This window comes from Xanthobacter nonsaccharivorans, assembly GCF_043194755.2.
GTDB classification, from domain to species: Bacteria; Pseudomonadota; Alphaproteobacteria; order Rhizobiales; family Xanthobacteraceae; genus Xanthobacter; species Xanthobacter autotrophicus_G.
Map to the genome: position 1 here is coordinate 2,506,258 of NZ_CM195526.1, position 57,157 is coordinate 2,563,414.

The following is a 57,157-nucleotide window of genomic DNA, read 5'->3' on the forward strand; positions in this document are numbered from 1 at the left end:
TGCGGTCGTCGTTGGTGAGGGCGATCATGGTGTCCGCCTCGCTCACCCCCGCCTCGTCGAGGATGGCCCGCTCCAGCGCGTCGCCGCTCAGCACCACGGTGCGGGAGAGCACCTCGGCGATGGCCTGCGCCCGGTCGCGGTTGGCTTCGATGAGCTTCACGCGGGCGGCCGCGTTGCGCTTCTCCAGCTCGCTCGCGACGTAGTAGCCGATGTTGCCGCCGCCAGCGATGACGATCCGCTGGCCCGGCACCTCGTCATGCCCCAGCAGCGAAAGGCCGCGCCGCACCTGGTCCGCCCGGGCGACGAAGTAGACGATATCGCCCACCTGGAGCTGCTCGGTGGAGCGGGGCACCAGCGTGCGGCCGCCCCGGCTCACCGCCACGATGGTGGCCGGCATGTCCGGGAAAAGCTGGGTGAGCTGGCTCAGGGGCGTGTTCACCACCGGGCAGTCCTCGCCGCACAGCGCGCCCACCACCACCACCGCGCCGTCGGCGAAGGTCACCGTGTCGGTGGCGCCGGGCAGGGAGAGGCGGCGCAGCACCATCTCGCCCACCTCGATCTCCGGGGAGATGACGACGTCGATGGGCAACTGGTCGCGCGAGAAGAGATCCCGCCATTCGGGCGCGAGATAGGTCTGGGCGCGGATGCGGGCGACCTTGGTGGGCACGTTGAACAAGGCATGGCCCACCTGGCAGGCCACCATGTTCACCTCGTCGTGCAGGGTCACGGCGATGAGCATGTCGGCGGCCTCGATGCCCGCCTTGGCGAGCACGTCGGGATGCGAGCCCTGGCCCACCACGCCGCGCACGTCCAGTTGCTCGGTCACCACCTGGATACGGCGGGCGCTCGTGTCGATGATCGACACGTCGTTCTGCTCACCGGCGAGGCGCTCGGCAATGCCGAACCCCACCTGGCCCGCCCCGCAGATGACGACCTTCATGACCCCTCCCCCGGACGCCCCGACCCGACCCTCGGCCGGCGGCCAGCCCCACACCCCCGATGCAGCCCTTTTTCAGGGGGCCACGTCAACACGTCAGTCTTGCTTCCATCCCGCCGGAACGTCCGAGCCATGACGGAAGATAGTGATACAGCCTACCCTACCCCGAGAGCCTTTAGCTTTCGATGAAGGGCGGAGCGCTCCATGCCGACGAACTCCGCCGTGCGCGAGATATTACCGCCGAAGCGATTGATCTGCGCCGCGAGATACTCGCGCTCGAACACCTCTCGCGCCTCGCGCAGGGGCAGGCCCATCAAATGCTCGCCGCCGTTGCCGTTGGGCAGCGTCGGCACCAGAGCGCCCACGTCCGGCGGCAGCATGGCGGCGGTGATGGTCGCCTCCGGATCGCCGCCGGCGAGGATCAGCAGGCGCTCCACATTGTTGCGCAGCTGACGCACGTTGCCCGGCCAGTCGTGGGACTGGAGCACCGCCATGGCATCCTCGCCGATGGGACGCCGCGGCAGGCCGGTGCTCTGGGAGATGGTGTCGATGAAGAAGTCCACCAGGTCCGGAATGTCGTCGCGGCGCTCGGCCAGCGGCGGCACGCGGATCGGCACCACCGAGAGGCGGTGGTAGAGGTCCTCGCGGAAGCGGCCCTTGGCGATCTCCTCCTCCAGGTTGCGCCCGGTGGAGGAGATGATGCGCACGTCCACGCTGACCTTGTCGTTGGAGCCGACCCGGTTGAAGGTCTGCTCCACCAGCACGCGCAGCACGCGGTTCTGCGTCTCCCGCGGCATGTCGGCGATCTCGTCGAGGAAGAGCGTGCCGCCGTGGGCCTCGTCGAGGGCGCCGCGCTTGGTCTCCCTGCCCTCCCCCTCGGCGACGCCGAACAGCTCGTAGTCGAGGCGCTCCGGCGTCATGGCCGCCGAGTTCAGCACCACGAACGGCCCCTGGGCCCGCCCCGACGTCGCATGGACGAGGCGCGCGGTGAGCTCCTTGCCGGAGCCGGACGGCCCGACGATGAGGATGCGGCTGTTGGTGGGCCCCACCCGGTCGATGGTGGCCTTGAGCTGCTGGATGGCGCTGGAGCGGCCCACCAGCACCCGGCCGTGGGGGGCGAGCTGTTTCAGTTCCTTCAGCTCGCGCTTGAGGCGCAGCGTCTCCAGTGCCCGCTCGGCCACCATCACCAGGCGGTCGGCGTTGAACGGCTTCTCGATGAAGTCGTAGGCGCCGCGCTTGATGGCGGCCACCGCCGTTTCGATGTTGCCGTGGCCGGAGATCATCACCACCGGCACGTCGGGGTGCTGGGCCTTGATCTCGTTGAGCAGTTCGAGGCCGTCGAGGCGCGAGCCCTGCAGCCAGATGTCGAGGAACACCAGGTTCGGCCGCCGCGTGGCGAGCGCCGCAAGCGCTGAATCCGCATCCCGCGCCGTGCGGGCCGAATAGCCCTCGTCCTCCAGGATACCGGCGACCAGCTCGCCGATGTCGGCCTCGTCGTCGACGATGAGGATGTCCATGGCCATGTGTCAGGCCCTCCCTGTCTCAGGGACCGGTTGCGCCCCGCCCGCGCCGGCCGGTGGTAGTCCGTCCGCCCGCATGCGCAGCCTGACCCAGGCGCCGCGCCCCTCGGGCGAATCGTTCAGTTCGATGGAGCCGCCGTGCTCCTCCATGATCTTGCCCACGATGGCGAGGCCGAGGCCCGTGCCCTTCTCGCGGGTGGTCACATAGGGTTCGAGCAGCCGGCTGCGCTTTTCCTTGGGCAGGCCGGCGCCGTTGTCGATCACGTCGATCACGAGATCCTCGCCTTCCGCCTTGACGCCCACGTGGATGCGGCCCTTGCCGCGGTCTTCCTCCGGCACGCCCTCGATGGCCTCCGCCGCATTTTTCAGGATGTTGGTGAGCGCCTGCGAGATCAGCCGCCGGTCGAAGCGGGCCGGGAGCGAGGCGGGCAGCTCCGCCTCGAACGTCACGTCGGGATGGCCGACGCGCATGAGGAAGACCGCCTGCCGCACGGTTTCCGCAAGGTCCTGCGCATCCACGACAGGCTTGGGCATGCGGGCGAAGGAGGAGAATTCATCCACCATCCGGCCGATGTCGCCCACCTGGCGGATGATGGTGTCGGTGCACTGGTCGAACACGTCGCGATCCTGCGTGATATGCCGCCCATACTTGCGCTTCAGCCGCTCCGCGGAGAGCTGGATGGGTGTAAGCGGGTTCTTGATCTCATGGGCGATGCGCCGCGCCACGTCCGCCCAGGCGGAGGTGCGCTGGGCGGTGATGAGGGCGGTGATGTCGTCGAGGGTCACGACCCAGCCGTGATCGTCCGCCGCCGACTGCTCGGTGGTGAAGCGCACGGCGAAGGTGCGCTCGCGCCCGTCGCGCTGCACGGTGACGTTGCCCTGCACGATGCGCTGCTGGCCGGCGCCCCTCGCCTCCTCGATGAGGCCGGCGGTCTCGGGCACCACCTCGGCGAGCGGGCGACCGAGCGCCTCCGCCTCGGTGAGGCCGAGCAGCTTTTCGGCCGAGCGGTTGAGGATGGTGACGCAGGCCGCCGCATCGAGGCCGATCACCCCCGCGCCGACGCCGGAGAGCACGGCCTCGGTGAAGCGGCGGCGGCTGTCCATCTGGTCGCGGGCGGTGACCAGGGCGTTGCGCTGGGTCTTCAATTCGCTGGTCATGTTGTTGAAGGTGGCGCCGAGGGTGGCGAGGTCGCCCTCCGCGCCGTTGACCGGCACCTGCACGTCCAGATTGCCGGCCGCCACCCGGTCCGCCGCCCACATGAGACGGCGGATGGGCGCCACCAGCCATTTGGAGAAGTTGATGGCCATCCACACCGCCGAGAGCAGGACGATGAGGGTGATGAAGGAATACATGAGCGCGAAGGCGATCTGCACGATGAAGCGTCGCTCCTCCAGCGCGCGGTAGTCGGAGAGCGTCTGGCGCGTGACATTCAGATAGCCGATCACCCGCGGGTCGATGGGGCGGGCGACATAAAGATACATGCCGTCGAAGCCGGTGAGCGGCACCACCGCGCCCACGAAGTCGGCATCGGACGGCAGATAGATGATGGGCTGCTCCACCGTGGCGTCGCCGATGGCGATGTCCGGCGGCACGATGTACTCGCGATCGGTGCGCAGGTTCACCCGCTCGACGACCGACAGGTCGCGGCGAATCAGCTGCGCCCCCGGCAGGTTGCGCAGCGCCGCCTGTGCCGTGAGGATCTGGCGGAATTTCTCCATGTCCGTGTCATAGAGGTTCTTCATCCGCGAGATGTCGTTGCCCATGGCAAGCACGTCGCCGCGGATGGAGAGGGCATGCTCGCGCACATAGGTCTGCGCCACGGACGAAGCGGCGCCGACGATCTCCTGGGTGCGGGTGGAGAAATAGCGGTCGAGGCTGCGGTCGAGGGTGAGGCTCGCCACCACCGCCACCACGATGGCCGGCACCACCGCCACCCCGGCGAACAGCCCGACGATGCGCACGTGGAGCCGCGAGGCGGCCCGGCCTCGGGCCCGTGCCTTCAGGATGAGCCACACCTCCCGGGCGATGACCGCAACGAGGATGAGCACCGCCACGCCGGCGGCCGTGAGCACGCCCGTCACCACATGGGGGGTAGGAACGATGGAGGTGAGGCCCATGAGAATGAGGAAGGTGGCCACCGCCATGGCCAGCGACAGCACCACCACCACGGGCGCGAACAGGCGGGCGGCCACCAGCCTGCGCCTCGGCTTCGCGCCCTGCGCGGCCTGCTGAACCGGCTCGTCCATCATCTGCCCGAGGGTCCCCCCAATTCATCCCGGCCGCGAGTCACGGCTCCCATGATGCACTGGAACGACACTGGTGCAAAAATGTGACAGACGCATCCCCCTTCGCCTTATTGTCACCAGTGGGCACAGAAAGTCGGTAGCGGGGTGAATGAACTGGCGGTTTTTGCCGCAGCCGCCCTCCCCCGCCCTGTGACCGAAGGAGAAGGACGGAGGGCCGCGCCGTCCGAATCAGCGGGCGGCGGGCAGCGTCACGGGGATGAAGCCGAACTCGGCCAGCGTCTTCTGTCCGGCGGGGGAGAGGATGTACATGGCGAAGTCCGCCGCCGGCAGTCCGGCCGCATTGGAGAGGGTGAGGCCATATTCCGGGCCCACCGCCAGCTCCTTCGGTAGGGGCAGCACCAGGAAGCGGCCGGGCTCCGCCTTGCTGATCTCCTGCGTGCCCGAGCAGTAATAGATGGCCATGTCCGCGGTGCCTTCCCCGAGAGCGATGGCGAGCCGGTGCCGGCCCCCCACCGGCGTGGTGGTGGCGGCCCCGCCGAACACCTGCTGCGCCTTGCCCGAAAGCGCGGCGAAGGCGCCGGGGCGCTGCTTGTCGATTAGCTCGAACAGCTGCCAGGTGTAGTCGCCGCCGGGATCCGCCTTGGGCGTCGAGGTGGCCAGCCGCGTCTCCGGCTTGAGCAGCACGTCCACGAGGGTCTCCTGCGTCAGTGCCGCACCGGCCGGGGCGATGACGCACAATGCGTTGCGGGCGAACAGCACGCTGTCGCTGGCGAGGCCCTTCTCGGTGAGCGCCTGGGCGTGGGGCAGAGCGGCGGAGGCGAAGATGTCGAAGGCGCCGCCATTCTCCAATTCGTTCCGCAGCACGCCGGACGGCCCCCATTTGGTGGCCACATGGTCCTTGGGGTGGGTGCGGCCGTAATCCGCGATCATGGCGTTGAACGCGCCGGTGAGGCTGCCGGCGGCGACGAGGCGGATCTCCTCCGCGGTGGCGGAGGTCGTGGGCAAGGCAAGAAGCAGGAGGGCGCAAAGACGGGCACGAATGGCCACGCGGCAGGCGGCGCTTGAGATGCGCATGGGAAAAGGCTCCGGAGCTATAAACACGCTATATTCATGTGAATATATCTTGCGCGTCAACGCGACCATGGCCTCAAGGGCTTTCCTCCGCGACGCCGGCGAGCCGGAGCGGGGCTAAAACACAGATGGCCGGCTCAAGGCCGGCCATCCGGAGCAACAAGAGGGAACGCGGCTCAGACCTCGAAGGAGCCGCCGCTCTGCGGCACCACCACCTTCACCGGGTGGTCCTTCAGGGCCGCCACGAAGGGGGCGGCGTCCTGCACCAGGATCGGGAAGGTGGCGTAGTGGCAGGGCACCACCACCTCGACCCCCGGCAGGAAGCGCTTGACGGCGAGGGCCGCCACTTCCGGGCCCATGGTGAAGCGGTCGCCGATGGGCATGAACACCACCTTCGGCTGGTGGATCTCGCACAGCAGCGCCATGTCGGAGAAGATGTCGGTGTCGCCCATGTGCCAGACGGTGGGCTGGCCCGGCGCCTTCACGATGAGGCCAGTGGGGTTGCCGAGATATTCGGACGGCTTGCTGTCGCCGCCCGAGGAGTGATCCGCCCGCACCATGGTGACGGTGAAGCCGCCGCAGTCCAGCGTGCCGCCGGTGTTCATCATCTGCCCCACGTTGCCGGCACCGCGGGCGGCGAGGAAGGAGCAGAGCTCGGGGTTGGCCACCACCGGCAGGGTCTGGCTCGCGTCCGCCGCGTCCTCCACGAGGGAGATGGTGTCGCCCACATGATCGCCGTGGCCGTGGGTCAGCAGGATGTGCGTGACCCCGCGGGAGGCCTCCTCCACGGTGGAGCGGAAGCTCGGGTTGCCCGTGAAGAACGGGTCGATGAGCACCACCTTGTCCGCGAAATCGAGCCGGAACGCGGCGTGGCCATACCAGGTGATCTTCATGAAACGGCGCCTCGGACTTTGGTGCGCTCGCGCGCGGGACGGGATCGGGCGCGGAGTATCCCGGAAGGGCCCTGACGGCGCAACGGCGGACGCGGGCCATGCGCGCAGAGGCCTCAGCCGCAACAGGTCCCGCAAAAGCAAGCGGCCCCTCCCCCGATGCCGGGAGAGGGGCCGCGAGCAGCCTTGAGCGCGCGTCAGATCAGGCGAGGGCCTTCAGCGCGGCCTTGCCGGCATAGCGGGCGGAGGCGCCCAGCTCCTGCTCGATGCGCAGCAGCTGGTTGTACTTGGCGGTGCGGTCCGAGCGGGCCAGCGAGCCGGTCTTGATCTGCCCGCAGTTGGTGGCCACCGCGAGGTCGGCGATGGTGGCGTCCTCGGTCTCGCCCGAGCGGTGGGACATGACGGCGCGATAGCCGGCCTTGTGGGCCATCTCCACCGCGTCCAGCGTCTCGGTCAGGGAGCCGATCTGGTTCACCTTCACCAGGATGGCGTTGCCGACGCCGTCCTTGATGCCGCGGGACAGGCGCTCGACATTGGTGACGAACAGGTCGTCGCCCACCAGCTGGCACTTGGTGCCGATGGTGTCGGTGAGCAGCTTCCAGCCGGCCCAGTCGTCCTCGGCCATGCCGTCCTCGATGGTGACGATGGGATAGCGGGCCACGAGGTCGGCCAGGTACTTCACCTGGGCCTCGATGTCGCGCACCTTGCCCTCGCCCTCATAGTGGTAGGCGCCGTCCTTGAAGAACTCGGTGGAGGCGCAGTCGAGGCCGATATAGATGTCCTCGCCCGGCTTGAAGCCAGCCTTCTCGATGGCGCCCATCACGAAGTCCAGGGCCGCCTCGGCGGAGGCGAGGTTGGGAGCGAAGCCGCCCTCGTCGCCCACGTTGGTGTTGTGGCCGGCGCTCTTCAGGCCGCTCTTCAGCGTATGGAACACCTCGGCGCCCCAGCGCAGGCCTTCCGCGAAGGAGGAGGCGCCGGCGGGCAGGATCATGAATTCCTGGAAGTCGATGGGGTTATCCGCATGGGCCCCGCCGTTGACGATGTTCATCATCGGCACGGGCAGCACGCGGGCGTTCACGCCGCCCACATAGCGGTAGAGCGGCAGGCCCTTGGAGATGGCCGCGGCCTTGGCCACCGCCAGCGACACGCCGAGGATGGCGTTGGCGCCGATGCGGGCCTTGTTCGCGGTGCCGTCGAGCGCGAGCAGGGTGGCGTCCACATGCGCCTGATCCTCGGCCTCGAAGCCGCCGATGGCGTCGAAGATCTCGCCGTTCACGGCCTCCACGGCCTTGGTCACGCCCTTGCCGAGATAGCGGCCCTTGTCGCCGTCGCGCAGCTCCACCGCCTCGTGGGCGCCGGTGGACGCGCCCGACGGCACGGCGGCGCGGCCCAGCGCACCGTCTTCGAGCACCACGTCCACCTCGACGGTGGGGTTGCCGCGGCTGTCCAGGATCTCGCGTCCGATGATATCGACGATGGCGGTCATGAAAATTCCTTCCCGAACGTCATCCGGCGCGGCATGCCACGGGGAAGGACTTACGATCGCCCCCCTGCCCCGGCCGCAACCGGGCGCCGGAAGGCCCCTGCCCCCCAGGCGCGGTGCTTCTAGCGCGATCCTTCCGGTGGCGAAAGCCGCTTTGCCGCAAAACACCTTGGCGGCTGTTGAACAATGTCCGCCGCAGGATTAGAGCGGGCGGGAATGACGCGCGCCACGGTGCGCGCTGCGCGCCGTGGCCCAGGCCGGCGCCGCTCCAAGGATCCGATACATGACCGACCGTCCCCTCCAGCTCGGCGCCCAGACGGCGCTTCCCGCCTCACCCGAGGAAGCGGTGCTCGATCGCGTGCCCAACCCGCATCCCGATGCCGACTACGTGGCGCGCTTCACCTGTCCGGAGTTCACATCCCTGTGCCCCGTGACCGGCCAGCCGGACTTCGCCCACCTCGTCATCGACTATGTGCCAGACCAGCATCTGGTGGAGTCGAAGTCGCTGAAGCTGTATCTCGCCTCGTTCCGCAACCATGGCGCGTTCCACGAGGATTGCACGATCGCGGTGGGCAAGAAGCTGGTGGACCTGCTGAAGCCGCGCTTCCTGCGCATCGCCGGCTACTGGTATCCGCGCGGCGGCATTCCCATCGACGTATTCTGGCAGACGGGTAAGCTGCCGGAAGGCACCTGGCTGCCCGACACGGGGGTTGCGCCGTATCGCGGTCGCGGGTGAAGCTGTCCGTGCCGGGAACGTCCCCTGGGGAGAGGGCCGGCCCGGCACGAGGAAACGAAGCGAGCTCCAAGGAGCAAGCCCATGGCCAAGCTCATCGTGACGAATGGCGATTCCGCCGTGGACCGGCTGCGGGCCGCGGGCATCGCCGGCCATCTTCTTCCCTGGCAAGACATGCTGCACGACGGCCCCGTTCCGGCCGGCCCCGTGCTCGAGGAAGTCTCGGACGTGCGCGCCGATTTCCTCTCCGAGGCGCTGGGCCTGCCGTTCGACGAGGTGCGGGCGGACTTCGCCCATCGCGACGCGCAGATCGAGGTGCACAGCGCCTACCGCGAGGTGGAGCTGTGGTTCGAGCACGACCTCTACGACCAGCTCCAGCTGATCCAGCTGCTGGACTTCTTCGCCCATGAGGAGGAGCGCATGGGCCTCTTCCTGGTGCAGGCCTCCCATTATCTGGGCGTGATGGAGGCCAACGACATGCGCGCCCTCGAAGAGCGGCGCCAGCCCGTCACCCATCTCCAGCTGGAGACCGCCCACGAGGCCTGGGAGGCCTTCACCGCGCCCACCCCCCGGCCGCTGGCGGCCTTCCTCGCGAAGGCCCATGACGCCCTGCCCCACCTCGCCCCGGCGCTGGAGCGGCTGATCGCCGAGCTGCCCGCGCCCAGGACCGGCCTGTCCCTCACCGAGGAGCGCATCCTGCGCAAGCTGAAGGACGGCCCCATGAAGGTGGCCCACCTGTATGCGGCCGTGCATTCCATGGACGAAGCGCAGTTCCTGGCGGACCTGCCGTTCTTCCTGCGGCTCGACGGGCTCGCCTTCGCCCATGTGCCGCTGATCACCGGCCTGCCCTTCCGCTCCAGCGAGGCGCCGGGCCTGCACTTCACCTCCGGCGACGACAGCGCGGCCGCGCGCACCTACCGCGCCTATGCGGCGGCCGAGATCAGCCTCACCCCGGCCGGCGCCGCGGCGCTCAAGGGCGACTTCGACCATGCCTGCGAGAATGCGGTGGAGCGCAGCGTCGGCGGCACCCATGTGTGCCCCGGCGCCATGTGGCGCTACGATCGCACCCGCAAGACCCTCGTCGCACCGAACTGAGGCCCGCGCCCCGCCTGCGACGGGGCGCGCGCTGGTTGACACCCGCCCGGCCGCCGCGAAAGATCGGCGCCCGTTACCTTCAGCGATGCCTTGGAGCGGGCCCTGGTCCCGCGCCTGCGGAGACCTCCGTGACCTTTGCCCCTGCCCTTCGCCTCTACGAGCTCGCCGCCGCCGATCCCGCCCTGCGCTTCAGCCCCCATTGCTGGAAGATCCGCATGGCGCTTGCTCACAAGGGGCTTCGGGCCGAGGGCATTCCGTGGCGCTTCACCGACAAGGAGGCCATCGCTGCCACCGGCCAGGGCCTGGTGCCGGTGCTGGAGGATGACGGGCAGGTGATCCATGAATCCTGGGCCATCGCCGTCCATCTGGAGGCGCGCCATCCGGACCACCCCTCCCTGTTCGGCGGGCCGGCGGGAGAGGCGCTGACCCGCTTCGTCAACAGCTGGGCGGATGCGGCGCTGGTCGGGCCGATCGCGCGGGTGATCGCCCTCGACATCCATGCCCGCGTTCACGACCGGGACAAGGCCTATTTCCGTCAGACGCGGGAAAAGCGCTTCGGCATGACCCTCGAAGAGGTGGTGGCCGAGCCGGAGCAGAAGCTCGCCGCCTTGCGCGCCGCCCTCCTGCCCCTGCGACTGATGCTGAAGGCGCAGCCCTTCATCGCCGGCGACGCTCCAGCCTATGCGGATTACTGCGTGTTCGGCATGTTCATGTGGGCGCGCTGCATCAGCCCCATCGAACTGCTGGAACCGGACGACGCGGTGCACGCCTGGCGCGAGCGCCTGCTGGACGCCTTCGGCGGCCTCGCCCGCGCCGCCCCCTGTGTCGCGCCCTGAGCCTCGGCCCTGGGCCGGGGCGGACGCAGAAACTGTTTCCATCCGGGCGGTGAGCGCTCTAAAGCGTTTGGGGCGCAACGGATAAGAAACGGGAGCGGAGCGAGGGGTGAAGGCATCCAAGACGCCTGCGGCAAGGGCTGCCCCGAAGCCTCCCGCCAAGAGGGCGGGCGGAACGAGGATCGGCGCGAAGAAGAGCGCCGTGGCGAAGCGGCCGGCGCCGCGCACGCGCCTCGATCCCGCCGTGCGCGAAAAGATGATCCTCGACGCGGCGGTGGAGTTCTTCGCCGAGCACGGCTTCGCCGGCCAGACCAAGGAGCTTGCCGCCCGCATCGGCGTCTCGCAGGGGCTCATCTTCCGCTATTTCGACACCAAGCAGACCCTCGTGGAACGCGTCTACGAGAGGGTGTTCCTGGAGCGCTGGTCGCCGTTGTGGGAGCGGGAGCTGAAGGACCGCGCCGTGGCCTTCCCGGCACGGATGGAGCGCTTCTACCGCGCCTATCTCGATGCGGTGGACGCGGAGCAGTGGATGCGCGTCGCCATGTTCGCGAGCCTTGCCGGCCACGACATCACCAACCGCTACATCCAGACCCACATCGAGCCGGTGCTGGAGATCATCCTCAAGGAGGCCAACGCGTATTGCGGCCGCCCGGACGACGGCCCCGTCGGCCCGCTCGACCGCGAGCACGCCTGGCACCTGCATTCGGCCTTCATCTATTATCTGGTGCGCAAGCACATCCACCGCCTGCCGGTGCTGGAGGACAAGGCGGCCCTGGTGACACGGCTGGTGACCGCCTTCATCGCCGGCTATGCCGCCTTGCCCGCCACCTCGCCGGCCGCGGAGGCACCCGGACGCGAGCCGGCTCCGCAAAAATCCCGGCCGCGCAGGCCGGTGTCCCGGAAAGCGACCGCGCGGAAGGCCTCCACCGGCGGCTGAGCGCCGGCGTCAGCTCTCCACCCTGGCCTGCCCGCGCGCCTTCAAGGCGGCGAAGGTGAGCACGGTGAGGGGAGTGGCGAGCACCACGCCCATCACGCCGAACACATTGCCGAAGGCCACCACCGCGAACAGCGTCACCGCCGGCGGCAGCGACACCATGCGCTGCTGGAGCAGGGGGGTGATGATGTTGCTCTCCGTCTGCTGGACGATGACGAAGACGAGCAGCGTCCACAGGCCGGTATCGACGCCCAGGGTCAAGGCGATCAGCACCGCCGGGGCGGCGGAGACCACCGGGCCCACCATGGGCACGAATTCGGCGAGGCCCGCGAACAGGGCGAGGGCCAGCGCCGAGGGCACGCCGACGATGCTGAGGCCGACGAAGGTGAGGATGCCCACCACCACCATGGCGATGAGCTGGGCCTTGAGGAAATGCCGCAGGTCCTCGGAGATGGCGAGGATCCGCCTCTCCACCGCGTCCCGGTCGGGCTCGGGCCACATGGACAGGAACAGGCGGCGGTAGAGATCCGGCGAGGCGGCGAAATAGATGCCGCCCACCACCACCAGGAAGCTGCCCAGCAGCACCTGGAACACGTTGGTGGTCAGCCCCTGCACCGCCGAGAGCACCGTTTCGCCGGAGGGGGCGGCCGCCTCGGCCCGGCGCAGCAGGTCGTCGCTCATGCCTTCCAGATGGAAGCGCTGCTCGAAGGCCTTCCACGCGTCTGGCAGCTCCTTCACGAGCTCGCTCACCTGCTCCTGGATGGTGGCGCCGAACAGGTAGAGCGCGAGCCCGATGCCGCCGAAGACCAAGAAGGCCACCGGAAACACCGCATAGCGCTCCGGAAACCGGGTGAGCCTCGCGAACGGCTCGGCCAGCGCATGCAGCGCCAGCGACAGCAGGATGGCCGCGAACACCTGCAGGATGACGTCCACGATCCGGAAGGAGAAATAGGCCAGGGCCAGAACAATGCAGGCGATGGCGACGCGCCGTGCCACGACCCAGTCGGAAGCCATGCTCGTCCTCGCTCCCCTGCCCTCGCCCGGCCGCAGTATACCGGCCGGGCCGCCCGCCGCCACGCCCCAAGGCGCTCCGTCCACCGCCGGTGAAGCCCTCAGAACGGGCGGAACACGGCGGAGACGAGATCCAGCGTGCGGCAGGCCGCCCTGTCGTCCGGGTCGGCGATGAGCCGCTTCATGGCGTCATAGGTGCGCGCCGCGAGGAAGCCGCGCCACGAGCCGTTGCCGGGCGGCGGCAAGGCGTGATGCTTCAGGTCCGGCTTCAGCGCGCCGTCGATCTCAGCGATGCTCTCCGGCGGGAGGGCGGGCCAGGGCTCGCCCAGCTGGCGGGCGGCGCGGTCCATGGTGCCGCGCCAGTCCGCCATCAGGTCGTCGAAGGCGACCACGGTGCGCGGCTGGCCACGGGTGGCCCGCTCGGCGTCCAGGGTGTAGCGCAGCCAGATGCCGAGCCCCTTGCCCATGGTGTACTGGTCGCGCTTGGCGACGGAGGCCGCCACCTCGCTCGGGTTGCGCAGGGCGAGCATGGGCGAGATGCGATAGCCCGCCTCGGCCAGCGCCGGGCCATAGATGGCCATGAGGCGCGAGATGCGCGGGTCCTTCAGCACGATGGCGGGGGCGTCGCCATATTCGTCGGCGAGGGCGCGGCGCACCTCGTTCAGCAGGCCGCTGGCGCGGGCCACGGCCATGGGGTCCGCCACCATGCGCTTGCGGGACGACCATTTGTGGCCGCAGGCTTTCAGGATGCGCTCGTCGAGGTCCATGAAGACCTCGCTCTCCCAGAAGCCCGCCTCGTTGGCCGAGGTGGCGGCCATCAGCGTGCGTGGCGCGGAGAAGCCCATGAGGTTGATGATGCGGGTGAGGGCGGAGGTGCCGCTGCGGTGCATGCCGAGCACCAGAACGGCGCGCTTGTCTGAGGTCACGCGCTTATCCCTGAAATGTCCGGCTGGCCGGGTCCGCCCGCACCCCATCCTGCCGCTTCGGAAGATTCCGAGGGCGACGTTGCGTCGCCCTCAATTCCCCTGATCCCATAAACGGGCTGTCACGCCGCTTCAACCGCAACCACACCGGGGATGGCCTTGATGGCCCCGGCGATCTGCGGCGAGACCGGGTACTTGCCCGGCAGGCTGACCTCCACCTCGGCCTTCGCATCCTCCATCAGGAGGATCAGGCTGATCTTCCCGCCCCCCGCATCGGCCGCCTTGCTGTCGGAGAGGCGGCGGGCGATGCCCTCGATGGGCTCGCCGGAGCGCAGGAAGATGCGCAGCCCCTTCTGGTGGCTTGCCGTCACCGCATCGAGCTTCTCGCAGTTCTGGATGCGCACGCGCACATCCTCGCCCTGGAGCTCGGCTGCGACCGTGAGCAGCAGGGGCGTCCCGGGCTCGAGCAGGTCGCGCAGCTGGGCGAGGCCTTCGGAAAAGATCACCGCCTCGTAATGACCGGAGGGATCGGAAAGGCCGACGATGCCCATGCGCGTGCCGGATTTGGTGCGCCGCTCCTGCTTCGACACCACGGTGGCGGCGAGGCGGCCGAATGTGTCGCCCGCCCGCACCCCGCGCGCGAAATCCTGATAGGGCCGAACCCGCATCTTCTTCAGCGCGTCGGCATAATCGTCCAGCGGGTGGCCGGTGAGGAAGAAGCCGATGGCGTCATATTCCCGCTGCAGCCGCTCGGACGGCATCCACGGCGCGGCATCGGGAATGGGCAGGGCGGCGGCCACCGGGCCGGAGCCGAACATGTCGTTCTGGCCGGACTGGGCGTCCGCCTCCACCCTCTGCGCCTCGGCGGCGATGGAATCGATGGCGGCGAAGGCGCGCGCGCGGTTCTTCTCCAGCACGTCGAAGCAGCCGGCCGCGGCGAGGCTTTCCAGCGTGCGCTTGTTGACCAGCTTCACCGGCAGGCGGGAGGCGAAGTCGGCAAGGCTCTTGAACGGACGGTCGCCGCGCGCCTTCTCCAGCGCCTCCACCGCCGCTTCGCCCACGCCCTTGATGGCGGCCATGGCGTAGATGATCTTGCCGTCCTTCACGCCGAATTCGCGCGCGGACAGGTTGATGTTGGGCGGCACCACCTCGATGCCGAGCCGCTGCGCCTCCTGACGGAATTCCGCGAGCTTGTCTGTATTGCCCTTGTCCAGCGTCATGGAGGCGGCGAGGAACTCGTTGGGATAGTTCGCCTTCAGCCATGCGGTCTGGTAGGCAACGAGGGCATAGGCCGCCGCGTGGGACTTGTTGAAGCCGTAGTCGGCGAACTTGGCGAGCAGGTCAAAGATGGTGTCGGCCTGCGCCTTCTCGATGCCGCGCTCGCTGGAGCCGGAAACGAAGCGCTCGCGCTGCTTCTCCATCTCGGCGCGGATCTTCTTGCCCATGGCGCGGCGCAGCAGGTCGGCCTCGCCCAGCGAGTAGCCGGCCATGGCCTGGGCGATCTGCATCACCTGTTCCTGGTAGATGATGACGCCGAACGTCTCCTTCAGGTACGGCTCCAGCATGGGGTGGAGATAGTCCGGCTGGGCGCGGCCGTGCTTGCAGTCGCAATAGACCGGGATGTTGGCCATGGGGCCCGGCCGGTAGAGCGCCACGAGGGCCACGATGTCCTCGATGCGGTCGGCCTTCATGTCCACCAGCGCCCGGCGCATGCCCGCGCTTTCCACCTGGAACACGCCCACCGTCTCGCCCTTGCCGAGCATGGCGTAGGTCTTTTCGTCATCCAGGGGGATCTTCGAGATGTCGAGCTCGATGCCCCGCTGGTGGATGAGCTTCACCGCCTTGTCGATGGTGGTCAGCGTCTTGAGGCCGAGGAAGTCGAACTTCACCAGGCCGGCCTGCTCCACCCACTTCATGTTGTACTGGGTGACCGGCATGTCGGACTTGGGATCGCGGTAGAGCGGCACCAGCTCGTGGAGCTTGCGGTCGCCGATCACGATGCCCGCCGCGTGGGTGGAGGCGTGGCGGTTGAGCCCCTCCAGCTTCACGGCGATGTCGAAGGCGCGCTTGACCACCTCCTCCTGGTCGCGGGCCGCCTGGAGGCGCGGCTCGTCCTCGATCGCCTGCTTCAGGGTGACCGGATTGGCCGGGTTCTGCGGCACCAGCTTGCAGAGCTTGTCCACCTGCCCGTAGGGCATCTCCAGCACGCGGCCCACGTCGCGCAGCACGCCGCGCGCCTGGAGGGTACCGAAGGTGATGATCTGCGCCACCTGCGCGCGGCCATAGCGCTCCTGCACGTAGCTGATCACCTCGTCGCGGCGCTCCTGGCAGAAGTCCACGTCGAAGTCGGGCATGGACACGCGGTCCGGGTTGAGGAAGCGCTCGAACAGCAGATGGAAGCGCAGCGGGTCGAGGTCGGTGATCTGGAGCGAATAGGCCACCAGCGAGCCGGCGCCCGAGCCGCGCCCCGGCCCCACAGGAATGCCGTGGGCCTTGGCCCACTTGATGAAGTCCGACACGATCAGGAAGTAGCCGGGGAACTTCATGCGGGTGATGATGGAGAGCTCGTAGGCGAGCCGCTCCTCATAGGCCTTCTCGTCGAGCCCCGGCGCCGGGCCATGCTTGGCGAGGCGCTGGACGAGGCCTTCCTTCGCCTGCCGCTCCAGCTCGGCGGCCTCGGCCTCCAGCGGGTCCCTGCCCTCTTCCTTCTCGTCGGCGGTGGTGAAGCGCGGCAGGATCGGCTTCACCGTGCGCACGCGATAGGCGCAGCGGCGGGCGATCTCCACCGTGTTCGCGGTGGCCTCGGGCAGGTCCGCGAACAGCTCCAGCATCTCCTTTCGGGTCTTGAAGCGGTGCTCCGGCGTCAGCCGCCGGCGGTCGCCCTCGGCGAGCAGGCGCCCCTCGGCGATGGCCAGCAGGCCGTCATGGGCCGCATAGTCCGACTGGTCGGCGAAGAAGGGCTCGTTGGCCGCCACCAGCGGGATGCCCTTGGCATAGGCGAGCTCAAGCAGCGCCGGCTCGGCCAAGCGCTCGACGTCCGTGTCGTGGCGCTGGACCTCCACGTAGAGGCGCTCGCCGAAGATGGCGGCGAGCAGGTCCAGCCGCTCCGCCGCCAGCTCGGGATGGCCGGCCGCCAGCGCCTTGTCGAGGGGACCGGCGGGGCCGCCGGTGAGGGCGATGAGCCCTTCGTGCGCCTCCCTCAGCCACTCGGGCAGGATGCGCGGCTCGTCCTCGCTCGCGGTCTCGAGGAAGGAGCGCGAGACCAGCTTCATCAGGTTGCGCCATCCGGCCTCGGCCTGGGCGAGCAGCACGATGCGCGGCTTCTTCGGCCGGAGCGCCCCGCGCGGGCCGGGCGGATCGGCCATCTCCAGCGCCAGGGAGACCCCGGCGATGGGCTGGATGCCCGCGCCCGCCATCTTCTCCGAGAATTCCAGCGCGCCGAACAGGTTGCCGGTGTCGGTCAAGGCGATGGCCGGCTGATAGTCCGCCTTCACCAGATCCGCCAGCTTGCCGATGGACAGCGCCCCCTCCAGCAGCGAGTAGGAGGAATGAACGTGCAGATGGATGAAGCCGGGATCGGACATGGCGGTCAGGCAGGGTCTCTGGAGCACGTTGGGGGGAACGGCGGGCGGAGAGCACAGGACTCCCTCAGGTCGTCCGCCGACAGGGTAGCGCATCTGCGCCCGTCCGCACCTCCGGAACGGGCGCGGATGCGCGCCTCCCCGCTATACCCAGCCCGCTGCGGCATCAGGGCTTGGGGAAAGCGAGGGCCGGCGCGTCCTGGTCCCGCAGGAGGGGCGCGGTGACGACCTTGGGCGCGTTGAGGTCGAAGCTCATGAGATCGATGCCGCGCAGCACCGGGTCGTCATAGGTCTTCACGTAGTAGCGCTTGTTGGCAAGGTCGGCGACGGCGGTCCACTGGGTGTATTCCAGCGCGGCGGTGCTCTTGCCGTCGCGGATCCAGCCCACGGGAATGTCGAAATTGTTGGCGATGTGCTCGGCGAGGCGCACGCTCTGGATGCCCGAGGGCTTGCGCTCCACCGAGGCCACGTAGCCCAGCGCCCGCACGAAGCGCGAGGGCGGGGTCGGATCCCCCGGAATGCCCAGCAGCCCCGAGCCCTGCCCGAAGGAGGCGATGGTCTGCCCGTCGAGCTTGAGGGGCTCGGCGTTGAAGGGGGAGATCTTCACATAGTTGCGCAGGTTGGTGAGGTGCCAGTCGAAGCCCGGCGCGTTGGTCATCACCCCATAGGGGTTGTCATAGACCTTCAGCGTGCCGCCCACCGGCTCGATCACCAGCGAGGCGCCGGATGCGTCGTGGAGCGTGTAGTGGAACGGGGGCGTGATCCCCATGGTGGGCTCCTTCAGGTCCACCACGGAAATCCCGGAGAGCGCCGCCTTCACCTCCGCCACGGTGGCGAAATTGGTGAGCGCCCAGGTGAGCACGTCCCATGGCGCCAGGGCAGTCTTCGGATCGACCTTGGCCGGGTCGGCATAGCCCGCATAGTCCGGGAAATAGAGGATGCCGCCGGCGAGCCCCTTCTCGTTCATCCCGTCGGTGAGCACCGGGATGCCGAAGGCGTTGAGGCCGGTGGCGGCATACTTGGTCTTCCACGTCATGGCGCCCGGCTTGCCGTCGGGGCCGGTGGCGGTCATGGCGAGGTTGCGCGGGATGACGATGGCCTCGGACTTGAGCCGGAAGCCGAACTCCATGGTGCGGCCATAGACGATGCCGCCCTCGGTCGTATGGATGATGAAGCTGGTGCAGGCCTGCGCGGCCGGCGCCACCGCCAGCGCGCCGGCCAGCGCCACCGAGAGCCCGCGGAAGAAGCGACCGACGCGGAGCGTGGAACCCAAGGACATGACATTTCCCCTGTTGCGGGCCTCGCCCTGCGGCGCGGCCCGGCGGGACTGTGGCGAGGGATCACGGCTGCAAGACGGCCACGCTTAACGGACGGCCGCGTGCAACAGAACCGATATCGCCCTCTAACGTATCGAGGAGAGACGAATTCACTGCCTCTGCCCCCATGGAATCGCCGCCGCCGATTCCATGGCGGCGCATCCGGTTCTAGGATGAATCCCGCTCCGGAGTGGAATCGAAAGGCGGGCGTCATGTTCAGGTCGCTGATGGGCAGCTGGCAGATGTGGGCGCTGGGCTCGGCGGCCTTCGCGGCGCTCACCGCCGTCTTCGCCAAGGTGGGCGTCGCCGGAATCCATTCCGACATGGCGACGCTGGTGCGCACCGTGGTGATTCTCGCCCTCGTCGCCGCCATCGCCGGATTCGGCGGAGCGTGGCAGCCGCCGGGGGAGATCGCCCGGAAGACCTGGGTGTTCCTCGTGCTCTCGGGCCTCGCCACCGGGGCCTCGTGGCTCTGCTACTTCCGGGCGCTGAAGGCGGGGGATGCCGCCCGCGTCGCGCCGGTGGACAAGCTCTCCGTGGTGCTGGTGGCGGTGTTCGGCGTGATCTTCCTGGGCGAGAAGCTGTCGCTGACGGCCGGCCTCGGCGTCGCCCTGATCGCCGCCGGCGCGGTGCTGGTGGCCATGGGGTGAAAAGGGCGGAGAGGGGCGGCGGGCGGTTCGCCGCTCAGCCGCCCAGCTTCTCGTAGAGTTCCGCATAGACCGCCCGCAGCGCCTCCGGCAGGTCGTCTGCGACGAGGCCGGGTCCCGCGCTGCAGGCAGCCGCGCCGTGCAGCCACACGGCGGCGCAGGCGGCCTCGAAGACGGGCATGCCCTGGGCCAGGAGCCCGGTGGCGATGCCGGCCAGCACGTCCCCTGCCCCGGCGGTGGCGAGGAAGGCCGGCGCATTCTCGGCGATGGCGGCGCGCCCGTCCGGCGCCGCCACCACCGTGTCCGGTCCTTTCAGCACCACCACGGCGCCCAGCCGCCGGGCCGCCGCGCGGGTGCGGGCGAGCTTGGAGGGCGCCTCCAGCACCTCCCGATCGCCGCGGAACAGGCGGGCGAACTCCCCTTCATGGGGCGTGACGATGAGGCCGGCGCTGCGCCCCGCCACGGCGGCGACGGCCCAGGGCGCGCCCTCATAGCTGGTGAGGGCGTCGGCATCGAGCACCAGCCGCCGGCCCGGCGCCGCCGCGTCGATCAGCGCCCGCGTCGCCGCGCCCGCGCCGAGGCCCGGCCCCAGCACCACGGTGCCGAGCCGCCGGTCGGCGAGCAGAAGCGCCAGGTCCGCCGCATCCGCCACCGGGCGCGGCATCAGCGCGGCATAGGATGCGGCGTGCAGCGGCAGCGCCGCCGGCGGGCAGGCCACCGTGACGAGCCCCGCCCCCGCCCTGAGCGCCCCCTTGGCTGCAAGGTGGGCGGCACCTGAGGTCCAGGGGCCGCCGCTCACCACCACGGCGTGGCCGCGGTCGTATTTGTGGCCCATGGCGGCAGGCAGCGGAAAGGCGTCCTGCCACAGGTCCGGCATGTTCACGAAGGCCTGCGGGCGGATGACGGCCAGCGCCGCTTCGGGAATGCCGATGTCGGCGACGCGCACGCGCCCGCACAGGCGGCGCCCCGGCTCCAGCAGGTGGCCCGGCTTGCGGCGGAAGAACGTGACCGTCTCCTTCGCCTGCGCGGCCGCGCCGCGCACCTTGCCGGTGGCGCCATCCAGACCGGAGGGAAGGTCGACGGCGATGATGGGGCGCCCCGAGGCCGCCATGCGCTGGACCAGCGCCTTCGCCGCACCGTCGAGGTCGCGCGCAAGGCCCGCGCCGAACAGGGCGTCGACGATCACCCCCGCCTCCGTGAGGTCGAGCACCGCTGGCTCTTCCACCGGGCCGCGCCATTTCGCCGCCGCCTTCGCCGCATCTCCGGTGAGGCGCGCCGCCTCCCCCAGCAGGGCCACGCGCACCCGGAACCCCCGCTGGGCCAGCACCCGGGCGGCCACGAAGCCGTCGCCGCCGTTGTTGCCCGGCCCGCACAGCACCACCACGCGGGTGGGCAGGGGAAAGCGCGCCACCGCATCCGCCACCGCGGTGCCCGCGCGCTCCATGAGCGTGAAGGAGGCGACGCCGGTCTCGACGGCGTATCGATCCGCCCTCGCCATTTCCTGGGGATCGAGAAGTGCGTGCACGGAAGCCCCTTTTTGCTCTGGAGGGCACGTTGCGCGGCCCGCGCCGTGCGCTGACCCCGGACTGTGCGCCCACGCGTTTGGTCCGGCGATGGATTCGCCGACAGGATGGAACCGATCTGACCGATCCGGGCACCCGATGCTCAGATCATGCTCAGCCGCGCGCATGATGCGATCAGCGTGAGCCTATTTTTTCAACACAACGCACATGTATTGTGCAGCTTCATCCTGGCCTCCGGCCGTCTTTTCGGCTTGGGTGCTGAGGGTGAGGCATGGCACATATCCTGCTTAAAAGGTGCCGGCTTGACCAAGCGGCGGCGGCGGCCGGGCCACGGGAGACGGAGCGGATGAAGAAGATTGAGGCAATCATCAAGCCCTTCAAGCTCGATGAAGTGAAGGAAGCCCTCCAGGATGTCGGCCTGCAGGGCATCACCGTGACCGAGGCCAAGGGCTTCGGCCGGCAGAAGGGCCATACCGAGCTCTACCGCGGGGCCGAATATGTGGTGGACTTCCTGCCCAAGGTGAAAATTGAGGTTGTCCTGGCCGACGATATGGTAGACCGGGCCGTCGAAGCCATTCGCCGCGCAGCGCAGACCGGTCGCATCGGAGACGGCAAGATCTTCGTGTCCTCCATCGAGGAAGCGATCCGCATCCGCACCGGCGAGTCGGGCCTCGACGCGATCTGACGCGTCAAATAAGAACCTGCGGGCCAGCAGAAAGGTAGAAACCCCCATGACGACCAAGACGGCCAAGGACGTCCTCGACCTCATCAAGAGCGAGGACGTGAAATATGTCGACCTGCGCTTCACCGATCCGCGCGGCAAGTGGCAGCATGTCACGTTCGACATCAGCATGGTCGACGAGGAATTCCTGACCGAAGGCACCGCCTTCGACGGTTCGTCCATCGCCGGCTGGAAGGCCATCAACGAGTCCGACATGCTGCTCATGCCGGATCCGACGACGACCTGCATCGATCCCTTCTTCTCGGAGACCACGCTCTCCATCGTCTGCGACGTGCTGGAGCCGACCACCGGCCAGCCCTACGGCCGCGACCCGCGCTCCATCGCCAGGAAGGCCGAGGCCTACGCCAAGTCCACCGGCATCGGCGACAGCGTGTTCTTCGGCCCCGAGGCCGAGTTCTTCATTTTCGACGACGTGCGCTTCAAGGCGGACCCGTACAACACCGGCTTCAAGCTCGACTCCATCGAGCTGCCGACCAATTTCGACACCGAGTACGAGGGCGGCAACCTCGGCCACCGGGTGAAGACCAAGGGCGGCTACTTCCCCGTGCCCCCGGTCGACAGCGCCCAGGACATGCGCTCCGAGATGCTCGCCGCCATGGCGAAGATGGGCGCCAAGGTGGAGAAGCACCACCACGAGGTGGCCTCCGCCCAGCACGAGCTCGGCCTGAAGTTCGGCCCGCTGGTGACCATGGCCGACCACCTGCAGGTCTACAAGTACTGCATCCACCAGGTGGCCAACATCTACGGCAAGACGGCGACCTTCATGCCGAAGCCGGTGTTCGGCGACAACGGCTCGGGCATGCACGTGCACCAGTCCATCTGGAAGGACGGCAAGCCGCTCTTCGCCGGCGACAAGTATGCGGACCTGTCCGACTACTGCCTGTGGTACATCGGCGGCATCATCAAGCATGCCAAGTCGCTGAACGCCTTCACCAACCCGCTGACCAACTCCTACAAGCGCCTGGTCCCGGGCTATGAGGCCCCCGTGCTGCTCGCCTATTCGGCGCGCAACCGCTCGGCGTCCTGCCGCATCCCCTACACCAACAACCCGAAGGCCAAGCGCGTCGAGGTCCGCTTCCCCGATCCGGGCGCGAACCCCTACCTCGCCTTCGCGGCCCTGTTCATGGCCGGCATGGACGGCATCCTGAACCGGATCGATCCCGGCTCGGCGATGGACAAGGACCTGTACGACCTGCCCCCGGCGGAGCTGAAGCAGATCCCCACCGTCTGCGGCTCGCTGCGCGAGGCGCTGGCCTCTCTCGCCGCGGACCACGACTACCTGCTGAAGGGCGACGTGTTCCAGAAGGACTTCATCGAGTCCTACATCGAGCTGAAGATGACCGAGGTGATGCGCTTCGAGATGACGCCGCATCCGGTCGAGTTCGAGATGTACTACTCGGTCTGACGAGGTCTTGCGGTCTGGCCCTGCGGCCGGACCGCTTCGCCTGCGCGGCACGCCATCGTCACGCACCAGCGTCGTGACCTCTGGTCGTGACATCTCTCTGGTCGTGACATCTTCAGGGGCGCCTTTCGAGGCGCCCTTTTTCTTTGCCTGGGGCCTCAGTGGCCCAGCAGGAAGATGCCGGCGATCAGGATCGCCTCGCCCACCAGCACCCCGGCCACCACCGAGCGGCGCATCACGGCGAAGCCGGCGACGCCCCCGGCCACCGCGCCCAGCCGCAGGGCGAGCGGCACGCCGGCCAGCGCGCCGGCGGGCATGAACAGCAGCCGCGCCACCACGGCCGCCAGCAGGGCGGTGGCCACCGCCTTCACCCAGTGGAAGATGGGACTGCCCTCCTCCACCCGCCGGCCGAACAGGATGGCGAGGGAGCGCCAGATCTCGGTGGGCAGGAAGCCGACGAGGATCACCACCAGGAGGGCCGCGCCTTCGGTCATGGGGCCGCTCACCGCCGCCGCTCCAGCATGCGGCCGACAGCGAACGCCAGCGTGCCGCCGCCGATGCCCGCGATCATCAGGTCGAGCCCGCCCTGCAGGTGCAGCGTCAGCGGCGTGAGGACGAGGCCGGCGGCGAGCGCCAGCCAGTCGGTGGCGTGGGCCGCATTGCGCACCATCAGCACGGTGAAGGACAAGGGCGTGAGCAGCAGCAGCCCGGCGGCCAGCGGCACCGGCACCTCGCCGGCCACGTGGAAGCCGGTGAGCGTGCCCAGCATGCTGATGCCGATGAGCGTGTTGCCGAGGCCCAGCACGAACGGCACCCGCGCCTCTCCGGGCAGGTGCGGCAGCAGGCGCAGGCCTTCGAGCCACACGGTCATGGCCACGTAATGGGCGCAGACGAGCTCCCGCAGCAGGCTGCGCCGCGGCCCGCGCATGTAGGGCGCCACCGACACCACCATGGGCAGCAGGCGGATGGAGGAGAGCGTGATGGCCAGCGCCAGCGCCGGCAGCGCCGTGCCGGCCACCAGCCCGCCGATGAGGATGAGCTGCGCCGGCAGCGCCCAGATGAGGAAGGTGGAGGCGAGCCCCGCGCCGATGGGAAAGCCCACGCTCTGCAGCACCGCGCCGAAGCCCAGGTAGCTGGCGAACAGCACCAGCGCCGGCACGGAAACGGCGTGCCAGGCCCCCTGGAGGAACCATCGGGCCGGTGCATGATGCACCATGTGCGGATCGACGACGGGCGGGGCGGTCACGGCTCGGATCGGGCGGATGACGGGATGGGACGAGCGGTCGCACACGGCCGCCTGCCTCCTGCCATAGCATCAAGCCGCGCGTCCGACGAGTTGCACCAACCGCAGAGGCCGGGCGCGGGCCATGCGCCGGCGGCGGGGAGAGGCCGCATTCCCTTCCGGGGCCGGCGGCGCGGACGGGGCGCGACGGCGCCGGAGGCTCGCCGCGCGGCCGCGTTCCGGGCGACGAAATGGGCCTGCCGCAGCGACCCCCCGCCGGATTGCCCCGCGGGGCCGGCGGGGCCATGTTGCGGGCAGCGTCTCGAATCGGTCGCCCAGCCGTGCTTGTCATCGAAATTCCGTATCGCGATCCGTTCGCCGCCTTCCATGCCTTCGCCGGCGCGCCCCATTGCGCGCTGCTGGACAGCGCCGCGGTGGGCGATCCACGGGCGCGCTGGTCCTATGTGGCGGCCGATCCCTTCCAGGTGATCGTCTCGGACGCGGCCGGCGTCACCGTCGACGGGCGCCCCGTGCCTGGCGCGCCGTTCGACGTGCTGGGCGCGGCGCTGGCGGCCTGCCCGCTGGCGGCGGCGGAAACGCCGGTGCCGTTCCGCACCGGGGCCATCGGCTTCCTCGGCTACGAGCTGGGGCGGCATCTGGAGCGCCTGCCGGCCCCGCGCCCGGCCATCCCGGCCCTGCCCGAGATGGTGATGGGCCTCTACGACGTGCTCCTCGCCTTCGACCGGCAGGAGCAGCGCGCCTATCTCCTGTCGAGTGGCCTGCCCGAGCGCGGGGGCGCCGCCACGATCCGCGCCCGCCGCCGGGCGGACGCGATGCTGGAGCGCCTCGCCGGCGCGCCGCAGCACGCCCCGGCCGCCGATTTCACCGTGACCGGCCATTTCATTCCGGACCAGCCGCGGGCCGAGGTGGAAGCCTCCATCGCGCGCGTGATCGAATACATCCGCGCCGGCGACATCTTCCAGGCCAACCTCACCCAGCAGATGCGCGCGCCGATGCCGGCGGGCCTCGACGACCTTGGCCTCTATGCGCGCCTGCGGACGCTAAGCCCCTCCCCCTTCGCCGCCTTCCTGCGCTGCGGGGCGGACATGAGCGTGCTCTCCGCCTCGCCGGAGCGCTTCCTCTCCCTCTTGCCGGACGGCCGGGTGGAGACGCGGCCCATTAAGGGCACGCGCCCGCGCAGCGCCGATCCGGAGGAGGACAAGGCGCTGGCCGCCGAGCTCCTCGCCTCGCCCAAGGACCGGGCGGAAAACCTGATGATCGTGGACCTGCTGCGCAACGACCTCTCCCGCGTTTCGCAGGTGGGCAGCGTGAAGGTGCCGGCCTTGTGCGCCCTCGAGACCTTCGCGAGCGTGCACCACCTCGTCTCCGTGGTGGTGAGCCAGCTGAAAGAGGGCCTCGGCCCGGTGGACCTGCTGAAGGCCTGCTTTCCCGGCGGCTCCATCACCGGCGCGCCGAAGATCCGCGCCATGGAGATCATCCACGAGCTGGAGCCCGCCCCGCGCGGGGTCTATTGCGGCTCGGTGGCGTGGATCGGCTTCGACGGGGCGATGGATTCCTCCATCGTCATCCGCACCATCACCCGCAAGGGCGACACGCTGCTGACCCAGGCGGGGGGCGGCATCGTCGCCGATTCCGATCCGGCGGGGGAATATGAGGAAAGCCTGGTGAAGCTCGCCCCCATGCTGCGCGCGCTTTCGGGAGAGCGTCGATGAAGCTCTGGCTCGGCACCGGCCTCGTGGAGGAGGACGTCGCGGGCGTCTCCCCCCTCGATCGCGGCTTCACCCTCGGCGACGGCCTGTTCGAGACCCTGCGGGTAAAAGGCGGCCGCGTGCTGCGGCTGGACGCGCACCTGGCCCGCCTCGCCGCCGGAGCCCGGGTGCTGGGCCTGCCGCTGCCGGCCTTCGATTTCGCCGGGGCGCTCCGGGCGACGGCGCAGGCGAACACCCTCGCCGAGGGGGTGCTGCGCCTCACCCTCACCCGCGGCACCGGGCCCCGCGGCGTGCTGCCGCCGGCCCATCCGGCGCCCACCCTCGTCATCACCGCCGCGCCCCTGGCCCCGCCCGCCCCGCCGGCCCGCCTGAGCGTCGCCGAGGGCACGAGGCGCAACGACCGATCTCCGCTCGCACGGGTGAAGTCGCTGAACTATCTGGACAACATCCTCGCCCGGCAGGAAGCCGCCGGGCGCGGGACCGACGACGCCGTGCTGCTCAACACCCGCGACCGGGTGGCGGAGACCTCCATCGCCAATCTGTTCGCGGTGCTGGGCGGGGAATTGGTGACGCCGCCGGTGTCGGACGGCGTGCTGCCCGGCGTGATGCGCGCCGCGGTGCTGGCGGAGGGCGCGCGCGAGCGCTCCATCACCCCGGCGGAGCTGGCCACGGCGAGCGAGATTTTCCTCACCTCGGCGCTGGGCCTGCGCTCGGTCCGCTCGCTCCGGGGCCGGGAGCTGCCGGGCTTCTCGGTGGCGGAGCATCTGCGCACGCGCATCGACGGCGCCTGATGGCGCCCACCCTCACCACCCCGCGACTGGTGCTGCGCCCCTGGCGGGCCTCGGACCGGGAGGGGCTGTGGCGCATGCAGGCCGATGCCCGCACCATGGAATTCCTGCTGCCGGTGCCGGACCGCGCCGCGAGCGATGCGGTGGCCGACCGGGCGGAGGCCCATTTCGCCCGCCACGGCTTCGGCCTGTGGGTGGTGGAAGTGCCGGGGGCGACGGATTTCGCCGGCTACACCGGGCTGGTGCACGTGCCCTACCAGGAGCATTTCACCCCCGCCGTGGAAATCGGCTGGCGGTTCCATCCGGCCCATTGGGGCCACGGCTATGCCACCGAGGCGGCGCAGGCCGCCCTCGCCTATGGCTTCGGGCCGCTCGGCCTTGCCGAGATCGTCGCCATCACCGTCCCGGCGAACCTGCGCTCCCGGGCGGTGATGGAGCGCCTGGGGATGGCGCGCGTGGAAGGCGGCGATTTCGACCTGCCCACCACGCCGCAGGGCCATCCCCTGCGGCGGCAGGTGCTCTACCGGCTACGGCGCGATCCGAACCGATGGACTGGATTTGCCCGGTAAATCGTCCACGCGTTCCAGCAGGGAGCGGGCGAAATCCTTGCCGGCGGCCTGTCTCCCTCAGAAGGGCGAGCCTTCATAGGGAATGCGCATGGCGCGGCGCTGGTGGCGCTCCTTCACGTCGGCAATCTGGTCCAGCAGCTCGCGCAGCTGCGCCAGCGCCCGTTTCTCGTCCGGGGTCAGATCGCCCGGCGGATGGAAATGCCGCACCAGCACCGCCAGCGCATCGCCCATGCGGCCGAGCTGGGCGCCATAGCTGGCCACGCTCTCCAGCACCTCCGCCTCCACCTCCGGCGCCTTGGACTGCACCACATTGATGTTGATGAGGCCCAGCTGGCCGGCGAAGGCCGCCATGTTGTCGTTCAGGATGCGGAAGAACTGGGTGACATCACCCGCAAAGGGATATTTGAGCCTGGCCATCTGCCCCTCCATCGCCGCGACAGGCGCGTGCCCGAAGGAGGAAGTGTCCCAGCCCCCCGCAATCGCCGCAACCGAAACGTGCAGGACTGGACCGCCCGCCCGAATGCAAAAGAGGCGGCCGAAGCCGCCTCTTTCTCGTTTCGTGATGCCGAAGGCTCAGGCCTTCACCAGAGGCATCTTGGGAACCGGGCTGCCGGAGCGGCCGGGACCGCCGGACTTGGGACCGGAGCCCCCCTTCGGCCCGCCCTTGGGGCCGCGGCCAGTCTTGGTGGACTTGGCCGCGAACTTCGCCTTGGCGGCGGGCTTGCGGCGCTTTTCCGGGGCCGGATCGGGCTTGGGGGTGACGGGCCCCTCGGGGAACTCGAAGCCGAGCTTCGAGTCCTTGCCCTCGCCCTCCACCACCACGCGCACGTGGCCGCCGTTCTTGAGCGCGCCGAACAACACCAGATCGGCGAGCGGGGTCTTGATGTACTGCTGGATGACACGGGCCATAGGCCGCGCGCCCATCTGCTCGTCGTAGCCGCGCTCCATCAGCCAGGCGCCCGCCTCGTCGGAGAGCTCGATGGTGACGTTGCGATCCGCCAGCTGGGCTTCCAGCTGGAGCACGAACTTCTCCACCACCTGGGTGATGACCTCGGGCGGCAGGTGGCCGAAGGGGATCACCGCATCCAGACGGTTGCGGAACTCCGGCGCGAAGGTCCGGCTGATGGCCTCCGAATCGTCGCCCTCGCGCTTCTGGCGGGTGAAGCCATAGGCGGGCTTGGCGAGATCGGCGGCGCCCGCGTTCGTGGTCATGATCAGGATCACGTTGCGGAAGTCGATCTGCTTGCCGTTGTGGTCGGTCAGCTTCCCGTGGTCCATCACCTGCAGGAGGATGTTGAAGAGGTCCGGATGGGCCTTCTCGATCTCATCCAGCAGCAGCACGCAGTGCGGGTTCTGGTCGACGCCGTCGGTGAGCAGGCCGCCCTGGTCGAAGCCCACGTAGCCGGGAGGCGCGCCGATGAGGCGGCTGACGGTGTGGCGCTCCATGTACTCCGACATGTCGAAGCGCAGGAGCTGCACGCCCAGGATGGAGGCGAGCTGCTTGGCCACTTCCGTCTTGCCGACGCCGGTGGGGCCGGAGAACAGGTAGCAGCCGATGGGCTTCTCCGGCTCGCGCAGGCCGGCGCGGGCCAGCTTGATGGAGGCGGAGAGCGCCTCGATGGCCTTGTCCTGCCCGTAGACCACCCGCTTGAGGGTCGTCTGCAGATTGGCCAGCACCTCGGCATCGTCCTTGGAGACGGTCTTCGGCGGGATCCGCGCCATGGTGGCGATGGTCGCCTCGATCTCCTTCAGGCCGATGGTCTTCTTGCGCTTGGCCTCGGGCAGCAGCATCTGCGCGGCGCCCGACTCGTCGATCACGTCGATCGCCTTGTCCGGCAGCTTGCGGTCATGGATGTAGCGGGCCGAGAGCTCCACCGCCGCCTTGATGGCGTCGTTGGTGTAGCGCAGCTTGTGATAGTCCTCGAAGCAGGGCTTCAGCCCCTTCAGGATCTCGATGGCGTCGGCCACCGACGGCTCGGCCACGTCGATCTTCTGGAAGCGGCGGACCAGCGCCCGGTCCTTCTCGAAATACTGGCGGTATTCCTTGTAGGTGGTCGAGCCCATGCAGCGCAGGGTGCCGGAGGCGAGCGCCGGCTTCAGCAGGTTGGAGGCGTCCATGGCCCCGCCCGAGGTCGCACCGGCACCGATGACCGTGTGGATCTCGTCGATGAACATGATCGCGTTCGGATAGGCCTCGATCTCCTTCACCACCTGCTTGAGGCGCTCCTCGAAGTCGCCGCGATAGCGGGTGCCGGCGAGCAGCGCGCCCATGTCGAGGGCGAAGACGGTGGCGGTGGCCAGCACCTCCGGCACCTCGCCGTCATTGATGCGCTTGGCGAGGCCCTCGGCGATGGCGGTCTTGCCCACGCCCGGGTCGCCCACGAACAGCGGGTTGTTCTTCTGCCGGCGGCACAGCACCTGGATGGTGCGGGTGATCTCGGAATCCCGGCCGATGAGCGGGTCAATCTTGCCCTCGTGCGCCTTCTTGTTGAGGTTCACGCAATAGGCGTCGAGCGCGTCGGCCTTCTTCTGCTTGTCGTCGCCGTGCTTGGTCTCGGTCTCCTCGTCGGCGCCGCGCACCGGGCGGCTCTCCGACATGCCGGAGCGCTTGGCGATGCCGTGGGAGATGTAGTTCACCGCGTCGTAGCGCGTCATGTCCTGCTCCTGCAGGAAATACGCGGCATGGCTCTCGCGCTCGGCGAAGATGGCGACGAGCACGTTGGCCCCGGTCACCTCCTCGCGGCCCGAGGACTGCACATGGATCACCGCGCGCTGGATGACGCGCTGGAAACCGGCGGTGGGCTTGGAATCGTCGGAGCCGGACTGGACGAGATTCTCCAGCTCCGTATCCACGTATTCGATGAGATTGCGGCGGAGCTTCTCCATGTCGACGTTGCAGGCCCGCATGACGGCGGCGGCGTCCTGATCGTCGACGAGGGACAGAAGCAGATGCTCGAGGGTCGCGTACTCGTGGTGGCGTTCGTTGGCGAGGGCCAGAGCGCGATGGAGCGACTGTTCGAGGCTGCGTGAGAAAGTAGGCATCGACACCTCGTTTCGCGCATCGCTCCCGGCCTGGAGGACCCCCGCGGCTTTAAGGAGCGCGTGCACCATTCACACAAACTTCGTACTGGATGCCGCAGTGCGCAAGTCCCCACTTCGCCCGAAGGTCTTCTCCCCCCTCCTGCCCCGCCAGCGCCACGCCTGCACCCGCCTCGCCTTGCGGCCGGTCGGGCGATGCTTTCAGGCGGCTACTTTTTTTCCATCACGCATTGGAGCGGGTGCTGGTGCTTGCGCGCGAAGTCCATCACCTGGGTGACCTTCGTCTCTGCCACCTCGTAGGTGAACACGCCGCACTCGCCCACGCCGTGGTGGTGCACGTGGAGCATGATGCGATTGGCTTCGTCGCGGTTCTTGTTGAAGAACCGCTCCAGCACATGCACCACGAATTCCATGGGCGTGTAGTCGTCGTTCAGCAGCAGCACGCGATACAGGCTCGGCCGCTTGGTCTGCGGCTTGGTGCGCGTGATGACCGCCGTGCCCGGGCCGTCGTTGTTGCCGGGACGCCTGGGCGTGTCCGGCCCGGCCGCCGGGCGGCCTGAAAAATGCGAATTGGAAATGTGCATCATGTCTGTCGCGCCCTGTCCCGCTGATCCGGCCGCGGCACGGAGTCCGGCGCTGCTCCCGCTGCTTCCAATAATAGGAAACACGGCGCCCGGGCGCCAGTACCGACGTTCGGCGCAGACGTGGCCACGCCACCACGCACCGCCTGTCGCTGCTCTATTTCGGAACCCGGCGCGGTAAGCGCAAGGGCGCTCGGAAACCGCGGAGCCTCTCAGGGGGATGGACAGGCATGGCCTCCCTGCGCGGGCCGCGACGACGCCCTGGGCCCACGCCGGTTGAAGGCGAAAGGCCGCAGGGACATCGGGGCACGCCGGAAGGCGGGAAATGGGGCAGGCTGTGTTGTATCTGCTGGCCCGATCAGGATCGGGCCAGAATGCCCCGCGCGACGGAACGCAGCACATGGTCGCTGCGGGGCAGACTGGGCCGGAGAGACGCCGATGAAAGACAGCCCCGGCCCAAAAATCCGGTCAGCAAAAGCTCACTGAGGAAACTTGCCGAACGAGCCTTCGAAAGGCTTGAACGCGCCTTCGAACGGCTTGTAGGTCTCCTTGGCCAGCTCCGTGTAGAGCTCGCCGAGCTTGGTGGCCTGAGCCACGGCGCCCTCGTAGGCGGTCTTCAGATAGGTCTGCTGGATCTCGATAGCCTGCTCGAGGGTCTTGGCACCGAGGAGCTTCTCGAGGGCCGCAGTGCCCTGCTCGAACGAAGCCTTGGTGTAGTCCGCGATCTCGACCGCAATCGCCTGGGCGCTCTTGGAGAGCGTGCCGAAGCTCTTGAGGGCGGCTTCCACGTTTTCCTTGCCGAGCTTCTGCAGCTCTTCCGGGCTCTGAACCATTGGGGTCCCCTTTTCCTCGCCGGTTCCCGCGCCGGCCCCGCGTCGAGAGGATTATCTCTCCTCCCGCTTGTGGATATTATGCACTGCACCATGGAAGTCAAGCGATTTTGTGCAGCGCACAATGTGGCAATGCACGCCCGGTTTACGCCTTGGTAACTCCCCGTTTCTAGGGTCAGAGGACGGTCGCTTCCTCAACACTCGGTGCGACGCAAAAGCCTCGGTCAAGGCTCGTCGGTCACACCGGCGCCGAAAATGGGTTGAGAACTGCGACCGCCGATACGGGGCTCAGGTACAATGCGTAAACCGTCCGCTGGCCTGTCGTTCGCGTCGAAAGCCCTGGCTTTCGCGGTGCTTGCGGCATTCTCCATGTCCACGACAGTGGCGGAGGCGAGGCCGCGCAAGAAGACCTATTCCGTCGATCGTTCGAAGGACCGCGCGAAGCCGCGCAAGCAGGCCGCCGCCTCCGCTCCCGCCGCCGACAAGGAAGAGGCCGGGCGCTGGCACTACGGCTCCTCCGCCATCATCGTGGACGCCAATACCGGCAAGGTGCTCTACGAGGACAATCCGGACGCCCTGCGGCATCCTGCCTCGATCACCAAGATCATGACCCTCTATCTGCTGTTCGAGCAGCTGGAGCAGGGCGCGCTGAAGCTGGACAGCCCGCTCCAGGTCTCCGCCAAGGCGGCGGCGCAGCAGCCCTCCAAGCTGGGGGTGCGCCCCGGCTCCACCATCGAGGTGGAGGACGCCATCAAGGCCATCGTCACCCGCTCGGCCAACGACGTGGCGGTGGTGATCGCCGAGAACATCGGCGGCTCGGAATCCGAATTCGCCGAGATGATGACGCGCAAGGCGCGCGCCCTCGGCATGAGCCGCACCACCTTCCGCAACGCCTCGGGCCTGCCCAACCCCAACCAGGTCACCACCGCCCGCGACATGTCCATCCTCGGCCGCGCGGTGCAGGACCGCTTCCCGCGGCAGTACAAGTATTTCGCGACGCGGACCTTCTATTTCCGCGGCCAGGCCATCGGCAATCACAACCGCCTGCTCGGCCGGATCGAGGGCGTGGACGGCATCAAGACCGGCTACACCCAGGCCTCCGGGTTCAACCTCGTCTCCTCCATCAAGCGCGACGGGCGCTATCTGGTGGGCGTGGTGCTCGGCGGATCGAGCGGCGCCGCCCGCGACAACCGCATGGCGAACCTGCTGACGCAGAACCTCGCCACCGCCTATGCCGGCGGCCGCACCGCGCCGAAGGTCACCGAGGTGGCGGACGCCGCCATTCCGGTGAACCGCACCGCCCCGCTGCCCACCCCGGTCTCCACCGCCCGCGCGGAGGACATGCCCCATCCGGTGGCCCCCCTGCCGAAGCCCCAGGTGGCCGAGCTCGATCCCGCCACCACGGCCTCCCTCGGCGCCGGCCGCGGCAAGCCGCAGGCGGAGCCCACGCAGACCGCTGCCGCCGAGCCCATCCGCCCGGTCACCGTGAAGACCGTGGCCGTCGGCCGCGCCGCCGCCCAGGCCAGCGCCGCCGCCACCCCCGAGGGCTTCGGCTCGACGCCCGGCGTGCTCGGCTATCTCGGCCCGTCCGGCACGCGCCTCTCGCCCGCCGCCGCGGCGGCACAGGCCGCGGCCGAGGGCCGGGCCCGCAGCACCGGGCGCGTCGCCGACGCCTCGGACGCCAATCCCGCCGGCAAGGACCAGTCTCGCGTGGGCGCTCCCGCTCCGGTCCGCATGGCCGCGGCTGCCGCCGAAGATCCGCTGGAGGCTGCCGCCCGCGCCGCCCGCGTCGCCGGCCTGGAGCCGGACGATCCCTATGCCCGCGCCCTGCATGCCTCCCAGGCCCCTGCGGCCCGGCCGACCATCACGCCGGTGTCGGCAAAGCCGGTGCGCACCGCGTCCCTCGGCCCGGTGGCTGCGCCCGCGCAGCCTGCCGCCGCCCCCACCCGTTCGGGCTGGCAGATCCAGATCGGCGCCTACGGGGCCGAGCGCGAGGCCCGCGCGAAGCTCGACACCGCCAAGTCCCGCGCCAAGGCCCTGCTGGGGTCCGCGGAGAGCTACACGGAGAAGGTCTCGAAGTCCGGCACCGACCTCTACCGCGCCCGTTTCGCCGGCCTTAACGAAAAAGGCGCCCGCGAGGCATGCCGTTTACTCAAGCGTAACGACTTCGACTGCATCACTATCAGGAATTGAAGTCGTGAGTGAGAATCAGGCATGCTTGCTCAAGATCACATCCTTGGCTCGGTTGATCTTCGCCGCGAGATAGCTGGACCCGCCGTGGTCGGGGTGGAGCTTCATCATCAAGGTTCGATGGGCGGCGCGGACGCTGGACGCATCCGCGCCCGGTTCAAGCCCAAGGATCTGATAAGCCTCCTGTTCGGTCATCGCACCGGGGCTGTCTGCCGCGCCCCCCATCTGCCCGCCACCCGGGTTTCCCTGCGCGTGTTCACGCCAGGCGGGCGCCCGGCGGTCGAGATAAGCTTCGAGTAAAGCCAGCGACTGCGCATCGCAAAGGGTGCGCAGCGCCACGAGGTCTTCCACCGACACCTGATCGAGCGCGCGGCCCGCATGGGGCCCGGCCAGGATCTGGCCGCGCATGTCCCCGCTGGCATGATCCAGCTCCAGTTCCAGCACGGCCGTGCGCACCCGCGACACCTTCGGCGCGGACGTCTTGCGGAACAGGCTGCCGAGATACCCCCCCACCCCATTGGGATCGAGCCGACCCAGAAGGCCGATGCCCAGCACCGCCAGCGGCACGGCGGCGGCGAAGCGCCCCGTCACCAGCATGGCCGCCGCGCCCAGCATGGCCCCGTAGGCCACGGAGCGCATGAGGATGGCGACCAGCACCTTCGGGTCGGCCTTGGTCCACACCTTCAGCCCATAGAGGGCGATGACCAGCAGCAACGCGCCGGCAATCAAGGTGACCACCTGAATTCTCCTATTTCCCGAGCGCGCCGAGGAGACGCATCGCGCCCGCATCCTTGCGCGCCGCCAGCGCCGTCCGCCCGCCCGCCGCGTAGGCCGCCACCGCGGACAGAAGCTGGCGCAGCTCGCCGGCCGAGCGGGCATCGAACCGGCACCACGCCCCGCCGGTGACGCGGGCGAGGCGGCGGAACACCTCCTCCACCCGCCCGTCGTTCCCCTCCTGGAACATGAAGAGGCGCACGCCGCGCAGCGCCAGCTGGCCGGCCGCGGCATCCAGCGCCGCCACGTCCTCCTCCAGCGCGTCGCCGACGAACACGGCGGCCTTGAGGCCGGAGCGCTCCGCCTCCTTCTCCAGATGGCCGAGCACGCGGTGGATCTGCGTCAGCCCCGGCTCGCAGGCGATGCGGCGCATGAGGGCGCCCAGCGTCGCGGCGTCGCGCACGAAGGGCGAGGCGCGGCATTCGCCCTGGCCACGGTAATAGACGATCTGCATGTCGAGGCCGCCATGGGCCGCGGCGGCGGCGAACATGTCCGCCTGGATGTCGCAGGCCAGCGTCCAGGTGGGCTGGCGCGAGCCGGTGGCGTCGAGCGCGAAGGCAAGCCGCCCCTGCCCGTCCGCCGGCCGCGCGGGCGGCACGGCGCGGGCGGCGGCGAGGAAGCGCTCCACCTCGCTCTCGGTGCTCACCGCGCCGCCCGGGGCGTTGCGCGCCAGCGCGGCCGCCTTCGACTTCTGCTCGTCCGACGTCGCCATATGCCTTCGCCACTCGCCTGCGCAGGGTGCGTCCTGTGCCCCCACACATAAGCCGGGCAAGGGGATGGACCAAGGGGTGACGGATGATGAACCATGATCCGCCGCGAGCCGCCCCCGCGATGAGCGGTCATGAGCGGCGATATCCGCCGATGTCGGTTGATGACGGGGCTGCGACGCCCTATCTCTCCCCCCGCCGTCCGGATGGGTCGGCCGAGGGCAGGATGGGGCCGGAACCATGGCGACTTTGCCGAAGGTGGTGGGACGCGTTCGCGATCTGAGGGCGGCGGTGGCCGGTTATCGCGCCGAGGGCGCCAAGGTGGCGCTGGTGCCCACCATGGGCGCGCTGCACGAGGGGCACATGACCCTGGCGGAGACGGCGCGGGAGATCGCCCAGCGCACCGTCGTCTCCATCTTCGTGAACCCCACCCAGTTCGCCCCGCACGAGGATTTCTCGCGCTACCCGCGCACGCTGGAAGCGGACCTCACCCGCCTGTCGGAAGTGGGCGTGGACCTCGTCTACGCCCCGACGCCGACCGAGATGTATCCGGCGGGCTTCGCCAGCCGCATCGAGGTGGGCGGCCCCTCCGCCGGGCTGGAAACGGATTTCCGCCCGCATTTCTTCGGCGGCGTCGCCACCGTGGTGGGCAAGCTGTTCATCCAGTGCGCGCCCGACTTCGCCATGTTCGGCGAGAAGGACTACCAGCAGCTCAAGGTGGTGACCCGCATGTCGAGGGACCTCGATCTGGGGGTGGAGGTGGTGCCCGTGCCCACCGTGCGGGAGGAGGACGGCCTCGCCATGTCCTCGCGCAACGCCTATCTCGACGCCGAGCAGCGCCAGATCGCCCCGGTCATCTACACGGCCCTGTCCCGCGCGGCGGAAGCCATCCGCGGCGGCGCGGCCCCCGATGCGGCGCTGGCCACCGCCCGCGGCATGATCGAGGCGCTGGGGCTGAGGGTGGACTATGTGGCCGCCCGCAACGCCGAAACGCTGGCCCCCCTGAAGGAAGGCGCCGGCGAGCCCGTGCGCCTGCTGGCGGCCGCCTGGCTGGGCGAGACGCGGCTCATCGACAACATCGGCGTGTGAGGCGGTTGCCGGCACGCCGATCCGGCCCAGAGGCGATTGTGCTCCGCAGGCGATATCCGCCGGGGCTGGAGGGCGGTTTCACCAACGTGCGTTATCCGGCTTGTCCGGACGTCGGCTGTTGCTGACGCCCTCTCGCAAGAACGGAACTCAGCAACAGCCGAGTTCCGCAGCATCCACCTCACCGCGACGGTACGTTGAACCCCCAAGCACCAGCCAGGCCGCCGGGTGGATCCCCCGGACAAGCCGGGGGATGACGGTGGTGAAGGGTCTGGGCAGCAGGCGATATCCCCGGCGTTCCCAGATGAAGCCGCGTCCGGCGCCCTCTTGCGCTGGGCCCCGGCTCTCCGTCCGCTGAGCGCTCCCGTCGGCCGGGGCGCGAGGATGGCTTCGATGGCTTCAGGAAGGGGCGTCATGCCCCGGCCCCTCCACGGCATCCACTTGTCATGTCGGGACGCGGCGGCGCCCCCCGCCTCAGTGCAGGATCTGGCTGAGGAACAGCCTGGTGCGCTCGTGCTGCGGGTTGGAGAAGAAGGCGTTCGGCTCGTTCATCTCCACGATCTGGCCGGCGTCCATGAAGATCACGCGGTTGGCCACCTGCCGGGCGAAGCCCATCTCGTGGGTCACGCACAGCATGGTCATGCCGTCCTGGGCGAGGCTCACCATGGTGTCGAGCACCTCCTTCACCATCTCCGGATCAAGGGCGGAGGTGGGCTCGTCGAACAGCATGATGCGCGGGCGCATGCACAGGGCGCGGGCGATGGCCACGCGCTGCTGCTGGCCGCCGGAAAGCTGGCCGGGATACTTGTGGGCCTGGTGCGGGATCTTCACCTTCTCGAGGAAGTGCATCGCCAGATCCTCGGCCTCCTTCTTCGGCATCTTGCGCACCCACATAGGGGCCAGCGTGCAGTTCTCGAGGATGGTGAGGTGCGGGAACAGGTTGAAGTGCTGGAAGCACATGCCCACCTCGCGGCGCACCTCGTCGATGCGCTTGAGGTCGTTCGTCAGCTCGATGCCGTCGACGACGATGCGCCCCTTCTGGTGCTCCTCCAGCCGGTTGATGCAGCGGATGAGGGTGGACTTGCCCGAGCCCGAGGGCCCGCAGATGACGAGCCGCTCGCCGCGTTCCACGGTGAGGTTCACGTCGCGCAGCACGTGGAACTCGCCGTACCACTTGTTGACGCCGATGAGCTCCACGGCGGTCTTCGGGGCCAAGGCCTCGTCCGCGGCGATGATGGGATCCGTGCTCACTTGAAGCTCCCCTTGTTCAATGCCGCTGTGCCCGGTCGAGGCGCTTTTCGAGCGCCATCGAGTAACGGGACATGCCGAAGCAGAAGACGAAATAGATGATGCCTGCGAAGCCGAAGCCGGTGAACAGCGTGGTCGGCGTCGCCCAGTTCGGGTCGGTGAAGGCGGCGCGCATGGCCCCCAGCAGGTCGAAGATCGAGACGATCAGCACCAGCGTGGTGTCCTTGAACAGGCCGATGAAGTTGTTGACGATGCCCGGGATCACCAGCTTCAGCGCCTGCGGCAGCACCACCAGGCGCATCATCAGCCCCGACCCGAGGCCGAGCGCCATGGCGCCCTCGAACTGGCCCTTGGGAATGGCCTGGAGGCCGCCGCGCACCACTTCCGCCATGTAGGCGGAGGCGAACAGCGCGACGCCCACCAGCGCCCGCAGCAGCCCGTCGATGGTGAAGCGCCCGGGCAGGAACAGGGGCAGCATGTAGGTGGCGAAGAACAGCACCGTGATGAGCGGCACGCCACGCCAGAACTCGATGAAGATGATGGATGAGATCTTCACCAGCGGCAGGCTGGAGCGCCGCCCCAGCGCCAGGAGGATGCCGAACGGCAGCGACACGGTGATGCCGGTGACGGCGATCACCAGCGTCACCAGCAGGCCGCCCCACTGGCGGGTCTCCACATTGGGCAGGCCGAGGGGCACGTCCATGGCGAACAGCACCAGGCCAAGCACCGCGAACACCGCGAAAGTGGTCTTCGCCGCCCCGCGCGCCGCCTCCGGCCCCGCGAGGATGCGGGAGATGACGTAGGCGATGGCGGTGACGAGGGCGGTGGAGCACACGAAGTCCAGCCAGAAGCCGAGCCGCATGCCGGCGACTCCCGTGGCGGAGGGGAACAGGCCGCCGAGGCCGAGGCTGGAGAGGAGGAAGTGCTGCAGATCGAGGTCGCCGCCGGTGAGCAGCACGAAGGCCACCACCGGGAAGACGCCGAAGAAGGCGATGGCGTTGAGCCGCTTGCCCGGCAGCTTCTGGATCAGCAGCGGCAGGAGCAGCGCCGCGCCGAGGAAATAGACCACGTTCACCCGCCAGCGCTCGGTGGCCGGATAGAAGCCGTAGATGAGCTGGTCGAACTTGGCCCACACGAAGGGCCAGCAGGCGCCCACCTCGCGGCCCACCTTGGCGGGCAGGCAGGCGTCGCGGTTGGCGCCGGTCCACACCGCGTCGACGATGAAGAACTTGAGCAGCGGCGGCACGGTCATCCAGACCAGCCAGATGCCGAACACGGTGAGCAGCACCTGCGGCACCGAGCCGACGAGGTGCTCGCGCACCCAGCGCACCGGGCCGCGGTTGGAGACCGGGGCTGGCTCGCCCTCGCGCAATGCGCTGGCGACGAAGACCTTCTGGCGGCCGGAGGCGGGAGGGAGGGTCACATCGCTCATCTCACCGCTCCACCAGCGCGACGCGCTTGTTGTACCAGCCCATCACCAGCGAGGTGACCACGGAGATGGTGAGGTAGACCGCCATGGTCACCGCGATGATCTCGATGGCCTGGCCGGTCTGGTTGAGGGTGGTGCCGGCGAATACGGCGAACAGGTCGGGATAACCCACCGCCACGCCCAGCGAGGAGTTCTTGGTGAGGTTCAGATACTGGCTGGTGAGCGGCGGGATGATCACCCGCAGCGCCTGGGGAATGACGACGAGACTCAGTGTCGGCCCGCTCCTGAGGCCCAGCGAATGGGCCGCCTCGGTCTGTCCCTTGGACACCGACAGGATGCCGGCGCGCACGATCTCGGCGATGAAGCCGGCGGTGTAGATGGAGAGCGCCAGCAGCAGCGAGACGAATTCGGGGATGACCCGCAGGCCGCCGACGAAGTTGAAGCCCTTCAGCTCCGGCTTCTCGACGGTGACGGGAAAGCCCGCCACGGCCGACGCCGCCAGCGGCAGCAGGATGATGAGGCCGAGGGAGGTGAGGAACACCGGGAACTGCCGGCCGGTCGCCTCGCGCCGCCTGTTCGCCCACACCCGCAGCACCAGGATGGCGGCGACGGCGGCGATGAGGGCGTAGAGGATGAGCATGGACCCGTCCTCGAAGATGGGACGGGGCACCACGAGGCCGCGGTTGTTCACGAACACGCTCGGCGCCGACATGGCGGCCGCGAGGGAGGAGACGGGCGTGCCGAGAGAGCCGAGGCCGATGGCGGAGAGGCCCGAGCCGATGCCGCCGACGATGGGCTGGAGGCCGAACCCCCAGCTCTGGCGCGGGCCCGGCAGCGCCGCCAGCACGGCCAGGTACCAGAACATCACCTGGAACAGGGGCGGCAGGTTGCGGGTGATCTCCACATAGGCCGAGGCCAGCGCCTTGATCACCACGTTCTTGGAGAGGCGCGCCACGCCCATGAGGAAGCCGATGATGGTGGCGAGGACGATGCCGAGGAAGGCCACCAGCAGGGTATTGAGCAGGCCCACCAGGAAGGCGCGGCCGTAGCTCATGGATTCATTGTAGGGAATGAGCGCCTGGGAGATGGCGAAGCCGGCGCGATTCTCCAGGAAGCCGAAGCCGGAGGCGATGCCGAGCCGGGAGAGGTTCGCCTGGGCGTTGGCGTAGAAGGACCAGATGAGCCAGAGGAGGATGATCGCAAGGACGATCTGGATCACCGATGAACGCAGCTTGGGATCCGTCCAGGACCACCTGCGGCCAGCGGCCGGCGGCGGTCCGGAGAGGCGAGCATCCGACATGGTACCCCCGAAGGTATCGGAGCCTTTGGCTCCTCGTTCTTTGCGGGGGCGGGCACCGGCGGCGCCCGTCCCGTTGGCGTCAAGAATGCGCGCGCTTCAGGCTCAGCGCACCGGCGGGCCGTACTGGATGCCGCCGTTCGTCCACAGCTTGTTGATGCCGCGCTCGATGCCGAGCGGGGTGGCCGGGCCCACGTTGCGGTCGTAGATCTCGCCGTAGTTGCCGGTCGCCTTGACCATGCGCACCACCCAGTCGGCGGTGAGGCCGATGCCCTCGCCATACTTGCCGTCGGTGCCGAGCAGGCGCTTCACGTCCGGATTGGCCGAGTTGAGCTGCTGGTCCACGTTCTTCTGGTTCACGCCCAGCTCTTCCGCGTTCAGCAGCGCGAAATAGGTCCAGCGGACGATGTCGAACCACTGCGGGTCGTCCTGGCGCACCACCGGGCCGAGGGGCTCCTTGGAGATGGTCTCGGGCAGCAGCACGTGGTCGGCGGGGTTGGTGAGCTTGAGGCGCACCGCGGCGAGCTGCGAGCGGTCGGAGGTGAACACGTCGCAGCGGCCGGCCTCATAGGCCTTCACCGTCTCGTCGATGGTCGCGAAGGCGATGACCTCGCGATACTTCAGGTTGTTGGCGCGGAAGAAGTCGGAGACGTTGAGCTCGTTGGAGGTGCCCGTCTGCACGCAGATGGAGGCCTCGTTCAGCTCCTTCGCCGAGTTGACGCCCAGCGACTTGCGAATCAGGAAGCCCTGGCCGTCGTAGAACATCACGCCGGCGAAGTTGAAGCCCATCTTGGTGTCGCGTTCCATCGTCCAGGTGGTGTTGCGCGACAGCACGTCGATGGCGCTGCCCTGGAGCGCGATGAAGCGATCCTTGGCGGACAGCGGAACGAACTTCACCTTGGTGGGATCATTGAAGATCGCCGCCGCGATGGCGCGGCAGAAGTCCACGTCGAGCCCGCTCCACTCGTTCTTGTCGTTGGGGCTGGAGAAGCCGGGCAGGCCCTGGGTCACACCGCACAGCAGCGCCCCTCGGGACTTCACGGCTTCGAGCGTGCCGCCCTTGGTGTCGCCGGCCGGGGCCTGGGCGAATGCCATCTGGCACGTGACGCTCAGAATACTCGCGGCTGCAATGAGGATGCGTTTCACGGTTGGTTCCCTCTGTGGAACGACATCCCGGCTCCTTGCGGCGCGCCGTGCGCCGCAGCCGGGCAATCCCCCGCAAGGAATGGCTCGACGAGACCTGCCGGGACGTCTATCCCGCCCATCTCAATCTTTCGACGCGGTGCGGTCAATAGTTGCCAGAGGCCGCGTGGTACCGGTGGGACAGGAGACGGCCATGGCGGGCACAAACGACACAGGCGCTGACCATTCGGACGAGCTGAAGACTGATACGAAAGTCGTACACGCCGGCCGCGACCCGCGCCGCTTCGATGGCTTCGTCAACACCCCCGTGGTGCGCGGCTCCACCGTCCTCTACCCGAGCTACGACGACCTCCTCCATCACCGCGGCCGCTACAGCTACGGCCGGCGCGGCAACCCCACCACGGAGAGCTTCGAGGCGGCGCTGAAGGCGCTGGAGGGCGGCGACGGCGTGGCCCTCACCCCCTCGGGCCTGTCGGCCGTCTCCATCGCCCTGCTCTCGGTGGTGAGCGCCGGGGATCACATCCTCGTGGTGGACACCGCCTACCGCCCCACCCGCGCCTTCTGCGGCGAGGTGCTCGCCCGCCTCGGGGTGGAGACCACCTATTACGACCCGCTGGTGGGCGCCGGCATCGCGGACCTCATCCGCGACAACACCCGCGCCATCTTCCTGGAGGCGCCGGGCTCGCAGAGCTTCGAGATGCAGGACGTGCCGGCCATCACGGCGGTGGCGCGGGCGCGGGGCATCACCACCCTCATCGACAACACCTGGGCGACGCCGCTCTTCTTCAAGCCGCACGCCTTCGGGGTGGACATCTCCATCCAGGCCGGCACCAAGTACATCGGCGGCCATGCGGACCTGAACCTCGGCACCATCTCCGCGGTCGGCCCGGCGTGGAAGAAGGTGATCTCCACCCACGGCACCATGGGCATCACCATCAGCCCGGACGACGCCGCCCTGGGCGCCCGCGGCCTGCGCACCCTCTCGGTGCGGCTGGAGCGGCACCAGAAGTCCGGCATCGAGATGGCGCAGTGGCTGGCGGAACGCCCCGAGGTGTCGCGCGTGCTGCACCCCGCCCTGCCCTCGGACCCCGGCCACGCCATCTGGAAGCGGGACTTCTGCGGCGCGAGCGGCCTCTTCAGCCTGATCCTGAACCCGGTGCCGGACCAGGCGGTGGCCGCCTTCTTCGATGCGCTGAAGCTGTTCGGCATGGGCTATTCCTGGGGCGGCTACGAGAGCCTCGCCATCCCCTTCGACTGCACCGACTACCGCACCGCCACCGACTGGGACGTGGAAGGCCCGGCGGTGCGCCTGCACATCGGGCTGGAGGACGTCGCGGATCTGAAGGCCGACCTCGACCAGGCCTTCGCCAGGATGCGCGCAGCCGCCTAGAACACGCGCCGATCTGAGTTTTGATCGGACCGCGCTCCGGAGCCGGATCTGCCCGTATCGAAACGCCCATGCGCTCCGGTACGGGCGGCTCATCCGTCTCCGTTCAACGTTGGAGGGTGATTCCCCGATCGGGTTGGTTCAAGCTGATCGGATCGCGCTCCAGGATCCGGGAGGGCCGCCGCCATGATCGTCCGCCCCCGGCCAGGCCTGCTGCGGCTGTTCCTGATCGTCCGCGGCTCGGTGCTCCAGCGCATCTTCCCCCAGGTTCTGGTGGTGATGGCGCTTTCGGCCGCCGTGGTGCTGGCCCATCGCAGCAATCCGGGGCGCGTGCCGAGCTTCGACGGCGCGCCCTTCGCATTGCTCGGCATCGCCCTGTCGGTGTTCCTGGGCTTCTCCAACAACGCCGCTTACGACCGCTGGTGGGAAGCGCGCAAGGCCTGGGGCGATCTCATCGCCGCCGGCCGGGACCTCGCCCGCCTCACGCTCCTGCTCGACCTGCGCGGGGCGGCGGAAGCGGCGGCGCGGCGCGCGCTGCTGACGGACGTCATGGCCTTCGCCCATGCGCTGGTGCTGCACCTGCGCGCCGACGCTTCGCGGGAGGGGCTGGAGCGCACGCTGCCGCCGGACCTCGCCGCGGCGGCGCAGGACACGCCGAGCCTGCCGGTCCTGCTCCTTGCCGACATGGGCGGCCGCCTCGCCCGGCTCAGGGCCGAGGGGCATGTCTCCGACATCGAGTTCGCGCGCCTCGACGACGAGCTGAAGGCCATGAACCGCATGCTCGCCACCTGCGAGCGCATCCTCGGCACGCCGGTGCCGTTCGGCTACACGCTGCTGCTGCACCGCACGGCCTATCTCTTCTGCTTCCTCCTGCCGTTCGGCTTCGCCGACGTGCTGGGCTGGGGCACGCCGCTGGCGGCGGGGCTTGTCGCCTACACCTTCTTCGGCCTCGATGCCCTGGGCAGCGAGCTGGAGGAGCCGTTCGGCACCATGCCCAACGATTTGCCCATCGCCGCCCTCGCCCTCGGCATCGAGCGGGACATGCGCGTGGCCCTGGGCGAGCGGGACCTGCCGCCCGCCGCCGTGCCGGCCGACTTCATCCTGGAGTGAGGCGCCCGCCCCGCCTTCAGGTCACCGCCCGGCTGGCCCGCCGCTCGCGCAGGGCGAACTGGAGGTTGCGGATATAGATGAAGGTGGAGAGCGCCTGCCCGGCGATGAACACCGGGTCCTTGCGGTAGAGGGCATAGACCAGCAGCAGCGTGCCGCCGCCCAGGGAGAAGGTCCAGAAGGCGAAGGGGATGACCGAGCGCTGCGCCCGCTCGCTGGCGATCCACTGCACCACGAAGCGCATGGTGAACATGAACTGGGCCACCAGGCCCAGCACGGTCCACCAGTCGAACTGGTCGATGAACACCTCGTGCAGATAGGTGCCGATTTCCGAGAGATAATAGAGCATCAGCCGCGCTCCACCACCTTGGGCAGCCGCCGCCGCCGGATCAGCCAGAACACCCCGGCCATGTCGGCGATGCCCACCCACAGGCGGTTCCAGAAGCCGTATTTGGAGACGCCGTGCCAGCGGTCGCGGTCCACCACCTTCACGGTGCGGATGTCGTAGCCGTCGCGGCGCAGCAAGGCGGCCATGAAGCGGTGCTGGCCATCGAACATGGGCAGGCGCAGGTGCGCCTCGCGCCGCACCACCTTGAGGCCGCAGCCGGTGTCGCGCGAGCCGTCGTTGAGCAGGCCATTGCGGAGGCGGTTGGCGAGGCGGGACTGGAAGCGCTTGAAGCGCGTGTCCTTGCGGCCCTGCCGCTCGCCCTGGACCATGCCCACCATGGCGCCGCCCTCATCCATCGCCCGCACCATCTCCGGCAGGTAGGCGGGATTGTTCTGGCCGTCGCCGTCCAGCAGCAGCAGCAGCTCGCCCCGCGCCGCCCAGGCGCCGGTCTCGACCCCGGCGGACTTCCCCGCCGCCTTCTCGTGCCGGAAGATGCGCAGGTAGGGCCGGGTCTCGGCCGCCTTGCGCAGCTCGGCGAGGGTGGCGTCGGTGGAGCCGTCGTCGATGAAGATGAGCTCGAACGGCTCGAAGGACAGCGCGGCATCGATCTCCGCGATCAGCGGGGCGATATTGTCCGCCTCGTCCTTCACGGGGATGACCACCGACAGCCGGGGGGCCGCGGGTGCGGGAAATTCAGCAGAGGTCACGGTCTCGCCTCTTCAACGGGAACGGCGGGGCGGATGAGGGCCTTCGGCACCAGGCAGCCGAGGCGCCGGGCGGACGGCCCGGCCATGGGGGCGACGCGGCCGTCCGCGTCGACACGGAACACCACGCGGCGCGCGGCGAACAGCTTCACCATGAGCAGCACATAGGCCGAGCCGAGAGCGGCACCGGCGACCACGTCGCTGGGATAATGGGAGCCGAGCACGATGCGCGTCAGCGCCACCGGCACGGCCAGCGCCAGCAGCGGGATGCGCGCTTTGGGGAACAGGGCGCCCAGCGCCACGGCGGTGGCGAAGGCGGTGGTGGAATGGCCGGAGGGAAAGGAGGCGAAGCTGGACTTCCACACCATCCAGTCAAAGGCGAGGTGGTTGCCCGCGCCCTTCATGTAGAAGGCGGTGCTGGGCCGGGCGCGGCCAAGCATGTGCTTCAAGGTGGCCACCGCGAGGCCCACCGGCGCGATGGCGAGGAACAGGAAGCCGAGGCGCGCCAGGATGCTCGCCGCCACCCGCTGCGCCACCCCGTCCAGCGCCGGCAGCAGCGCCAGCACATAGACGACCGCGAGGCCGAGCGGCCACAGCACCACCCCGCCGAAGCCGAGGTCGGTCAGCCGCTCCGACAGGATGACGAGCCACGCGGGCAGCTTCATCCGCAGGCCGGGCACCTGCGGATCCACCAGAATCATCAGCGCCGCCACCACCCCCGCCACCAGAAGAGCCAGCACCAGGCCCTCCACCGGACCGAGAAGGCCGATGCGCGGCGCGGGCAAGCGCTTCGGCCGGCGGCGAAGATAGACGAGGGATTGCCACAGGCGGGTGACGACGCCCGCCGCGGCCTCGGCCACCGCCCGCCCGTCGCGCCGGGGCGGCGTGTCGCTGGTCGCAGGAACCGTCACCGCGCGGCCCCGCTGCCGGCCGGCGCGTCATCCGAGCGGTAGACGGTGATCGCCGTGAGCCGGCCGCCGTTGTAGACGAAGCCGGAGATGGTCGCGACCGCATGGTACTTCAGCCCGTGCGCCGCAGCGTGCTTCTCGAAATTGCCGGTAAAGCGCTCGTCCATGAAGGCCAGCGAGCATCCGCCCTTCTTCATGAGGGCCGCCGCCTCGTTGGGCAGGACGTAGTTGATGTCGGTGCCCACCAGGAAGACGAGGCTCGGCTCCTGATAGGGGAAGGAGGAGACATTGGCCGCCGGGCAGCCCTGCTCCTTGACCACGGCGGCGAGGCGCTCGGAGATCCACAGGGCGCGCATCTGCGGCAGCATGGCCTGGTAGACGGCCGTGTAGAGCACCAGCGCGCCGGCGATGGCGGTGAGCACCGCCCCTTCCGGCCCCACCCGCGGGAAGGCCCGCGCCGCCATCCACAGCAGCGCGATGGCGAGGGCCAGCAGCGGCCACGCGGCGAGGCCGAAGCCCGAGCCGAACCAGAGATAGGCCCCGCCCAGCCCCAGCGACACCAGGATGGCGAGCACCGGCCACAGCCACACCAGCCCGGCGAGCCGGCTGCCCGCCCTGGCGAGCGCCCCGCGCTCGATGGCCATGACGCCGAGTATGGCGAGAGCCGGATAGAGCGGCAGCACATAATGCGGGAGCTTGGTGGCGGCGATCTCGAACAGCAGCCAAGTGGGCACCAGCCAGCACAGGAGGAAGCGGACCTTCTCGTCGCGCCGGGCCCGCCACGCGAAGGGGGCGGCCATGGCGGCGAGCACCACGGACGGCCAGAAGGTGCCCCAGACCGCGAGGAAATAGGTGCCCGGCGGTCCCCAGTGGCCCTCCTGCCCTTCCGTGACCTTGCCCAGCATGTCGACGCCCACCGCATGCTGGTAGAAGGCGCCCTTGGTGGCGAACCAGATGGCCACGAACCAGGGCAGCACCAGCAGCAGGCACCAGACGAGGCCGACGAGCGGCCTGAGCGGCCGCAGCACCGAGCCCGACCGCTCGACGACCGCCAGCGCCACGATGGCGAGGCCCACGAACAGCGGCGTCATGGGCCCCTTCACCAGGATGCCGGCGGCCATGGCGGTCCAGAAGATGAAGGCGAGCCTGAAATCGCCGGTGCGCTCGGCACGCGGCCGAACATAGGCCCGGGCCAGCGCCCCGAAGCAGGCGATGATGGTGAGGAGCAGCACCGCATCGGTCTTGGCGAGGCGCGCCTCCACCCCCAGCAGCACGCAGGAGGCCATGAGCAGGCCGGCGAGCAGCGCCCCCCGCCGCGACAGGAAGACCAGCGCGGTCCAGTAGGTGAGCAGAACCGCGCCGACGGCGGCGAGGAGGGACGGCAGGCGATAGAGCCAGATGGAGGTGAGCGCCGAGGGGCCGATGACCGCCTCGCCCGCCGTCACGGAAGCGGCCTGGAGCCAATGGATGCCCACCGGCTTCTTGTTGCGGGCCTGGGTGTGGAAACGGATTTCGACGAAATTGCCGCTCTCCACCATCTGCTTCGTCGCCTGGGCGAAGCGCGCCTCGTCGCGGTCGATGGGGGAGATCTGGAAGAAGCCCGGCAGGAAGGCGACCAGCGCCACCACCACCAGCAGCAGGCTGGCGCGGCCATGGGACGCCGACGCCCCGTCCAGAAGGCACACGAGGCGCTGCGGGAGGTCGAGTACGAACGCCCGCCGCTGGTCGGACGCGGGCTCGGAAATGGCCATGCTTCTGATTGGATCCGCTCGAATTGGGCGCGGACAATAGCAGAAACGCCCGAGCCGAAAAGGGCCGGCCGAGAGGGGTGGTCCGCACCCCTCCCCCGGTGCCGGGCCTGTTGCCGGCCAATCGCGGCAAAGGCAAGGCGGTGGAAAGGCGTCCTCCAGCGATGCGCCGACCGGTTCGCGCCGGGAATGGGCGCCCGTTCAACCTGCTGGCGCGACGGGGCGCCCCGCCGGCCGGTGAAGCGCTCCACGGGACCGGCGACGGCGGGCCGGCCTGTCCCGCCCTATTTCGTGAGGATCAGCTTGTTCTGGGCGGTGAGGCGCAACTGGTAGGTGTGCTCCCCATGGGCGATGGTGATGAGCCGGCCGGCGGCGAACAGGTCGCGGCTGTCGAGCTGGGCATCCACCATGGGAATGGTCCGGCAGGGGGTCACGCCCGCCTCGCCGCCCCAGGCCGCGTTCCCCTCCAAAGTGCCGGCGCGCGCCGGGCCCCGGTGATCGAAGTTCGACATGTGAACCGCTCCGGATCTGAAGCAGCCGCGCACCCACTTGCGAAGTTGACGGCCACCTTAGAAGCATTCAATACTAATATACCATCGTCTTGTGGTTGAGTAATACAGCCGCGGGGGCAGATCAACCCATGCGGCAATGCTTGGATACATTCCAAGATGGCGATGCCGCGGAAGATCCGCCGGGCCTGTGGGGACCGGCGATCCGGCAGCGCGCCTCGCGGCCGGCTCCCGCATGGCCGGCCCCGCCCCGATCACCCGCGCCGAACGGCCTGCGCCCGCGCGGCATGGGGAATCCCGGCCGGCGGCCTGTCGTCACCGGCTCCCGGGGCTTGAGCCAGGATGCGTTGCCGGGGCCACAGGATAAGGCACGGCCGGCGCACGGGGATAAAATAGGCATGAATGGCGCGCGGCGGGGGGCCCCTTCATGGGGCCTCCGCGACCGGAACCGCCCCTCCGCCCCGCATCGGCCTGACATCGGCGAAGGCGCCAAGGTCCGCCCCCGGTCACGCCGCGGCGGACAAGGCGGAAGCGGCGGTTGCGGCCGGCGCCCGTCAAGGCGGTTCAGGCTGAAGGCGCCGAACGTCTCAAAGCATCTCCAGGCCCACCTTGCGCCGCGGCGCCGGGAAGGCGCGGTCGATGGCGGCGAGGTCCTCGGCGTCCAGGGTCAGCTCGCGGGCGCCGGCGTTCAGCTCCACGTGCTTGATCTTGCTGGCTTTGGGGATGGCAATCACATCCCCCTGGCGCATCACCCAGGCCAGCGCCACCTGGTAGGGGTCCACCCCATGCTTCTGTGCCACCGCCCCCAGCGCCCCGGACCGCGGCAGGCGCGCCTGCTCGATGGGTGAGTACGCCATGACCGGTATCTTCTCCTCCCGGAGGAAGGGGAAGAGATCGAATTCCGGGCCGCGGCGGGTGGGATTGTACAAGACCTGGTTGGCGGCGCAGGCCGATCCGCCCGGAACGGCGAGCAGTTCCTCCATGTCGTCCGCATCCAGGTTGCTCACCCCCCACATGCGGATTTTCCCTTCCTTCTGAAGGGCTTCGAACCCGGCGACGGTCTCCGCGAAGGGGTGGCTGCCGCGCCAGTGGAGCAGATAGAGGTCGATCACATCCGTCTTCAGCCGCCTGAGGCTGCGCGCGCATGCGGCCTGCACACCGGCCCGGCTGGCATTGTGCGGATACACCTTGCTGACGAGGAAAACCTTTTCACGACAGCCCTTTATGGCCTCCGCCACCACCTCCTCGGCGCCACCGTCGGCATACATCTCGGCGGTGTCGATGAGGGTGAGTCCCAGGTCCAGCCCGGCGCGCAGGGCCGCCACCTCCCCCGCCCGCGCGGACGAACTCTCGCCCATGTACCAGGTGCCCTGGCCGAGGGCCGGCACGACTTCGCCGTTGGGGAGGGTGACGGTCTTTGGCATATGGTATTCCACCGTTGCGAACGCCGGGACATTAAGACCTGCCGCCGCCCCGGAAAAGGGGTCGAGGGGCCCCTCCCAGAACCGATCCGGCGTGCAGAACTGAGGTCGATTGGTCGGGCACGAAAGGAATGAAGCGCGAGCACTCGCCCCTCAGGCAGAAGCTCGCGGGACGACCGGACATTGCAATGCAGCATCCGATCTCGTACTTTTTTAAAGGGACTTGAGAGGGGCGGCTATGGACACAATCGGCAGCAGGCTGCAAGCCCGGCGTGGTATTGCGCCAGGCTTTGATTTTCTTCGCATTTTCCTGGCATCGGGCGTTGTTGCCTGGCATGTGCCGGCAATTGTGAAGGGGGATGTTAGCTGGGGAAGTACACCGATTGTTTGGCTTCTTGGATATTCAATTCTAGCCGCCTTTTTCTCGTTGAGCGGATTTTTGATCGCGGGCAGCGCACAAAGACTAACTTTGGGAAATTTTTTGATTAACCGAGGCCTCCGTATCGTACCTGCGCTTTTGGTGGAGGTCGTTCTTTGCACCCTGTTGCTGGGGCCTATTTTTACGAATATCTCATTATATGAATATTTCACATCTCCGCAGACTTGGCATTATTTTACAAATATAGTTGGAATTATTAATTATACGTTGCCTGGCGTATTCACGAAAAACCCGACTGACATTGTAAACAATACACTGTGGACGGTTCCACATGAAATTATGTGTTATGCGGCAATATCGATTCTCGTTATCATCGGCCTGCTGAAAAGGCCGATGATTATTGTGGCCCTGGCCGCGATCATGACCATTTCTGGAATTTTTCTTGAGTTATACGGCCTTACAAAAACATCCCATGGCGTAGTTGGAAAATTCGTCTATATCGTTTTCGTATCGAACGCCTCGAGGTTATACTCAGGATTTCTGTTTGGGATATCCGCCTATCTCTTGAGAAACAGAATTGTTTACTCCTGGCGCATATTCTCCATTTGCATATTGCTTTGCGCAGTCATTTCGTTTTTCCCCATAGGGTCAGTCCCGCTTGCAACCACTTTAGTGCTTCCGGAAATTTTATATATAACGATTTTTATCGGCGTAACTGACGTCCCGATTCCGTCCATATTTCGCAAGGGTGATTATAGTTATGGAATTTATCTCTATGGCTGGCCGATACAGCAGCTTACTGTTTCTACGTTTCCAGCCGTAAGCAGCCTGCTTCTGCAGTTCTTGATTTCAATTCCGCTGATCACAGCCTTTGCTGCTTTTTCCTGGCACTTCATCGAGCGGCCGATTCTCGAGCTGCGAAAGAAGTTCTCGTTTGTCGCAAGAGTGCGACTTGACGAAACCAAATCCGGACATGAGGCGCCGGCCGTGGAGAAGCTCGCGGCAAACACCTCCAAATCATAGACGCAATCCGAACCGGCCCCACCCGCGCCGACCTTGTCGCCTTCGACCTTGCTGACCTCGCAGCGGGGCGGGACGTGCGGGTGCTGACCAGCGGGCTTCCGGCACGACGAGCCGCTGGAAGCCCCCTCATCACGAGCCCCGACGCGCCACGTGACGCGGAGGCCATCGACACCCTGTTCTGGCTCCGCGATCGCCACGCCGGGAATACTTCAGCCGCACGGGCATACCTCGAAAGGGAGCTGGGCCTTGTGCGGCGCGTGCAAGATGATGGAGGGATCGCATTTGCGATGTCAGCGCCTGGGTGAGGGGGTCACCGGCAATGTTCCGGCAAGGACCGGGGCCTGACACGGGGGCTGGACCGGAGCTTGAGGCCCCCCACCCCCGGGCGGAACGGGGAGGATCGGCCCCGGCGACCCCACTCCCCGGCCGAGCGCCCTGCCCTGGCGCATGAAGCTGGCGTCCTTGGACCGGCCGGTCCTGGTACACCTGTCTTCGATGTGCCGACGATGGAGCGCCCCGAGATCACGGAAAGGCCTTGAGAGGGGCCCTTGGGAAGGGCCTTGCGTCACAAGGCTGCGCGCGACGGCGAGCTCCGGGCGGTCGACGCGGGGCTTCCTGTCGGCTTCCCCTTCCTCGGCCTCCTTGCGGTGCAGGAACGTCCCGCTATCGGACGGCACCTTCCGACGGATCCGGGCTCTCCAGAAGGCGGTTTTTAGTTTAGTGAAGGTGACCCATCCGTGTGCACTGACGCGTCGGAGAAACGAATATGGGGCGTATCGTGGCGTAAAATCGAGCGCGCACGACGCGATCCAGCGTGCTGAAGTTGCGAAGTTATGAAAGAATATCAAGCTTTTATATTTTCCGTGGCGCCCATGATGGATTGGTCGGATCGTCATTGCCGGGCCTTCCATCGCACCTTCTCGCGCCATGCCCGGCTTTATACGGAGATGGTGACCGCCCCGGCCATCCTGCATGGCGACCGCGCGCGCCTGCTGGGCTTCGGCGAGGACGAGCATCCGGTGGCGGTGCAGCTGGGCGGCAGCAATCCCGTCCAGCTCGCGGAGGCCGCGCGCATCTGCGCCGATTTCGGCTATGACGAGATCAACCTCAACGTGGGCTGTCCCTCGGACCGGGTGCAGGGCGGCAATTTCGGCGCCTGCCTCATGCGCGAGCCCGACCTCGTGGCCGACTGCGTGGCCGCCATGAAAGCCGCGGTCGCGCTGCCCGTCACGGTGAAGTGCCGCATCGGCGTGGATGAGCAGGACCCGGAAGAGGCCCTCGACCGGCTGGCCGACGCGGTGGTCGCGGCCGGGGTGGACGGCCTCATCGTCCATGCCCGCAAGGCGTGGCTGGAAGGCCTCTCGCCGCGCGAGAACCGCGATATCCCGCCCCTCGACTACGATCGCGTGCGGCGGCTGAAGGCACGGCTGCCAGCCGTTCCCGTCGCCCTCAACGGCGGGCTCGCCAGCCTCGCCCAGGGCCTGGAGGAGGCGCGCGGCCTCGACGGGATGATGCTGGGACGCGCCGCCTACCACGAGCCGGAGCTGCTGGCCGGCGTCGATCCGCTGCTGTTCGGCACCCCTGCCCCGCACGCCGACACCTTCGCGGCCATCGAGGCCTATGAGCCTTATATCGCGCACCACCTGGAGGCGGGCGGGCGCCTTTCCGACATCACCCGCCACATGCTGGGCCTGTTCGGGGGCAAGAAGGGGGCGCGCATCTTCCGCCGGCGCCTCTCCACCGAGGCGATCCTGCCCGGCGCCGGCCTGGAAGTGCTGCGCTCCGCCGTGGACGAGGTGCGCCGGCGCGAGCGCATGGCCGCCTGACCCGCCGCGGAAGCCGCCACAGAAGCCGCCAGATGGGCACCGCCGGGATCTGCGCCCGATCTGCGTGAAATGCGTGGCTTCCGCGTCCCCGCATGCGGGCAGGCCTGTGGACAGGGGGCCGAATCCGCGTCACTCCTGCCGTCCCGCCGCGGATCCGTCCGGATCCATTTCCAGCGCAGGTTCCGGCCCTTCCCATGCTGCAGTCCGCTTCCGCCGGCGACATCGCCTTCCTGCTCACCACCCTCGTGGCCGGGGGCGTGCTCACGGGCCTCATCGCCGGGCTGTTCGGGGTGGGCGGCGGCGGCGTGATCGTGCCGGTCCTCTATGAAGTATTTGGCATGATCGGCGTCGATACCTCGGTGCGGATGCAGCTGTGCGTCGGCACCTCGCTCGCCATCATCATCCCCACCGCCATGACCTCCCATCGCGCCCATGTGGCGAAGGGGGCGGTGCTGCCGGGGGTGGTCCGCACCTGGCGGGTGCCGGCCATCGTCGGCATCCTCACCGGCAGCGCCATCGCCGCCGTGGCGCCGGGGCGGGTGCTGCAGATCGCCTTCGTGCTGGTGGTGGGCCTGCTGGGCCTGAAGAGCCTGATCGGCCGCAACGACATGACCGTGGCCGACCACCTGCCCGGCCCCGGAGCCATGCGCGGCTACGGATTCTTCATCGGCCTCGCCTCGTCGCTGGTGGGCATCTCCGGCGGCGGCATCTCCACCAACATCCTGCTGCTCTACGGCGTGTCGATCCATGCGGCGGTGGCCACCTCCGCCGGCATCGGCATCATCATCCCCATACCGGGAGTGATCGGCTACGCCATCGCCGGCTGGCCGCATCTGTCGCAGCTGCCGCCCTTGTCCATCGGCTACGTCTCGGTGATCGGCTTCCTGTGCATCGCGCCGGTGGCCGCCTTCGTCGCCCCCTATGGGGCGCGGCTGGCCCACCGGATGAGCCGGCGGCACCTGGAAATCGCCTTCGGCGTCTTCCTCATGGTGATCGCCGCGCGCTTCCTCTACGCGGCCGTCCACGGCTGACACCCGCACGGCCTCGACCGGGGGGCCGATGGCATGAGCCCCGGCGTCGTCACCAGCGGTGGGAAAAGCCCGCGGTGATGCTCTTGGCGAGGCTGGAGCCGGTATCGGTGAGCGCGGTGGTCACGCTGAGATCGCCGAGCACCTTCTGCTGCGCGCTGAGTGTGGGCAGGAAGCTGCGTGTCTCCTGCGTCGCCTTGGCGATGACGGAGAGGCTGGTGCCCATGTCGGTGAGGTTCAGGCTCACGGACTTGTCGGTTTCCCAGGCGTCGCTGCCGGTGGCCACCGTGTAGGTGTCCGCCACCGTCGCGGCGAGGCCGGCGCCGATGGGCACCGTGCGGGAGAAGGTGGTGGCGACCTTGCTCTGGGCATCCGACGGATTGACGGAGAGGTTCACGGTGCCCTTCTGCCACAGCATCCAGTCGGGCAGGCTCTGCAGGGACATCCGCGCATAAGCGGTGCCGCCGAGGTCGCCCGCGCCGGAGGAGACGGCGGGCGCCGCGCTGGCGGCTGCGGCCGAGAGGTCCATGCCGAACACGGTGCCGACCGCATCCAGATTGCTGGAATAGGTCAGCGAGGTGGTGCCGTCGGCATTCAGGGAGCTCTTGGCCGTGCCATCGGCGCGGGCCGGCAGGGCGGCGGCGAGCAGCAGGGGCAGCAGGAGCGCGGTGCGGGGCTTCATCGACATCCTTCGGCGGATCGGGCTGGAGAACGGCGAAGGCCGGGAAGCGCCCGGCCCCGGAGGGTCTGTGCCGGATGGTGGGCAGAAGTTGCGGCCGTATTACGGCACCGGAGCACCGGCCATGCGCGCATGCGATCCACGCATGGCTCCCTACCCGGCAACGCGCACCGATGCCTTGCGGGCATGCGCGCGCCGCCCTATCCCGCCCGCGGGAGGAAGAAGATGCCAGACCAGACCACGACCCCGACCGCCGACGCCACCCACGCCCTTCTCGTGCGCATTGCCGATGCGCTGGAGCGCCTTGCGCCCCCGGCGGTGGTGACCCCCGACTTCGATGCCGCTGACGCGTTCGTCTGGGCGACCGAGCCAGCCCGCTTCGAGCCCGTGCCGCGGGTGAACCGGGTGGAGATGGACCTTCTGCAGGGCATTGACCGGGTCCGCGACCAGCTGGTGGAGAATACCGAGCGCTTCGCCCGCGGCCTGCCGGCCAACAATGCCTTGCTGTGGGGCGCACGCGGCATGGGCAAGAGCTCCCTGGTGAAGGCGGCCCATGCCAGCGTCAACCGCGCCCTCGCCTCCGCGGACGGCCCGCGCCTGAAGCTGGTGGAGATCCACCGCGAGGACATCGAATCGCTGCCGGTGCTGATGGGGCTGGCGCGCACCTCCCGCCATCGCTTCATCGTCTTCTGCGACGACCTTTCCTTCGACGCGGACGACACCTCCTACAAGTCGCTGAAGGCGGTGCTGGAAGGCGGCATCGAGGGGCGGCCGGACAACGTCATCTTCTACGCCACCTCCAACCGCCGGCACCTCTTGCCGCGCGACATGATGGAGAACGAGCGCTCCACCGCCATCAACCCCGGCGAGGCGGTGGAGGAGAAGGTCTCCCTCTCCGACCGTTTCGGCCTGTGGCTGGGCTTCCACAAGTGCAGCCAGGACGAATACCTCGCCATGGTGGCGGCCTATGTGGCCCACCACGGCCTGCCGGTGACCGAGGAGGCGTGGCGGCCGCAGGCGCTGGAATGGGCCACCACCCGCGGTGCCCGCTCGGGCCGCACGGCCTTCCAGTTCGTGCAGGACCTCGCCGGGCGCCTCGGCGTGCCGCTGAAGGCCGCGTGAAATGAGAACGGCCACCGCAGCGCGCGGTGGCCGTTCTCATTGATGCCCATCGGCCGGCGAAGCGCCGGGCCGGACCTCAGTTCTTGGACGAGACGATGCAGTTGCCGCCGCGGGCGTGCAGCGCCTGGCAGACCTGGTTGGCCTGATCGCGCGTGGCGAAGGGGCCCACCTGGGCGCGATAGAAGATGCCCTTGTCGCCAAGGTCCACCTTCTTCACGTTCACCTTGTAGCCGCCGAGGATGTCCGGATAGCTCTGCTGGAGCGCCTTCCAGGAGCCCTGCGCATCCGCCTCGGTGCGCTGGGAAGCGACCTGGGCGGTGAAGGCGCCGCTGGCGACCGGGGTCGGCAGCGCGTTCGCCGTCTGAGTCGCGCTGGCGACGGGCGCCACCGCGCTCGCGGGATCCGGCAGGGTGGGGCCGGGATTGGCCGCATAAGCGGAAACCGGGGATCCCCCGCCGGGGAAGCTGTCGGCGCGCACGCTGAGGGTGCGCACCTTCTTCGGCTCGTTGAGATTGGCCGTCGCCGGGGCCGGCGCGGCCGCGGCAGGCACGGCGGCGGCCGCTGCGGGGGGCGTCGTCGCGGCGGACTTGGACACCGCGGCGGTCACGTCCACGGGCTGCTCCTCGCGGGGCACCACGCGCTCGTTGCCGGCCGCGGTGGTAGCGCCCAGGCGATCATAGATCAGCTTCTGCTGGCCGTCCGCCGACTGGACCGGCGTGGCGGTGACGGTCTTGGTGGACACCGCCTCGGCCTTGATCACCGGCGGAGCGCCGTTGCTGGACGCGGCAACCGTGTGCTTGCCCACCGCCATCTGGTACGCGAACACCCCGGCGGCGCCGGCTACCAGCAGCCCGAGGATGGAGACACCCAGCAGCAGCGCCGTCCGCCCTTTGCGGCGGCGGGGTTCCTGGTCGTAGACCTCCTCGCCGTGGGGCGGCATGTAGCCGTCCTCGGCATAATCGGGATCATAGGTATCGTCGTAATCGTCGTAGCCGTCGTCGTCCCGGCGCTCGGCCGAGTAGGCGTAGGCCGCCTCGTCATCGTCGTCGCGATGCCCGCGGCCACGCGGATAGCCATCCTTGTCGTAGCCATCCCGGTCATAACCGTCCCGGTCATAGCCGTCGTGTCCATAGGCGTCCTGGGCGGGACCGCGCTGCTGGCCACGGGTGTCGTAGGCGCGCTCGTCATAGACGGGCTGACGGCTGGCGGCGGCGGAGCGGCCCTGCGCTTGAGCCTGCGGGGCCGGCGCGGGATCGTAATCGTCGTCCTCGTCCCCATAGTGCGGCTCGGCAGCCGGGCGGGCGGGCGCGGTCCGCGCCAGGGAGCCATAACCCAGGCGAACGGTGCTGTCCGGCTGCGCGCCGTAACCGGGCTGCGCGGCCTGACGGGGAGCGACCGGCGCGACGG

General features: G+C 68.8%; 49 protein-coding genes (2 of these 49 running past the window's edge). 18 read left to right on the forward strand and 31 right to left on the reverse strand.

Translation table 11 applies throughout. The features are described from left to right. The 6 genes from trkA to eno all read right to left on the reverse strand — a co-directional run. Window positions 1-940, reverse strand: the 5' portion of a protein-coding gene (gene trkA, locus V5F59_RS11540) for a Trk system potassium transporter TrkA (RefSeq protein WP_393977469.1). The gene continues 437 nt to the left of window position 1, outside the view; only the first 940 of its 1,377 coding nucleotides appear in the window; its start codon is at window positions 938-940; its stop codon lies off the left edge, out of view. 152 nt (window positions 941-1,092) lie between these two features. After that, window positions 1,093-2,460, reverse strand: a complete 1,368-nt coding sequence (ntrX, locus tag V5F59_RS11545) for a nitrogen assimilation response regulator NtrX (RefSeq protein WP_393977471.1) — start codon at window positions 2,458-2,460, stop codon at window positions 1,093-1,095. A gap of 3 nt (window positions 2,461-2,463) precedes the next feature. Beyond that, window positions 2,464-4,707, reverse strand: coding sequence for a sensor histidine kinase NtrY-like (locus V5F59_RS11550; protein WP_393977473.1), 2,244 nt, complete (start codon window positions 4,705-4,707; stop codon window positions 2,464-2,466). 225 nt (window positions 4,708-4,932) lie between these two features. Continuing rightward, window positions 4,933-5,778 carry an extracellular solute-binding protein gene (locus tag V5F59_RS11555; RefSeq protein ID WP_393977475.1) on the reverse strand — a complete coding sequence of 282 codons (846 nt, stop codon included), beginning with the start codon at window positions 5,776-5,778 and terminating at the stop codon, window positions 4,933-4,935. 173 nt (window positions 5,779-5,951) lie between these two features. Continuing rightward, the gene (locus tag V5F59_RS11560; RefSeq protein WP_393977477.1) at window positions 5,952-6,668 is read right to left on the reverse strand and encodes a metal-dependent hydrolase; all 717 of its coding nucleotides are present in this window, start codon (window positions 6,666-6,668) and stop codon (window positions 5,952-5,954) included. 199 nt (window positions 6,669-6,867) lie between these two features. Continuing rightward, window positions 6,868-8,151, reverse strand: a complete 1,284-nt coding sequence (gene eno / locus V5F59_RS11565; RefSeq protein WP_393977479.1) for a phosphopyruvate hydratase — start codon at window positions 8,149-8,151, stop codon at window positions 6,868-6,870. Window positions 8,152-8,431: 280 nt separating this feature from the next. Here eno and queF point away from each other — a divergent pair, with 280 nt between their 5' ends. The 4 genes from queF (at window position 8,432) to V5F59_RS11585 (ending at window position 11,746) form a co-directional block, all read left to right on the forward strand. Further along, the gene (queF, locus tag V5F59_RS11570) at window positions 8,432-8,884 is read left to right on the forward strand and encodes a preQ(1) synthase (protein ID WP_393977481.1); all 453 of its coding nucleotides are present in this window, start codon (window positions 8,432-8,434) and stop codon (window positions 8,882-8,884) included. A gap of 81 nt (window positions 8,885-8,965) precedes the next feature. Continuing rightward, window positions 8,966-9,976, forward strand: coding sequence for a hypothetical protein (locus V5F59_RS11575; RefSeq protein ID WP_393977483.1), 1,011 nt, complete (start codon window positions 8,966-8,968; stop codon window positions 9,974-9,976). Between the two features lie 128 nt (window positions 9,977-10,104). Then, window positions 10,105-10,812: a glutathione S-transferase family protein gene (locus tag V5F59_RS11580; protein WP_393977485.1), complete on the forward strand. Its 708-nt coding sequence runs from the start codon at window positions 10,105-10,107 to the stop codon at window positions 10,810-10,812. Between the two features lie 199 nt (window positions 10,813-11,011). Next, window positions 11,012-11,746, forward strand: a complete 735-nt coding sequence (locus V5F59_RS11585; protein ID WP_393977487.1) for a TetR/AcrR family transcriptional regulator — start codon at window positions 11,012-11,014, stop codon at window positions 11,744-11,746. A 9-nt stretch (window positions 11,747-11,755) separates the two neighbouring features. Here V5F59_RS11585 and V5F59_RS11590 read toward each other — a convergent pair whose 3' ends face one another. From V5F59_RS11590 to V5F59_RS11605, 4 genes are all read right to left on the reverse strand, one after another. Next, window positions 11,756-12,757 (reverse strand): AI-2E family transporter, encoded by a 1,002-nt coding sequence (locus V5F59_RS11590; protein WP_393977489.1) that lies wholly within the window; start codon window positions 12,755-12,757, stop codon window positions 11,756-11,758. 98 nt (window positions 12,758-12,855) lie between these two features. Then, window positions 12,856-13,680 carry a sulfotransferase family protein gene (locus V5F59_RS11595; protein ID WP_393977491.1) on the reverse strand — a complete coding sequence of 275 codons (825 nt, stop codon included), beginning with the start codon at window positions 13,678-13,680 and terminating at the stop codon, window positions 12,856-12,858. A 119-nt stretch (window positions 13,681-13,799) separates the two neighbouring features. Then, entirely contained in the window at window positions 13,800-17,261 is a 3,462-nt protein-coding gene (gene dnaE / locus V5F59_RS11600) for a DNA polymerase III subunit alpha (protein ID WP_393977493.1), read from the reverse strand. Between the two features lie 163 nt (window positions 17,262-17,424). Further along, on the reverse strand, window positions 17,425-18,537 hold the full coding sequence (locus V5F59_RS11605) for a linear amide C-N hydrolase (protein ID WP_393977495.1): 1,113 nt from the start codon (window positions 18,535-18,537) through the stop codon (window positions 17,425-17,427). 249 nt (window positions 18,538-18,786) lie between these two features. Between V5F59_RS11605 and V5F59_RS11610 the strand changes: the two genes are divergently transcribed. After that, window positions 18,787-19,224: an EamA family transporter gene (locus tag V5F59_RS11610; RefSeq protein ID WP_393977497.1), complete on the forward strand. Its 438-nt coding sequence runs from the start codon at window positions 18,787-18,789 to the stop codon at window positions 19,222-19,224. A gap of 34 nt (window positions 19,225-19,258) precedes the next feature. On the opposite strand, the gene V5F59_RS11615 is transcribed toward V5F59_RS11610, so the two are convergent. Then, window positions 19,259-20,719, reverse strand: a complete 1,461-nt coding sequence (locus tag V5F59_RS11615) for an NAD(P)H-hydrate dehydratase (protein WP_509211230.1) — start codon at window positions 20,717-20,719, stop codon at window positions 19,259-19,261. A 371-nt stretch (window positions 20,720-21,090) separates the two neighbouring features. Between V5F59_RS11615 and V5F59_RS11620 the strand changes: the two genes are divergently transcribed. Together V5F59_RS11620 and glnA are read left to right on the forward strand one after the other, a co-directional pair. Continuing rightward, window positions 21,091-21,429: a P-II family nitrogen regulator gene (locus tag V5F59_RS11620; protein WP_393977501.1), complete on the forward strand. Its 339-nt coding sequence runs from the start codon at window positions 21,091-21,093 to the stop codon at window positions 21,427-21,429. 46 nt (window positions 21,430-21,475) lie between these two features. Beyond that, window positions 21,476-22,891: a type I glutamate--ammonia ligase gene (gene glnA / locus V5F59_RS11625; RefSeq protein ID WP_393977503.1), complete on the forward strand. Its 1,416-nt coding sequence runs from the start codon at window positions 21,476-21,478 to the stop codon at window positions 22,889-22,891. 155 nt (window positions 22,892-23,046) lie between these two features. Here glnA and V5F59_RS11630 read toward each other — a convergent pair whose 3' ends face one another. Together V5F59_RS11630 and V5F59_RS11635 are read right to left on the reverse strand one after the other, a co-directional pair. Beyond that, on the reverse strand, window positions 23,047-23,382 hold the full coding sequence (locus V5F59_RS11630) for an AzlD domain-containing protein (RefSeq protein ID WP_393977505.1): 336 nt from the start codon (window positions 23,380-23,382) through the stop codon (window positions 23,047-23,049). An 8-nt stretch (window positions 23,383-23,390) separates the two neighbouring features. Then, window positions 23,391-24,134 carry an AzlC family ABC transporter permease gene (locus V5F59_RS11635; RefSeq protein WP_393977507.1) on the reverse strand — a complete coding sequence of 248 codons (744 nt, stop codon included), beginning with the start codon at window positions 24,132-24,134 and terminating at the stop codon, window positions 23,391-23,393. 317 nt (window positions 24,135-24,451) lie between these two features. Here V5F59_RS11635 and pabB point away from each other — a divergent pair, with 317 nt between their 5' ends. From pabB to V5F59_RS11650, 3 genes are read left to right on the forward strand one after another with little or no spacing between them, the layout of a single operon-like run. After that, the gene (gene pabB / locus V5F59_RS11640; protein WP_393977509.1) at window positions 24,452-25,843 is read left to right on the forward strand and encodes an aminodeoxychorismate synthase component I; all 1,392 of its coding nucleotides are present in this window, start codon (window positions 24,452-24,454) and stop codon (window positions 25,841-25,843) included. Next, complete coding sequence (locus V5F59_RS11645) at window positions 25,840-26,631, forward strand: aminotransferase class IV (protein WP_393977511.1); 792 nt, start codon at window positions 25,840-25,842, stop codon at window positions 26,629-26,631. The genes pabB and V5F59_RS11645 overlap by 4 nt, the downstream gene beginning before the upstream one ends. Continuing rightward, on the forward strand, window positions 26,631-27,197 hold the full coding sequence (locus V5F59_RS11650; RefSeq protein WP_393977513.1) for a GNAT family N-acetyltransferase: 567 nt from the start codon (window positions 26,631-26,633) through the stop codon (window positions 27,195-27,197). The genes V5F59_RS11645 and V5F59_RS11650 overlap by 1 nt, the downstream gene beginning before the upstream one ends. 57 nt (window positions 27,198-27,254) lie before the next feature. Here V5F59_RS11650 and V5F59_RS11655 read toward each other — a convergent pair whose 3' ends face one another. The 4 genes from V5F59_RS11655 to V5F59_RS11670 all read right to left on the reverse strand — a co-directional run bounded on the left by V5F59_RS11655 (window position 27,255) and on the right by V5F59_RS11670 (window position 31,650). After that, the gene (locus V5F59_RS11655; RefSeq protein WP_393977515.1) at window positions 27,255-27,614 is read right to left on the reverse strand and encodes a hypothetical protein; all 360 of its coding nucleotides are present in this window, start codon (window positions 27,612-27,614) and stop codon (window positions 27,255-27,257) included. A 156-nt stretch (window positions 27,615-27,770) separates the two neighbouring features. Beyond that, window positions 27,771-30,239, reverse strand: coding sequence for an ATP-dependent Clp protease ATP-binding subunit ClpA (gene clpA / locus V5F59_RS11660; protein ID WP_393977517.1), 2,469 nt, complete (start codon window positions 30,237-30,239; stop codon window positions 27,771-27,773). Window positions 30,240-30,445: 206 nt separating this feature from the next. Further along, a complete protein-coding gene (clpS, locus tag V5F59_RS11665) occupies window positions 30,446-30,820 on the reverse strand; it encodes an ATP-dependent Clp protease adapter ClpS (RefSeq protein WP_393978573.1) in 375 nt (124 codons plus the stop codon). 476 nt (window positions 30,821-31,296) lie between these two features. Then, window positions 31,297-31,650, reverse strand: coding sequence for a phasin family protein (locus V5F59_RS11670; protein WP_393977519.1), 354 nt, complete (start codon window positions 31,648-31,650; stop codon window positions 31,297-31,299). Between the two features lie 366 nt (window positions 31,651-32,016). Between V5F59_RS11670 and V5F59_RS11675 the strand changes: the two genes are divergently transcribed. After that, entirely contained in the window at window positions 32,017-33,840 is a 1,824-nt protein-coding gene (locus V5F59_RS11675; RefSeq protein ID WP_393977521.1) for a serine hydrolase, read from the forward strand. Window positions 33,841-33,855: 15 nt separating this feature from the next. Here V5F59_RS11675 and V5F59_RS11680 read toward each other — a convergent pair whose 3' ends face one another. Further along, a complete protein-coding gene (locus V5F59_RS11680) occupies window positions 33,856-34,575 on the reverse strand; it encodes a DnaJ domain-containing protein (protein ID WP_393977523.1) in 720 nt (239 codons plus the stop codon). 10 nt (window positions 34,576-34,585) lie between these two features. Beyond that, on the reverse strand, window positions 34,586-35,323 hold the full coding sequence (locus tag V5F59_RS11685) for a VWA domain-containing protein (protein ID WP_393977525.1): 738 nt from the start codon (window positions 35,321-35,323) through the stop codon (window positions 34,586-34,588). A 235-nt stretch (window positions 35,324-35,558) separates the two neighbouring features. Between V5F59_RS11685 and panC the strand changes: the two genes are divergently transcribed. Next, entirely contained in the window at window positions 35,559-36,407 is an 849-nt protein-coding gene (gene panC, locus V5F59_RS11690; protein ID WP_393977527.1) for a pantoate--beta-alanine ligase, read from the forward strand. 471 nt (window positions 36,408-36,878) lie between these two features. Here the strand turns inward: panC and V5F59_RS11695 are convergent, their stop codons facing one another. The 4 genes from V5F59_RS11695 to V5F59_RS11710 all read right to left on the reverse strand — a co-directional run bounded on the left by V5F59_RS11695 (window position 36,879) and on the right by V5F59_RS11710 (window position 41,524). Next, window positions 36,879-37,640, reverse strand: coding sequence for an amino acid ABC transporter ATP-binding protein (locus V5F59_RS11695; RefSeq protein WP_393978576.1), 762 nt, complete (start codon window positions 37,638-37,640; stop codon window positions 36,879-36,881). A 31-nt stretch (window positions 37,641-37,671) separates the two neighbouring features. Then, window positions 37,672-39,084: an amino acid ABC transporter permease gene (locus V5F59_RS11700; protein ID WP_393977529.1), complete on the reverse strand. Its 1,413-nt coding sequence runs from the start codon at window positions 39,082-39,084 to the stop codon at window positions 37,672-37,674. Window position 39,085: 1 nt separating this feature from the next. Continuing rightward, window positions 39,086-40,381, reverse strand: coding sequence for an amino acid ABC transporter permease (locus V5F59_RS11705; RefSeq protein WP_393977531.1), 1,296 nt, complete (start codon window positions 40,379-40,381; stop codon window positions 39,086-39,088). A gap of 102 nt (window positions 40,382-40,483) precedes the next feature. Further along, complete coding sequence (locus V5F59_RS11710) at window positions 40,484-41,524, reverse strand: amino acid ABC transporter substrate-binding protein (protein ID WP_393977533.1); 1,041 nt, start codon at window positions 41,522-41,524, stop codon at window positions 40,484-40,486. Window positions 41,525-41,714: 190 nt separating this feature from the next. Between V5F59_RS11710 and metC the strand changes: the two genes are divergently transcribed. Then, on the forward strand, window positions 41,715-42,911 hold the full coding sequence (gene metC, locus V5F59_RS11715; RefSeq protein ID WP_393977535.1) for a cystathionine beta-lyase: 1,197 nt from the start codon (window positions 41,715-41,717) through the stop codon (window positions 42,909-42,911). A gap of 183 nt (window positions 42,912-43,094) precedes the next feature. Continuing rightward, a complete protein-coding gene (locus V5F59_RS11720; RefSeq protein WP_393977537.1) occupies window positions 43,095-44,018 on the forward strand; it encodes a bestrophin family protein in 924 nt (307 codons plus the stop codon). Between the two features lie 16 nt (window positions 44,019-44,034). On the opposite strand, the gene V5F59_RS11725 is transcribed toward V5F59_RS11720, so the two are convergent. From V5F59_RS11725 to V5F59_RS11750, 6 genes are all read right to left on the reverse strand, one after another. Beyond that, window positions 44,035-44,364 (reverse strand): lipid-A-disaccharide synthase N-terminal domain-containing protein, encoded by a 330-nt coding sequence (locus V5F59_RS11725; protein WP_393977539.1) that lies wholly within the window; start codon window positions 44,362-44,364, stop codon window positions 44,035-44,037. After that, complete coding sequence (locus V5F59_RS11730; RefSeq protein ID WP_393977541.1) at window positions 44,364-45,110, reverse strand: glycosyltransferase family 2 protein; 747 nt, start codon at window positions 45,108-45,110, stop codon at window positions 44,364-44,366. Before V5F59_RS11730 ends, V5F59_RS11725 begins: the two co-directional genes overlap by 1 nt. Next, window positions 45,107-46,018, reverse strand: a complete 912-nt coding sequence (locus V5F59_RS11735) for a phosphatase PAP2 family protein (protein WP_393977543.1) — start codon at window positions 46,016-46,018, stop codon at window positions 45,107-45,109. The genes V5F59_RS11730 and V5F59_RS11735 overlap by 4 nt, the downstream gene beginning before the upstream one ends. Next, entirely contained in the window at window positions 46,015-47,766 is a 1,752-nt protein-coding gene (locus tag V5F59_RS11740; protein ID WP_393977545.1) for an ArnT family glycosyltransferase, read from the reverse strand. The genes V5F59_RS11735 and V5F59_RS11740 overlap by 4 nt, the downstream gene beginning before the upstream one ends. A 281-nt stretch (window positions 47,767-48,047) precedes the next feature. Beyond that, window positions 48,048-48,275, reverse strand: coding sequence for a hemin uptake protein HemP (locus tag V5F59_RS11745; RefSeq protein ID WP_393977547.1), 228 nt, complete (start codon window positions 48,273-48,275; stop codon window positions 48,048-48,050). A 584-nt stretch (window positions 48,276-48,859) separates the two neighbouring features. Beyond that, a complete protein-coding gene (locus V5F59_RS11750) occupies window positions 48,860-49,696 on the reverse strand; it encodes an aldo/keto reductase (protein WP_393977549.1) in 837 nt (278 codons plus the stop codon). A 235-nt stretch (window positions 49,697-49,931) separates the two neighbouring features. On the opposite strand from V5F59_RS11750, the gene V5F59_RS11755 reads away from it, so the two are divergent. The 3 genes from V5F59_RS11755 (at window position 49,932) to V5F59_RS11765 (ending at window position 53,952) form a co-directional block, all read left to right on the forward strand. Further along, window positions 49,932-51,095 carry an acyltransferase family protein gene (locus V5F59_RS11755; protein ID WP_393977551.1) on the forward strand — a complete coding sequence of 388 codons (1,164 nt, stop codon included), beginning with the start codon at window positions 49,932-49,934 and terminating at the stop codon, window positions 51,093-51,095. 872 nt (window positions 51,096-51,967) lie between these two features. After that, complete coding sequence (gene dusA / locus V5F59_RS11760) at window positions 51,968-52,921, forward strand: tRNA dihydrouridine(20/20a) synthase DusA (RefSeq protein WP_509211222.1); 954 nt, start codon at window positions 51,968-51,970, stop codon at window positions 52,919-52,921. Between the two features lie 194 nt (window positions 52,922-53,115). Next, on the forward strand, window positions 53,116-53,952 hold the full coding sequence (locus V5F59_RS11765; RefSeq protein WP_393977555.1) for a sulfite exporter TauE/SafE family protein: 837 nt from the start codon (window positions 53,116-53,118) through the stop codon (window positions 53,950-53,952). Between the two features lie 49 nt (window positions 53,953-54,001). On the opposite strand, the gene V5F59_RS11770 is transcribed toward V5F59_RS11765, so the two are convergent. Further along, window positions 54,002-54,631, reverse strand: a complete 630-nt coding sequence (locus tag V5F59_RS11770) for a hypothetical protein (RefSeq protein ID WP_393977557.1) — start codon at window positions 54,629-54,631, stop codon at window positions 54,002-54,004. Window positions 54,632-54,853: 222 nt separating this feature from the next. On the opposite strand from V5F59_RS11770, the gene V5F59_RS11775 reads away from it, so the two are divergent. Beyond that, window positions 54,854-55,750, forward strand: a complete 897-nt coding sequence (locus tag V5F59_RS11775) for an ATP-binding protein (protein WP_393977559.1) — start codon at window positions 54,854-54,856, stop codon at window positions 55,748-55,750. Window positions 55,751-55,826: 76 nt separating this feature from the next. Here V5F59_RS11775 and V5F59_RS11780 read toward each other — a convergent pair whose 3' ends face one another. Beyond that, on the reverse strand, window positions 55,827-57,157 hold the 3' portion of the coding sequence (locus V5F59_RS11780; RefSeq protein WP_393977561.1) for an SPOR domain-containing protein. The gene runs 424 nt beyond the window's last position; the window shows 1,331 of its 1,755 coding nt (coding positions 425-1,755); its start codon lies off the right edge, out of view — the gene reads right to left on this strand; its stop codon occupies window positions 55,827-55,829.

Excerpts from the sequence above, each read along its gene's own strand:
- V5F59_RS11655 (WP_393977515.1), bottom strand. The coding sequence starts at position 27,614 with ATGGCCAGGCTCAAATATCCCTTTGCGGGTGATGTCACCCAGTTCTTC.
- V5F59_RS11705 (WP_393977531.1), bottom strand. The coding sequence starts at position 40,381 with ATGTCGGATGCTCGCCTCTCCGGACCGCCGCCGGCCGCTGGCCGCAGG.
- V5F59_RS11650 (WP_393977513.1), top strand. The coding sequence starts at position 26,631 with ATGGCGCCCACCCTCACCACCCCGCGACTGGTGCTGCGCCCCTGGCGG.
- metC (WP_393977535.1), top strand. The coding sequence starts at position 41,715 with ATGGCGGGCACAAACGACACAGGCGCTGACCATTCGGACGAGCTGAAG.
- V5F59_RS11740 (WP_393977545.1), bottom strand. The coding sequence starts at position 47,766 with ATGGCCATTTCCGAGCCCGCGTCCGACCAGCGGCGGGCGTTCGTACTC.
- V5F59_RS11700 (WP_393977529.1), bottom strand. The coding sequence starts at position 39,084 with ATGAGCGATGTGACCCTCCCTCCCGCCTCCGGCCGCCAGAAGGTCTTC.
- V5F59_RS11615 (WP_509211230.1), bottom strand. The coding sequence starts at position 20,719 with ATGGCGAGGGCGGATCGATACGCCGTCGAGACCGGCGTCGCCTCCTTC.
- V5F59_RS11560 (WP_393977477.1), bottom strand. The coding sequence starts at position 6,668 with ATGAAGATCACCTGGTATGGCCACGCCGCGTTCCGGCTCGATTTCGCG.
- V5F59_RS11630 (WP_393977505.1), bottom strand. The coding sequence starts at position 23,382 with ATGACCGAAGGCGCGGCCCTCCTGGTGGTGATCCTCGTCGGCTTCCTG.
- dusA (WP_509211222.1), top strand. The coding sequence starts at position 51,968 with ATGATGGATTGGTCGGATCGTCATTGCCGGGCCTTCCATCGCACCTTC.
- clpS (WP_393978573.1), bottom strand. The coding sequence starts at position 30,820 with ATGCACATTTCCAATTCGCATTTTTCAGGCCGCCCGGCGGCCGGGCCG.
- V5F59_RS11745 (WP_393977547.1), bottom strand. The coding sequence starts at position 48,275 with ATGTCGAACTTCGATCACCGGGGCCCGGCGCGCGCCGGCACTTTGGAG.
- eno (WP_393977479.1), bottom strand. The coding sequence starts at position 8,151 with ATGACCGCCATCGTCGATATCATCGGACGCGAGATCCTGGACAGCCGC.
- V5F59_RS11750 (WP_393977549.1), bottom strand. The coding sequence starts at position 49,696 with ATGCCAAAGACCGTCACCCTCCCCAACGGCGAAGTCGTGCCGGCCCTC.
- clpA (WP_393977517.1), bottom strand. The coding sequence starts at position 30,239 with ATGCCTACTTTCTCACGCAGCCTCGAACAGTCGCTCCATCGCGCTCTG.
- glnA (WP_393977503.1), top strand. The coding sequence starts at position 21,476 with ATGACGACCAAGACGGCCAAGGACGTCCTCGACCTCATCAAGAGCGAG.
- V5F59_RS11765 (WP_393977555.1), top strand. The coding sequence starts at position 53,116 with ATGCTGCAGTCCGCTTCCGCCGGCGACATCGCCTTCCTGCTCACCACC.
- dnaE (WP_393977493.1), bottom strand. The coding sequence starts at position 17,261 with ATGTCCGATCCCGGCTTCATCCATCTGCACGTTCATTCCTCCTACTCG.
- V5F59_RS11575 (WP_393977483.1), top strand. The coding sequence starts at position 8,966 with ATGGCCAAGCTCATCGTGACGAATGGCGATTCCGCCGTGGACCGGCTG.
- V5F59_RS11620 (WP_393977501.1), top strand. The coding sequence starts at position 21,091 with ATGAAGAAGATTGAGGCAATCATCAAGCCCTTCAAGCTCGATGAAGTG.
- V5F59_RS11755 (WP_393977551.1), top strand. The coding sequence starts at position 49,932 with ATGGACACAATCGGCAGCAGGCTGCAAGCCCGGCGTGGTATTGCGCCA.
- V5F59_RS11550 (WP_393977473.1), bottom strand. The coding sequence starts at position 4,707 with ATGATGGACGAGCCGGTTCAGCAGGCCGCGCAGGGCGCGAAGCCGAGG.
- V5F59_RS11590 (WP_393977489.1), bottom strand. The coding sequence starts at position 12,757 with ATGGCTTCCGACTGGGTCGTGGCACGGCGCGTCGCCATCGCCTGCATT.
- V5F59_RS11685 (WP_393977525.1), bottom strand. The coding sequence starts at position 35,323 with ATGGCGACGTCGGACGAGCAGAAGTCGAAGGCGGCCGCGCTGGCGCGC.
- V5F59_RS11605 (WP_393977495.1), bottom strand. The coding sequence starts at position 18,537 with ATGTCCTTGGGTTCCACGCTCCGCGTCGGTCGCTTCTTCCGCGGGCTC.
- V5F59_RS11610 (WP_393977497.1), top strand. The coding sequence starts at position 18,787 with ATGTTCAGGTCGCTGATGGGCAGCTGGCAGATGTGGGCGCTGGGCTCG.
- panC (WP_393977527.1), top strand. The coding sequence starts at position 35,559 with ATGGCGACTTTGCCGAAGGTGGTGGGACGCGTTCGCGATCTGAGGGCG.
- V5F59_RS11645 (WP_393977511.1), top strand. The coding sequence starts at position 25,840 with ATGAAGCTCTGGCTCGGCACCGGCCTCGTGGAGGAGGACGTCGCGGGC.
- V5F59_RS11725 (WP_393977539.1), bottom strand. The coding sequence starts at position 44,364 with ATGCTCTATTATCTCTCGGAAATCGGCACCTATCTGCACGAGGTGTTC.
- V5F59_RS11770 (WP_393977557.1), bottom strand. The coding sequence starts at position 54,631 with ATGAAGCCCCGCACCGCGCTCCTGCTGCCCCTGCTGCTCGCCGCCGCC.
- V5F59_RS11670 (WP_393977519.1), bottom strand. The coding sequence starts at position 31,650 with ATGGTTCAGAGCCCGGAAGAGCTGCAGAAGCTCGGCAAGGAAAACGTG.
- V5F59_RS11555 (WP_393977475.1), bottom strand. The coding sequence starts at position 5,778 with ATGCGCATCTCAAGCGCCGCCTGCCGCGTGGCCATTCGTGCCCGTCTT.
- queF (WP_393977481.1), top strand. The coding sequence starts at position 8,432 with ATGACCGACCGTCCCCTCCAGCTCGGCGCCCAGACGGCGCTTCCCGCC.
- ntrX (WP_393977471.1), bottom strand. The coding sequence starts at position 2,460 with ATGGCCATGGACATCCTCATCGTCGACGACGAGGCCGACATCGGCGAG.
- V5F59_RS11720 (WP_393977537.1), top strand. The coding sequence starts at position 43,095 with ATGATCGTCCGCCCCCGGCCAGGCCTGCTGCGGCTGTTCCTGATCGTC.
- V5F59_RS11675 (WP_393977521.1), top strand. The coding sequence starts at position 32,017 with ATGTCCACGACAGTGGCGGAGGCGAGGCCGCGCAAGAAGACCTATTCC.
- V5F59_RS11775 (WP_393977559.1), top strand. The coding sequence starts at position 54,854 with ATGCCAGACCAGACCACGACCCCGACCGCCGACGCCACCCACGCCCTT.